The sequence below is a fragment of the Streptomyces sp. NPDC048484 genome (assembly GCF_040651415.1).
GTDB lineage: Bacteria > Actinomycetota > Actinomycetes > Streptomycetales > Streptomycetaceae > Streptomyces.
In genome coordinates this window covers 1-52,697 of sequence record NZ_JBEZJY010000052.1, presented here as the reverse complement: position 1 = coordinate 52,697, position 52,697 = coordinate 1, and the positions used below count along the sequence as shown (strand labels likewise).

46 protein-coding genes, 5 tRNA genes, 2 pseudogenes and 1 riboswitch are annotated in these 52,697 nt (G+C 70.1%); of the genes and pseudogenes, 27 read left to right on the top strand and 26 right to left on the bottom strand.

Translation table 11 applies throughout. The features are described 5' to 3' along the window. Positions 1-413: 413 nt before the first annotated feature. Positions 414-662 carry a hypothetical protein gene (locus AB0D14_RS37395; RefSeq protein ID WP_362787600.1) on the top strand — a complete coding sequence of 83 codons (249 nt, stop codon included), beginning with the start codon at positions 414-416 and terminating at the stop codon, positions 660-662. Positions 663-1,552: 890 nt separating this feature from the next. Here AB0D14_RS37395 and AB0D14_RS37390 read toward each other — a convergent pair. The 4 genes from AB0D14_RS37390 to AB0D14_RS37375 all read right to left on the bottom strand — a co-directional run bounded on the left by AB0D14_RS37390 (position 1,553) and on the right by AB0D14_RS37375 (position 3,562). Then, positions 1,553-1,629, bottom strand: a tRNA-Phe gene (locus AB0D14_RS37390). 23 nt (positions 1,630-1,652) lie between these two features. Then, positions 1,653-1,727, bottom strand: a tRNA-Asp gene (locus tag AB0D14_RS37385). Between the two features lie 39 nt (positions 1,728-1,766). Next, positions 1,767-1,839, bottom strand: a tRNA-Glu gene (locus AB0D14_RS37380). A gap of 208 nt (positions 1,840-2,047) precedes the next feature. Next, positions 2,048-3,562, bottom strand: coding sequence for a metallophosphoesterase (locus AB0D14_RS37375; protein ID WP_362787598.1), 1,515 nt, complete (start codon positions 3,560-3,562; stop codon positions 2,048-2,050). Between the two features lie 188 nt (positions 3,563-3,750). Here AB0D14_RS37375 and AB0D14_RS37370 point away from each other — a divergent pair, with 188 nt between their 5' ends. The 5 genes from AB0D14_RS37370 (at position 3,751) to AB0D14_RS37350 (ending at position 9,689) form a co-directional block, all read left to right on the top strand. Further along, positions 3,751-4,101, top strand: a complete 351-nt coding sequence (locus AB0D14_RS37370) for a metallopeptidase family protein (protein ID WP_362787596.1) — start codon at positions 3,751-3,753, stop codon at positions 4,099-4,101. 266 nt (positions 4,102-4,367) lie between these two features. Next, on the top strand, positions 4,368-4,877 hold the full coding sequence (locus tag AB0D14_RS37365) for a hypothetical protein (RefSeq protein WP_362787604.1): 510 nt from the start codon (positions 4,368-4,370) through the stop codon (positions 4,875-4,877). Positions 4,878-5,188: 311 nt separating this feature from the next. Further along, positions 5,189-7,555, top strand: coding sequence for a DEAD/DEAH box helicase (locus AB0D14_RS37360; protein WP_362787594.1), 2,367 nt, complete (start codon positions 5,189-5,191; stop codon positions 7,553-7,555). A gap of 324 nt (positions 7,556-7,879) precedes the next feature. Further along, positions 7,880-9,415 (top strand): amino acid permease, encoded by a 1,536-nt coding sequence (locus AB0D14_RS37355; RefSeq protein WP_362787592.1) that lies wholly within the window; start codon positions 7,880-7,882, stop codon positions 9,413-9,415. A 201-nt stretch (positions 9,416-9,616) separates the two neighbouring features. Continuing rightward, positions 9,617-9,689: transfer RNA gene (locus tag AB0D14_RS37350), tRNA-Lys, on the top strand. A gap of 171 nt (positions 9,690-9,860) precedes the next feature. On the opposite strand, the gene AB0D14_RS37345 is transcribed toward AB0D14_RS37350, so the two are convergent. Next, complete coding sequence (locus AB0D14_RS37345; RefSeq protein WP_362787590.1) at positions 9,861-10,511, bottom strand: helix-turn-helix domain-containing protein; 651 nt, start codon at positions 10,509-10,511, stop codon at positions 9,861-9,863. 97 nt (positions 10,512-10,608) lie between these two features. Between AB0D14_RS37345 and AB0D14_RS37340 the strand changes: the two genes are divergently transcribed. The 4 genes from AB0D14_RS37340 to AB0D14_RS37325 all read left to right on the top strand — a co-directional run bounded on the left by AB0D14_RS37340 (position 10,609) and on the right by AB0D14_RS37325 (position 13,544). Then, on the top strand, positions 10,609-11,664 hold the full coding sequence (locus AB0D14_RS37340) for an oxygenase MpaB family protein (RefSeq protein ID WP_362787588.1): 1,056 nt from the start codon (positions 10,609-10,611) through the stop codon (positions 11,662-11,664). A 198-nt stretch (positions 11,665-11,862) separates the two neighbouring features. Then, positions 11,863-12,186, top strand: coding sequence for a hypothetical protein (locus AB0D14_RS37335; RefSeq protein ID WP_362787586.1), 324 nt, complete (start codon positions 11,863-11,865; stop codon positions 12,184-12,186). Between the two features lie 38 nt (positions 12,187-12,224). Next, positions 12,225-12,800: a hypothetical protein gene (locus AB0D14_RS37330; protein WP_362787584.1), complete on the top strand. Its 576-nt coding sequence runs from the start codon at positions 12,225-12,227 to the stop codon at positions 12,798-12,800. Between the two features lie 24 nt (positions 12,801-12,824). Further along, on the top strand, positions 12,825-13,544 hold the full coding sequence (locus AB0D14_RS37325; RefSeq protein WP_362787581.1) for a leucine-rich repeat domain-containing protein: 720 nt from the start codon (positions 12,825-12,827) through the stop codon (positions 13,542-13,544). Between the two features lie 297 nt (positions 13,545-13,841). On the opposite strand, the gene AB0D14_RS37320 is transcribed toward AB0D14_RS37325, so the two are convergent. From AB0D14_RS37320 to AB0D14_RS37295, 6 genes are read right to left on the bottom strand one after another with little or no spacing between them, the layout of a single operon-like run. Continuing rightward, positions 13,842-14,531 carry a contact-dependent growth inhibition system immunity protein gene (locus tag AB0D14_RS37320; RefSeq protein ID WP_362787580.1) on the bottom strand — a complete coding sequence of 230 codons (690 nt, stop codon included), beginning with the start codon at positions 14,529-14,531 and terminating at the stop codon, positions 13,842-13,844. 12 nt (positions 14,532-14,543) lie between these two features. After that, positions 14,544-14,849 (bottom strand): RNase A-like domain-containing protein, encoded by a 306-nt coding sequence (locus tag AB0D14_RS37315; protein ID WP_362787578.1) that lies wholly within the window; start codon positions 14,847-14,849, stop codon positions 14,544-14,546. 30 nt (positions 14,850-14,879) lie between these two features. Next, entirely contained in the window at positions 14,880-15,551 is a 672-nt protein-coding gene (locus tag AB0D14_RS37310; RefSeq protein WP_362787576.1) for a hypothetical protein, read from the bottom strand. Between the two features lie 35 nt (positions 15,552-15,586). Next, entirely contained in the window at positions 15,587-17,323 is a 1,737-nt protein-coding gene (locus AB0D14_RS37305) for an RNase A-like domain-containing protein (protein WP_362787574.1), read from the bottom strand. Further along, positions 17,323-17,625: a WXG100 family type VII secretion target gene (locus AB0D14_RS37300; protein WP_362787572.1), complete on the bottom strand. Its 303-nt coding sequence runs from the start codon at positions 17,623-17,625 to the stop codon at positions 17,323-17,325. The genes AB0D14_RS37305 and AB0D14_RS37300 overlap by 1 nt, the downstream gene beginning before the upstream one ends. A 25-nt stretch (positions 17,626-17,650) precedes the next feature. After that, positions 17,651-18,052: a WXG100 family type VII secretion target gene (locus tag AB0D14_RS37295; protein ID WP_362787570.1), complete on the bottom strand. Its 402-nt coding sequence runs from the start codon at positions 18,050-18,052 to the stop codon at positions 17,651-17,653. 401 nt (positions 18,053-18,453) lie between these two features. On the opposite strand from AB0D14_RS37295, the pseudogene AB0D14_RS37290 reads away from it, so the two are divergent. Further along, positions 18,454-18,582 (top strand): annotated as a pseudogene (locus AB0D14_RS37290) (SAM-dependent methyltransferase); the annotation flags it as partial. 31 nt (positions 18,583-18,613) lie between these two features. Here AB0D14_RS37290 and AB0D14_RS37285 read toward each other — a convergent pair. Then, entirely contained in the window at positions 18,614-18,892 is a 279-nt protein-coding gene (locus tag AB0D14_RS37285; protein WP_362787568.1) for a winged helix-turn-helix domain-containing protein, read from the bottom strand. A 184-nt stretch (positions 18,893-19,076) separates the two neighbouring features. On the opposite strand from AB0D14_RS37285, the gene AB0D14_RS37280 reads away from it, so the two are divergent. The 4 genes from AB0D14_RS37280 to AB0D14_RS37265 all read left to right on the top strand — a co-directional run bounded on the left by AB0D14_RS37280 (position 19,077) and on the right by AB0D14_RS37265 (position 20,484). Next, positions 19,077-19,421 (top strand): hypothetical protein, encoded by a 345-nt coding sequence (locus AB0D14_RS37280; RefSeq protein ID WP_362787566.1) that lies wholly within the window; start codon positions 19,077-19,079, stop codon positions 19,419-19,421. Next, positions 19,421-19,744: a hypothetical protein gene (locus tag AB0D14_RS37275; protein WP_362787564.1), complete on the top strand. Its 324-nt coding sequence runs from the start codon at positions 19,421-19,423 to the stop codon at positions 19,742-19,744. The genes AB0D14_RS37280 and AB0D14_RS37275 overlap by 1 nt, the downstream gene beginning before the upstream one ends. An 84-nt stretch (positions 19,745-19,828) precedes the next feature. Next, on the top strand, positions 19,829-20,236 hold the full coding sequence (locus AB0D14_RS37270; RefSeq protein WP_362787562.1) for a hypothetical protein: 408 nt from the start codon (positions 19,829-19,831) through the stop codon (positions 20,234-20,236). Further along, positions 20,233-20,484: a hypothetical protein gene (locus tag AB0D14_RS37265; protein WP_362787560.1), complete on the top strand. Its 252-nt coding sequence runs from the start codon at positions 20,233-20,235 to the stop codon at positions 20,482-20,484. Before AB0D14_RS37270 ends, AB0D14_RS37265 begins: the two co-directional genes overlap by 4 nt. Before the next feature lie 336 nt (positions 20,485-20,820). Here the strand turns inward: AB0D14_RS37265 and AB0D14_RS37260 are convergent, their stop codons facing one another. Then, positions 20,821-21,765 (bottom strand): C45 family peptidase, encoded by a 945-nt coding sequence (locus tag AB0D14_RS37260; RefSeq protein WP_362787559.1) that lies wholly within the window; start codon positions 21,763-21,765, stop codon positions 20,821-20,823. A 644-nt stretch (positions 21,766-22,409) separates the two neighbouring features. Here AB0D14_RS37260 and AB0D14_RS37255 point away from each other — a divergent pair. Then, positions 22,410-22,880: a nuclear transport factor 2 family protein gene (locus AB0D14_RS37255; protein WP_362787557.1), complete on the top strand. Its 471-nt coding sequence runs from the start codon at positions 22,410-22,412 to the stop codon at positions 22,878-22,880. A 44-nt stretch (positions 22,881-22,924) separates the two neighbouring features. Beyond that, the gene (locus AB0D14_RS37250) at positions 22,925-23,467 is read left to right on the top strand and encodes a TetR/AcrR family transcriptional regulator (protein WP_362787555.1); all 543 of its coding nucleotides are present in this window, start codon (positions 22,925-22,927) and stop codon (positions 23,465-23,467) included. A gap of 121 nt (positions 23,468-23,588) precedes the next feature. Here the strand turns inward: AB0D14_RS37250 and AB0D14_RS37245 are convergent, their stop codons facing one another. Then, positions 23,589-23,912 carry an antibiotic biosynthesis monooxygenase family protein gene (locus AB0D14_RS37245; protein ID WP_362787553.1) on the bottom strand — a complete coding sequence of 108 codons (324 nt, stop codon included), beginning with the start codon at positions 23,910-23,912 and terminating at the stop codon, positions 23,589-23,591. A 2-nt stretch (positions 23,913-23,914) separates the two neighbouring features. Beyond that, positions 23,915-24,301 (bottom strand): VOC family protein, encoded by a 387-nt coding sequence (locus tag AB0D14_RS37240; protein ID WP_362787551.1) that lies wholly within the window; start codon positions 24,299-24,301, stop codon positions 23,915-23,917. Between the two features lie 63 nt (positions 24,302-24,364). Here AB0D14_RS37240 and AB0D14_RS37235 point away from each other — a divergent pair. Then, positions 24,365-24,787: pseudogene (locus tag AB0D14_RS37235) on the top strand (HTH domain-containing protein); the annotation flags it as partial. A gap of 234 nt (positions 24,788-25,021) precedes the next feature. On the opposite strand, the gene AB0D14_RS37230 reads toward AB0D14_RS37235, so the two are convergent. Beyond that, on the bottom strand, positions 25,022-25,393 hold the full coding sequence (locus AB0D14_RS37230) for a helix-turn-helix domain-containing protein (protein ID WP_362787550.1): 372 nt from the start codon (positions 25,391-25,393) through the stop codon (positions 25,022-25,024). 92 nt (positions 25,394-25,485) lie between these two features. Between AB0D14_RS37230 and AB0D14_RS37225 the strand changes: the two genes are divergently transcribed. Continuing rightward, complete coding sequence (locus tag AB0D14_RS37225; protein WP_362787549.1) at positions 25,486-26,325, top strand: NAD(P)H-binding protein; 840 nt, start codon at positions 25,486-25,488, stop codon at positions 26,323-26,325. 125 nt (positions 26,326-26,450) lie between these two features. On the opposite strand, the gene AB0D14_RS37220 is transcribed toward AB0D14_RS37225, so the two are convergent. The 3 genes from AB0D14_RS37220 to AB0D14_RS37210 form a co-directional block, all read right to left on the bottom strand. Then, positions 26,451-26,870 (bottom strand): hypothetical protein, encoded by a 420-nt coding sequence (locus tag AB0D14_RS37220; RefSeq protein ID WP_362787548.1) that lies wholly within the window; start codon positions 26,868-26,870, stop codon positions 26,451-26,453. A 92-nt stretch (positions 26,871-26,962) separates the two neighbouring features. Next, a complete protein-coding gene (gene ribA, locus AB0D14_RS37215) occupies positions 26,963-27,592 on the bottom strand; it encodes a GTP cyclohydrolase II (RefSeq protein WP_362787547.1) in 630 nt (209 codons plus the stop codon). 182 nt (positions 27,593-27,774) lie between these two features. Further along, entirely contained in the window at positions 27,775-28,290 is a 516-nt protein-coding gene (locus AB0D14_RS37210; protein WP_362787546.1) for a MarR family transcriptional regulator, read from the bottom strand. Positions 28,291-28,467: 177 nt separating this feature from the next. Between AB0D14_RS37210 and AB0D14_RS37205 the strand changes: the two genes are divergently transcribed. The 3 genes from AB0D14_RS37205 to AB0D14_RS37195 all read left to right on the top strand — a co-directional run bounded on the left by AB0D14_RS37205 (position 28,468) and on the right by AB0D14_RS37195 (position 31,430). Continuing rightward, positions 28,468-29,607: a dihydrofolate reductase family protein gene (locus AB0D14_RS37205; protein ID WP_362787545.1), complete on the top strand. Its 1,140-nt coding sequence runs from the start codon at positions 28,468-28,470 to the stop codon at positions 29,605-29,607. A 60-nt stretch (positions 29,608-29,667) separates the two neighbouring features. Further along, positions 29,668-29,741: transfer RNA gene (locus AB0D14_RS37200), tRNA-Met, on the top strand. A gap of 470 nt (positions 29,742-30,211) precedes the next feature. Continuing rightward, positions 30,212-30,369: riboswitch (cyclic di-AMP (ydaO/yuaA leader) on the top strand. A gap of 62 nt (positions 30,370-30,431) precedes the next feature. After that, complete coding sequence (locus AB0D14_RS37195) at positions 30,432-31,430, top strand: M23 family metallopeptidase (RefSeq protein ID WP_362787544.1); 999 nt, start codon at positions 30,432-30,434, stop codon at positions 31,428-31,430. Positions 31,431-31,608: 178 nt separating this feature from the next. Here AB0D14_RS37195 and AB0D14_RS37190 read toward each other — a convergent pair whose 3' ends face one another. From AB0D14_RS37190 to AB0D14_RS37175, 4 genes are all read right to left on the bottom strand, one after another. Next, positions 31,609-32,961, bottom strand: a complete 1,353-nt coding sequence (locus tag AB0D14_RS37190; RefSeq protein WP_362787543.1) for a PrsW family glutamic-type intramembrane protease — start codon at positions 32,959-32,961, stop codon at positions 31,609-31,611. A gap of 56 nt (positions 32,962-33,017) precedes the next feature. Then, positions 33,018-33,842, bottom strand: coding sequence for a tRNA (guanosine(46)-N7)-methyltransferase TrmB (gene trmB, locus AB0D14_RS37185; RefSeq protein WP_362787542.1), 825 nt, complete (start codon positions 33,840-33,842; stop codon positions 33,018-33,020). A 188-nt stretch (positions 33,843-34,030) separates the two neighbouring features. Beyond that, entirely contained in the window at positions 34,031-35,242 is a 1,212-nt protein-coding gene (gene lhgO / locus AB0D14_RS37180) for an L-2-hydroxyglutarate oxidase (RefSeq protein ID WP_362787541.1), read from the bottom strand. A 349-nt stretch (positions 35,243-35,591) separates the two neighbouring features. Then, positions 35,592-37,016: an MFS transporter gene (locus AB0D14_RS37175; RefSeq protein ID WP_362787540.1), complete on the bottom strand. Its 1,425-nt coding sequence runs from the start codon at positions 37,014-37,016 to the stop codon at positions 35,592-35,594. 776 nt (positions 37,017-37,792) lie between these two features. Here AB0D14_RS37175 and AB0D14_RS37170 point away from each other — a divergent pair. Both AB0D14_RS37170 and AB0D14_RS37165 read left to right on the top strand, forming a co-directional pair. After that, entirely contained in the window at positions 37,793-39,886 is a 2,094-nt protein-coding gene (locus tag AB0D14_RS37170) for an asparagine synthase-related protein (protein WP_362787539.1), read from the top strand. A 224-nt stretch (positions 39,887-40,110) separates the two neighbouring features. Next, positions 40,111-43,605 carry a BTAD domain-containing putative transcriptional regulator gene (locus AB0D14_RS37165; protein ID WP_362787538.1) on the top strand — a complete coding sequence of 1,165 codons (3,495 nt, stop codon included), beginning with the start codon at positions 40,111-40,113 and terminating at the stop codon, positions 43,603-43,605. Here AB0D14_RS37165 and AB0D14_RS37160 read toward each other — a convergent pair. Together AB0D14_RS37160 and AB0D14_RS37155 are read right to left on the bottom strand one after the other, a co-directional pair. Beyond that, positions 43,585-45,465 (bottom strand): sigma-70 family RNA polymerase sigma factor, encoded by a 1,881-nt coding sequence (locus AB0D14_RS37160; protein WP_362787537.1) that lies wholly within the window; start codon positions 45,463-45,465, stop codon positions 43,585-43,587. The two genes, AB0D14_RS37165 and AB0D14_RS37160, sit on opposite strands and share 21 nt — an antisense overlap. Before the next feature lie 309 nt (positions 45,466-45,774). Beyond that, positions 45,775-46,566, bottom strand: coding sequence for a helix-turn-helix domain-containing protein (locus AB0D14_RS37155; protein WP_362787536.1), 792 nt, complete (start codon positions 46,564-46,566; stop codon positions 45,775-45,777). Positions 46,567-46,944: 378 nt separating this feature from the next. Here AB0D14_RS37155 and AB0D14_RS37150 point away from each other — a divergent pair, with 378 nt between their 5' ends. Both AB0D14_RS37150 and AB0D14_RS37145 read left to right on the top strand, forming a co-directional pair. Continuing rightward, positions 46,945-48,309, top strand: coding sequence for an NAD(P)/FAD-dependent oxidoreductase (locus AB0D14_RS37150; RefSeq protein WP_362787535.1), 1,365 nt, complete (start codon positions 46,945-46,947; stop codon positions 48,307-48,309). Positions 48,310-48,434: 125 nt separating this feature from the next. Beyond that, a complete protein-coding gene (locus tag AB0D14_RS37145; protein ID WP_362787534.1) occupies positions 48,435-50,099 on the top strand; it encodes a SpoIIE family protein phosphatase in 1,665 nt (554 codons plus the stop codon). 110 nt (positions 50,100-50,209) lie between these two features. On the opposite strand, the gene AB0D14_RS37140 is transcribed toward AB0D14_RS37145, so the two are convergent. Continuing rightward, the gene (locus tag AB0D14_RS37140; RefSeq protein WP_362787602.1) at positions 50,210-51,490 is read right to left on the bottom strand and encodes an MFS transporter; all 1,281 of its coding nucleotides are present in this window, start codon (positions 51,488-51,490) and stop codon (positions 50,210-50,212) included. A 147-nt stretch (positions 51,491-51,637) separates the two neighbouring features. Here AB0D14_RS37140 and AB0D14_RS37135 point away from each other — a divergent pair, with 147 nt between their 5' ends. Next, positions 51,638-52,183 carry a MarR family transcriptional regulator gene (locus AB0D14_RS37135; protein WP_362787533.1) on the top strand — a complete coding sequence of 182 codons (546 nt, stop codon included), beginning with the start codon at positions 51,638-51,640 and terminating at the stop codon, positions 52,181-52,183. The last annotated feature ends 514 nt before the right edge of the window (positions 52,184-52,697 follow it).

The following is a 52,697-nucleotide window of genomic DNA, read 5'->3' as shown; positions in this document are numbered from 1 at the left end:
TGTTCATGATCGGATAACGACTCAAGCGGGAAACGGTGACCTCCACACCGTGCCTTCACGCAATGTCAGTGAGACTGCTCAGACCTCGTGAAGTCAGTCCTGTCCAGACCGGGCGCAGGCGAGGTAGGTACGCGGCGAGGTCGCCGACTGCCTCACGTGTGACGGTGGCGAGCCGGGCCGCGAACGCCCGCTGGCCGACATCGGCGCCGGGGATCAGGCGGTCGAGTTCAGTTCCTCGAACTGCGCTTCGCGGAACTGTGCAGCACCCTGCAGCGGCCGCCCTACCGTCTGGCCGGCGCTCTCATGACCGTCGCCTGAGCGGTCTCGGTGTGGCTCACCCACTGATACGCGCGCTCGAAGCCGGACGTGGCTGTGCCCCGGCGTCTGACGGGGCACAGCCATAGAGCGCGGGCATGGCCTACACGTCACTGCACCGCTCCGTCGGCTCACCGCCCGGCCCCGTGACCGCCGAGATGCTCGAACAGGCCGTGACAGCAAGCGTGAGCGAGGCGGAGGACCTCGGCTGGAAGCAGGACGCCGACGCCGTGAAGGACAACAACCGGGAGTACGCCAAGGACTTCGCCGCTCTGGCAAACGCACGCGGCGGGATCATCGTCTGCCTCCTGCCGGTACCTGTCGCCAGAGCTTCAAGGCCACGGTAGGAGCGAGCCCGCCATGAACACCGAAGACGACCGCCAATGCCACCAACTGGCCACACCCGCCCCCTTGCGCCCATGCAGTGATGCCCCACGACAACGGGATGTGCGCTTTGCTGTGCGGCAGGCCTTCAGGTTTGGTGACCCCGTCGGCCAGGTGCACTGCGGCCTGATCCGGTGAACTGCAGGGGGATTGGCCGGTTGGGATGCGGCTCCCTGTGATGCGTTCTCGAAAGGGTGTAGCTCCTTTCAAGGGACGGCCCTACCTGCATGAACTGCGGCTTGGCGCGCGACCGGGTGATCGAACAGGGTCCCCGGGAGGGCAACGCCGCGATCCGTGACTCCCAGGCAGTCGATCTTGATCCGGCCCCGAGCGTGACCTGGCGGTTTCGAAACGATCTATGCGGTGCTCAGCCCGGCCGGTCAGGCAAATGCCCAGCTCAGCCTGTCCCTTGAAAGGAGCTACACCCTTCTCGAAAGGCTCCGCACCGGGCCGAGGATCTGCCCGCGCCAGCCCCTGCCAGGTGCCCCTCAGGGGCGTTCCCGGCGCCAGTCCGAGCAGCAGAACGAGCAGCGGTGGCCAGTGGGACGCGCTGGTCGGGCGCAAGGGGGCAGTGCCGTTTCAGCACGGGCGTGTTGGGGTGCGACAACTAGGCGACACTTTTCACCCTGCTGTGCGCCTGACAGGGCGGCATCTGTCGCACTCCGGAACAGCACGGGTTCTGCGCGGGAGCGGGAGGGGTCGGCAGCCAGGAATCACGTCAGTACGGTGCTGGCACGTCAGCACCGTGTCAGCACAGGAAGCCCTCGGGGTCGACTGCCGCCACGGGTGGGCCTTTGCTCGGGCACGCAACGAGAACGTCCCGGACGGCATGCCGTCCGGGACGTTCTCACTCTGGTGGCTGGGGCCGGGATCGAACCGGCGACCTATCGCTTTTCAGGCGATCGCTCGTACCAACTGAGCTACCCAGCCACGCGACTCGCGAGGAATCGCAGCGGTCCTGACGGGATTTGAACCCGCGGCCTCCACCTTGACAGGGTGGCGAGCACTCCAAACTGCTCCACAGGACCAAGCTGTTGTGTGCGAACAGTGTCGCACACGGTGTTGCGTGCCCCCAACGGGATTCGAACCCGTGCTACCGCCTTGAAAGGGCGGCGTCCTAGGCCGCTAGACGATGAGGGCGAACAGCTACTACCACTCTGCTTCGTCTTCGCGTTCCCAAGAAGGAAGGGGACGTGAGAAGCATGTGACTCCGCGTCCCCCGTTAGGGTTCCGCTTTTCCTTCACTTCGACAGAAGCTCGGGACGGTCAAGCCCTGACCGGTGCCCTTGGGCACGAGCAGACTGTACTACGCGGCCTGTACGCAGGCCAAACCAGATAGGCAGGCGGCTCAGGGCCGGTTCTCCTTGGGGAGATGCCGGCTGACCTCGGCCGTCGTGAGCCCGAGCCCGCCCAGTTTGATCTCGTCCCAGGCCTGGAGACGGCGCGTGTCACGGTCCAGGTAGAGGATCGACGTCTCGATCGGGGCGGGATCGTCGCCCTCCAGCGCGCGCAGGCCGCCACCGCCCGTCGAGCCCTCGATGCGCAGCCGCGTGCCGTACTTCATGACCTCCATCTCCTGGTGGTGGACATGGCCGGCCAGGACCAGGGGCACGTCGCCGTCCGTCTCGCGCGCGGCCGTCGGGTTGTGCGCGACGGCGATGTCGACCGGGGTGCCCGCGGCCTCCTGGTCGCGCAGGGAGGAGGCGAGGCGGGCGCCCGCGAGCACCTCCGACTGGTCGCCGCCCACCTTGGCCGAGCGGTCGGGGGTGAACTGCGGGTCGCCGACGCCCGCGAAGCGCAGGCCCGCGACCGAGACGGCCCGGCCGTCGTCGAGGACGTGCACGTTCTTCATGCGCTCCAGGTAGCGCTGGGTGACCCGGCCGTCGTGGTTGCCGCGCACCCAGACGTACGGGGCGCCGACGTCTGCGGCCGGGTCCAGGAAGCCGTTCTCCGCCGCGGTCCCGTGGTCCATCGTGTCGCCGGAGTCGACGACGACGTCGATCTTGTACTGCTCCACCAGCGAGGCGATGATCTTCCAGCTCGCCGGGTTGAGGTGGATGTCGGAGACGTGCAGGACCCGGATGGTGGAGGGGTCCGGCGCGTACGCGGGAAGCGTGGACGTGACGTCGTACAGCTTCGTCACGTTCGTCACCAGGCGGGCCAGCTCCTTCTGGTAGACGTCGAACTCGCTGACGATGCTGCGGGCGTTGCCGACGACCGAGGGGGCGGAGGAGAGCAGGCCCGAGAACTTCGGCTCCAGGACCGACTTGGGGTTCCAGGTGGCGAAGGCCGTGGCCCCGCAGGCGGCGAGCAGGGTCAGCGCCAGGCCGCCCGCCGCGAGGGCCCGGCGCGGGCGGCGGTAGACCGCGAGGCCCAGCGCGGTCGCGCCGGAGACCACGGCGACACAGGAGCGTACGGCCAGGTCGAGGGTGCCGGCGCCGACGTCGTCGGCGACCTCGTCCTGGAGGCCGGAGAGCCGTTCCGGGTGGTCGACGAGGGCCTGGGAGCGGACCGGGTCGAGCTGGTCGACGTCCACGTCGAGACGCAGGGGTGCCGTGTGGCTGCGCAGTTCGAGGGCGCCGAGCGGAGAGACGTTGATCTTCGTGCCGCCCGTGAGGGAGGGGCGCAGCGTCATCGTGGTGTCCATGGGGCCGACCGGCGCGCGGACGTTCCCCACGATCAGCAGACCCAGCCACGCGCCGAGCAGGACGACGGCGACGAGGCTGAGCGCCCGGGTGTACGGGTGCGGCTGGTGGACGAGTTCGATGACGGGGTGGGAGCGGCGTGAGCGGTAGTGGCGTACGAGGAGGCGGGGAACCTTTCGTACGTGGTGCAGAGCGGCGGCAGCGGGGACGCGGGCCATTGGGCGCGTATGCCCAAGGGGTGGGGCGGGTATGCGGCGCGGGCCGAGCGCACCCCTCCCGCGGCGGCTCCCGTCCATGCTCCGCAGAACCTCTCGTCCGGGCTCCGCAGAACCTCCCGTCCGGGCTCCCCACGAGCTCCGTATGTGGCAGCCCTGGCATCCCGGCGTCCGTACCGGACAATGGTCATGTGCTGGAGATGACGCGCGAGGAGTTCGAGGAACTGGTCGCCGAGGCGCTGGACCGGATCCCGCCGGAGCTGACGCGGTTGATGGACAACGTGGCGGTGTTCGTCGAGGACGAACCGCCCGCCGACGACCCCGAGCTGCTCGGGCTCTACGAGGGGACGCCGCTGACCGATCGCGGTGAGTGGTACGCGGGGGTGCTGCCGGACCGGATCACCATCTACCGGGGGACCACGCTGCGGATGTGCGGGACGCGCGAGGAGGTGGTGGCCGAGACCGAGGTGACCGTGGTGCACGAGATCGCCCACCACTTCGGGATCGACGACGCGCGGCTGCACGCCCTCGGGTACGGCTGACGTCCGGCCAGTCGTCGCTCGGTACGTGCGTACTGGGCGTGCGTACTGGGCGTACGTACGTGTACGCGTCCGGCTGACGCCCGGTCACGCGCACGTGTGTGCGTCCGGTCGCGGCGTCCGGCCGCGCTCCGCTCTCCGCGTACGGCCGCGTGTCCTCTTGTGGGCGGCGGGAGTTGGGCAGGGGGACTCCTCATACCCTTCCCCGCGCTCTCGGCCTCGCCCGAGCAAGGGGGGACCCCCTCCGGAGGTAGCTGCCCGTGCGCGCCATGTACGTACCCGTCCGTCTGGCCGCCGTGGCCGTGGCCCTGGCCGTCGCCGCCGGCTGCATGAGCGTCGGTGACGACGAGGGAAGCCGGGCCACGCCCTCCCACTCGGCGGGACGGCGGGGCGGCGAGGCGCCCGGCGGAGGGTCGGCGGTGAACGGCGGGGGCTCCGGCTACCGCGGAACGGGTGACGGAAAACACGCCAGGGCCAAGCCGGGGAAGTCCGCGTCCGGGTCGGCGTCGCCGTCGGCGGGGGAGAGCGGGTCGGCCGCGCCGAATAAGCCGGACAAGGACGACGCCGGCGGGAAGAAACCCAGGCCAGGGGGGTCGGCGCCGACGAAGGCGCAGCCCACACCGACACGTCCGGCACCGGATCCGACGCCCACCAAGGAGACGCCTGTGCCGTCACCGGACCCGACGACCGCGGAGCCGTCGTCCTCTGCGCATCCGGAGCCCGAACCGCAGCTCGTCGAACGTCGGGAACCGGCGCCGCGAGCCGGCGTCGAGGCCTGAGAACGGGCCCGCCGCTGGGTCCGGTTTGGGTCCGGGCTTGGGTCCGGGTTTGGTCCGGAGGGGCCCTGCGTGGGGGCGTGTCGGGGGCGTGCGCAGGCCTCTGACCTGGTCGGTCGTCCTCAGTTTGCCTTCCGAGGCAGACAGTGCGTATGGTAGTAGATCGTTTGATCCTAATTGCCCGGCGCCATCACAGAGCGCCGCGTGGCGCGTACTCTTCCCTTGCCGTGGCTGACCGCATTGAGGCGGTCGTTTGCGAAATCACGGAGTTGACGGGCACGTGCCGACGAGACTCCGGAAGGTTTCGCATTCGCATGTCCATTTCCAGTACTGACCACATCGTCGTGCCCGAGAACGAGGCGACCGACGAGACCGCGGCACTCGCGGCTCCCACCGCTGATGTGGTCCCTGCCGCTGACGCGGCCCCCACCGCCGACGTGGCCCCCGAAGCCGACGCGGCCCCCGAAACCCCTGAGGTCACCTTCGAGTCCCTCGGTCTCCCCGAGGGCGTTGTGCGCAAGCTCGCGCAGAACGGCGTGACCAGTCCCTTCCCCATCCAGAGCGCGACCATTCCGGACGCCCTGGCCGGCAAGGACATCCTCGGCCGCGGCCGCACCGGCTCCGGCAAGACCCTCTCCTTCGGCCTGCCGCTGCTCACGCAGCTCTCCGGCGGCCACACCGAGAAGAAGAAGCCCCGCGGCATCATCCTCACGCCGACGCGTGAGCTCGCGATGCAGGTCGCGGACGCCCTCCAGCCGTACGGTGACGTCCTCGGCCTGAAGATGAAGGTCGTCTGCGGCGGTACGTCGATGAGCAACCAGATCTACGCCCTGGAGCGCGGCGTCGACGTCCTCGTCGCCACTCCGGGCCGACTGCGCGACATCATCAACCGCGGCGCCTGCTCCCTGGCGAACGTCCAGGTCGCGGTGCTCGACGAGGCCGACCAGATGTCCGACCTGGGCTTCCTGCCCGAGGTCACCGAGCTGCTCGACCAGATTCCGGGCGGCGGCCAGCGCATGCTGTTCTCGGCCACGATGGAGAACGAGATCTCCACGCTGGTCAAGCGCTACCTGACCAACCCGGTCACGCACGAGGTCGACAGCGCCCAGGGCAACGTCACGACCATGACGCACCACATCCTCATCGTGAAGCCCAAGGACAAGGCGCCGGTCACCGCCGCGATCGCCTCCCGCAAGGGCCGCACGATCATCTTCGTCCGCACCCAGCTGGGCTGCGACCGCATCGCCGAGCAGCTCTGCGACTCCGGTGTGAAGGCCGACGCGCTGCACGGCGGCATGACGCAGGGCGCGCGTACCCGCGTGCTCGAGGACTTCAAGAAGGGTTACGTCAACGCGCTCGTCGCGACCGACGTGGCCGCCCGCGGCATCCACGTCGACGGTATCGACCTGGTCCTTAACGTGGACCCGGCCGGTGACCACAAGGACTACCTGCACCGCTCCGGCCGTACGGCGCGTGCGGGGCGCAGCGGCACGGTCGTGTCGCTCTCCCTGCCGCACCAGCGTCGACAGATCTTCCGCCAGATGGAGGACGCGGGCGTGGACGCCTCGCGTCACATCATCCAGGGCGGCGCCGCCTTCGACGCGGATGTCGCGGACATCACGGGTGCCCGGTCGATGACCGAGGTCCAGGCCGAGTCCGCGGGCAACGCGGCGCAGCAGGCCGAGCGTGAGGTGTCGCAGCTCGGCAAGGAGCTGGAGCGCGCGCAGCGGCGTGCCACCGAGCTGCGCGAGGAGGCCGACCGGCTGATCGCGCGCTCGGCGCGTGAGCGTGGCGAGGACCCGGAGGCCGCGCTGGCCGAGGCCGCCGCCGTCATCGAGGCCGCCGCGGTGGCCGTGGCCCAGGAGCCGGCGGCGCAGGCCGCCACCGAGTCGGTGCGCGACGAGCCGCGTCAGCGTCGTGACGACCGTGGCAACTACGAGCGCCGTGACCGTCGTGACGAGCGGCCCTCCGGTAACTCCGGTGGTTTCCGCCGTGACGACCGTCGGGACGGTGGCGACCGCGGTGGTGACCGTGGCGGATTCCGTCGTGACGACCGTTCCTCGGGGTCCTCGGGTGGCGGCTTCAACCGTGACCGCCGTGACGACCGTTCCTCGGGCGGTTTCAACCGCGACCGTCGTGACGACCGTTCCTCGGGGTCCTCGGGTGGCGGCTTCAACCGTGACCGTCGTGACGAGCGTCCCTCCGGAAACTCCGGTAACTCCGGTGGTTTCCGCCGGGACGACGAGCGTGGCGGCCGTTCTTTCGACCGTCGTGACGACCGTCCGTCGGGTGGTTTCCGCCGTGACGACCGTCGGGACGGTGGCGACCGCGGTGGTGACCGTGGCGGATTCCGTCGCGACGACCGTTCTTCGGGTACTTCAGGGACTTCGGGGACCTCGGGGTCCTCGGGCGGTGGCTTCAACCGTGACCGCCGTGAGGGCGACCGTCCGTCGGGCGGCTTCCGCCGGGACGACCGTCCGTCGGGCCACCGGGGCAGCGACCGTCCGTTCAACCGTGACCGGCAGGGCGACCGTCCCACGGGCGGTGGCTTCCGCTCCGGCGGCCACGACCGTCCGACCGGCCGTCGTGACGACCACCGCGGCGCCGGCTCCGGTTCGGGTTCGGGCTCCGGCTCCTCCTTCCGCCGCGACGACAAGCCGCGCTGGAAGCGCAACGGCTGACGCTGACGCACACTGACGTACATCACTCGAAGGGCCCGGACGACCGTCAACCTCGGTCGGCCGGGCCCTTCGGCGTTGGCCAGGTGCGGTTGACGGTTGACCAGATGCAGAGGTGGGCGCCGGATGTCCTGACAAGGCGCTCCGGGTTGCTGCCCCGGGAGCCCCAGCCGGAATGCCCCGGGAGCGCCAGCCGAATGCCCCAGGAGCCCTGTGTGGGCCAGGCCTCCGGGCCATGCCTCTGGCTGCCCCCTCGGGCCACGTTTTCGGCCAGAAGGACCGCTCTTTGGCGCATGTCGTACCTTCAGCGAGGGAATTGCTGGGGGCATGACAGATGACGCCAGAGTGAGTGGGCTGTCGGACGAAGAGCGGCTGGCCCAGCTCGGTTACACGCAGGTTCTCGCCCGCCGCATGTCGGCGTTCTCCAACTACGCGGTCTCCTTCACGATCATCTCGGTCCTGTCGGGCTGCCTGACGCTCTATTTGTTCGGCATGAACACCGGCGGGCCCGCAGTGATCACCTGGGGCTGGGTCGTGGTCGGGCTCATGACCCTGTTCGTCGGGCTCGCGATGGCCGAGATCTGTTCGGCGTATCCGACCTCCGCGGGCCTGTACTTCTGGGCCCACCGCCTCGCCCCGCCGCGTACGGCAGCGGCATGGGCGTGGTTCACGGGGTGGTTCAACGTCCTCGGCCAGGTCGCCGTGACCGCGGGCATCGACTTCGGCGCGGCCTCGTTCCTGGGCGCGTATCTGAACCTCCAGTTCGACTTCGAGGTCACACCCGGCCGTACGATCCTGCTCTTCGCCGGGATCCTCGCCCTGCACGGCCTGCTGAACACCTTCGGCGTACGCATCGTCGGCCTCCTCAACAGCGTCAGCGTGTGGTGGCACGTCGTGGGCGTGGCGGTCATCGTGGGCGCGCTGACCTTCGCACCGGACCACCACCAGTCGGCGTCCTTCGTCTTCACGGAGTTCGTGAACAACACGGGCTGGGGCAGCAGCTTCTACGTGGTGCTGCTCGGCTTGCTGATGGCGCAGTACACCTTCACCGGGTACGACGCCTCGGCGCACATGACGGAGGAGACGCACGACGCGTCCACGGCAGGGCCGAAGGGCATCGTCCAGTCCATCTGGACCTCGTGGATAGCGGGCTTCGTCCTCCTCCTCGGCTTCACCTTCGCGATCCAGTCGTACGACGGCGCCCTCGGCTCCCCGACCGGGGTGCCGCCCGCCCAGATCCTCCTGGACGCCCTGGGCGCGACCGCGGGCAAGCTGCTCCTGCTGGTGGTGATCGGCGCGCAGTTGTTCTGCGGCATGGCGTCGGTGACCGCCAACTCCCGCATGATCTACGCCTTCTCGCGTGACGGGGCGCTGCCGTTCTCGAACCTCTGGCACACGGTGAACCCGCGCACACGTACGCCCGTCGCGGCGGTGTGGCTCGCGGCGCTGAGCGCGCTGGTCCTCGGCCTGCCGTACCTGATCAACGCGACCGCGTACGCGGCGGTGACGTCCATCGCGGTGATCGGCCTCTACATCGCGTACGTCATCCCGACGCTGCTGCGGCTGCGGAAGGGGGACGCCTTCCGACGGGGCCCGTGGCACCTGGGCCGCTGGTCCCGCCCGATCGGCGTCGTGGCGGTCGGCTGGGTCGCCGCGATCACGATCCTCTTCATGCTCCCCCAGGTCTCGCCGGTCACGTGGGAGACCTTCAACTACGCCCCCCTCGCAGTACTGGCCGTCCTCGGCTTCGCCGCGGCGTGGTGGTTCGCCTCGGCCCGCCACTGGTTCCTCAACCCGGACCACGAGCGCACCCGCGCCCGCGAGGCGGCCCGCTCAGGCGCCCCGGAGCCCCTCGACCCGTGACGTCCCGCACCCGGCTCTGCGCTCGGCTTGGAGCCCGGCGCTGAGCCAGCTCCGCACCCGGCTCCGAGCCCCGCGTCGCCCCTCCGGAACGCTTCGGCGCGGCCTGGACACCGATACCCGATCGGAGTCCCGGCCGCGTCCGGCTATGCTCGTACCTGCATCGACACGGGTCGGTGCGTGTACCGGCGCGGGTCGGTGCACGGACCCTTAGCTCAATTGGCAGAGCAGTGGACTTTTAATCCATTGGTTGTGGGTTCGAGTCCCACAGGGTCTACGGACTGCGGGGGAGAGGGAAACCTCTCTGACCTGTTACGCAGCGTCCGGGTCGGCTTCGGTCGACCCGGACGCTGTCTCGTTTTCCGGCCCTCGCGCGCGATGCGTGAGCGGACGTGCCCGTGCCCCGCGAAGGCTGTCGCCGAGGTCACTGTTCTCCGCTGACTTGCCGTCAACGCGCAGGCGGCCAGATGGCGCCGAGGATCATCTGTACTTGGCTGATCAGATGTGACGGGTCGAATCTGCCGGGATCGGTGAGCGCGACGCGGCCGAAGTGTTCCGCGCAGGCGACGAGGGCGTGGGCGAGGACCTGCGGGTCGAGTGCCGGGCCGGTCCGGTCGGCCAGGACGAGAGAGAGCCATTCCCCGACCCGGAGCCGAAACCGTTCTCGGTCCGCCTCGATGCGGTCGCGGACGACCGTGGGCATGTTGCCCGGAGTCAGCAGGATCAGCCGCCACGTGTCAGGGTCCTCGCGGAGCATCGCGGACATCCGGCGCACCGCCTCGGAGACGAACGCGGCGGGGTCGCGCAGGTCCTCCGCACCGGGGATCGTCTCAAGCAGCCGTCCGAAGGCGCGTGCCTGTTGCCGGTCGAGCAGTGCGGTCAGCAGGGCGTCGAGGTTCTCGAAGGCGCCGTAGACCACCGAACGGGCGACATCGGCCCTCTTCGCGATGGCGTCGATGGAGACCCGGTCGTAGCCGTCGCTCACGATCACGGCGAGGGCCGCGTCGAGCAGCTGCTCACGGCGTTCCGCGATCGGGACGCGCGGGGCGTAGGGGCGTCGCTTGCGGGGCCTGTCTTCCGAAGATGTGGGCGCTGGCACCTTGGCAGTTTACGACATCCGTGTCTTAATTTAAGACAGCAGTGTCGTAATTGAGGATCGAGGCGGCGTACGCCGCGGGCGCACGAGGAGCGGCTCCATGGTGAAGCGGAGTGAGATCGAACCGCACGAGGACTACGGCTTCTTCGGCCCAGGTTCGGTGGTGTGGAAGGTCTGGAGCCATCCGGCCGCGCCGACGGTGGGTTTTCAGCGGGCAGTGGTGGTGGAGGAACTCGACCCGCCGCTGGTGGCCGCCGTCCACGCGACCCAGGGCATCTACCGGCGCTCCCGCACCCGCTACGACCGGACCCTGCGGTACTTCGCGATGGTGGCCTTCGCCGGTTCGCACGAGGTGTGCAAGGCCGCGGACATCCTGGTCAAGGTCCATTCCAAGGCGATCGGCCGGCTGCCCTACGGCGGCGGGACCTACGATGCCAACGACCCCGCCTCGCAGTTGTGGATCCTGCTCACCGGCTGGCACTCGGTCCTCTACGCGTACGAGAAGTACGGGCCCGGGAAGCTCTCCGCGCAGGAGGAGAAGGAGTACTGGGAAGCATGCGCGGTCGCGGCGGAACTGCAGACCTGCTCTCCCGACGACATTCCCCGCAGCCGTGAGGGCGTCCGGGCGTACTTCGAACGGATGCGCCCGCAGCTGTCCGCCAGCCCGATCGCCAGGCAGGCCATGAACCACCTGCTCAGGAGCGAGCTCGTACTGCCGCCGACGCCGCGCTGGGCGAAGCCGGCGAGTCTGGCTGTCGCGAAGGCGCAGCGGATCGCCACGATCGCCACCATGCCGCGCTGGATGCGCGAGATGGCCGGGATCCGGCAGCCACGCCTCCTCGACCTGCTCATCGTGCCCGTCATGAAGGTGGCCTTCGCGCTCGCCCACCTCAGCCCCAGGGCCGAGCTACGCCTGATAGCACGGCTCTCGCCCTCCACGGTTCCGGTGATCGCGCCGATGAAGCTCGGCATCCCTCCCCGCAAGGAGGAAGTGCTGGCGCCGGCGGAGGCCCGCGCCCGCCACGGCTACGCCAAGCCCGCCGAAGCCCACCTCGAATTCCGGGCCAGGCAGGCCGCCCGCGTCTTCGACAACGGCGAGGCGCCCAGCGACCAGGGGCTCATCGAGTCCCAGGAGGTCCTGGGGCCGCTCTCGTGACCCGGGCCGGTCTTTTTTTGCAGGGTGTCTGCGATCCGTGCACGGAGGAGAGCGCTGCCTGGGACGCGCCCCCAGCCCTCGAACAGACGCGAGTGAGTAACGACTACTCATGCCCTGGCACACCGTCACGGGCACTCTTTGGGGTAACCGGCAGCCGGACCTCTGAGAGCTGGCGCCACGAGGGAACGGGGATCTCTCATGCTCGCACTCGGACGTCTGGGCAGGCTCGGCCTGGCGGCCGGCACGGCAGCCGTTCTGGCCACCGGCCTGGCCACCAACGCTCAGGCCGCCACGGGAACGCTTCGGTACTTCTCGATCACCGGTGAGGAGTTCCGGGCCAGCAACCCGCCGGACAACGTCTGTATCAAACTCCGGATCCGGCCAGATCTGATCGACAACCACACGAACAAGACGGTGAGTGTCTACCTGAACGCCGACTGCTCCCTCTTAGTGGTGGACCTGGAGCCCGGCCGCGCGGCGGCCCATCTCGGAGGCCCCCGCTCGGTGCGGTTCATCGGTTGAGCGGTCGAGCGGTCGAGCGGTTGACAAGAACATGTGAGGTGCCCCGCACTGCCTGGTGCGGGGCACCTTCCCTTGCTCAGATCTTCTCGCGGCCGACCACGGGGGCCGACGGTCAGCAGAGGGCCTCGGACTCGGCGGCCGGAGTCGGCTCCAGCGCCCCGGGAGCCGGCTCCAGCGTCTCGCCCAGTGCCCCGGGAGCCTCTCCGTACGTGGAGCCGGGGGCCGGTGACGGTGCTCCGCACTACAACGAGAACAACGCCTACCGGCGAACGGGCGAGATGTCTCCCGCCCACGAGCGGGATGCCGAGCGGGAGGCTGCCCGTATCGAGCCGGTGCTCAAGCGGCTGTGGGAGCAGGGGAAGTGGGACCCCGCGACTGTGCGTGCGGCGCTGTTCGAGCTCGGGTACGAGGAGGGGGACGACGCGCTGACCGTCCGGGAGATGTTCCGGCGTTTCAAGAACAACGAGTACTACACGCCTGAGGGGGCCATGGTCGGCCTGAGCGTCCACCCCGACGCCTGCGTCACCGCGTTCGTGCAGAAGTCCAACTACGGCGTACAGACCAACGGACCGTACCTGGAGACAGGCTGCTTCGAGCCTCCCTACGGGCACTGAACGGACCGAGGAAGGGATCACGCCGTGCCGCACGTGTTGAACCTCTGGCGTCAACAGCTGGGACGAGTACCTGAGTCTGTCTGGCGGCGCACCGAGCTCCAGGTGCTGATCCTCGCGGACAACGGGCTCACCGATCTCCCACCCGAGATCGGACGGCTGCACCGGCTTGCCACCCTGGACCTCGGCCACAACCACCTCACCTCGGTGCCCGCCGAACTGGGCGACCTGGCCGAACTCAGCGGCTGCCTCTACCTGCACGACAACAAGCTCTCGGAGATCCCGGACTCGCTGGGAAACCTGACGCGGCTGCGCTACCTCAATGCCGGCGAGAACACGCTCACCGTCCTGCCCGAGGCCATCGGCCGCATGCCCGGACTCATCGAGCTCCGGACGCAGCACAACCGACTGACCACGCTGCCCGACAGCATGGGAGACCTCCGCAACCTGCGCGAACTCTGGCTCCGGGGCAATGCGGTCGAAAGCCTGCCGCCGTCCATGGCCGACCTCCGCGAACTGCGCCACCTGGATCTGAGGGAGAACGCCCTCAACGAACTCCCCCAGACGCTGGCCAGCCTGCCCCGACTGCGCCAGGTCGACGTGCGAAGCAACCGCCTCACGCGGCTGCCGGACTGGGTCGTCGACATGCCCGCGCTGGAGAAGCTGGACGTGCGCTGGAACGCCTGCGAGCCCTCGCCGTCGCTGCTGACAGAACTGGAGCGGCGAGGCTGCGTCGTTCTCTCGTAGACCGAAAAGCTGCTGCTCAGCAGCCCGCCGTGCGTGAGTGATGCGTCAGCGGATGTGCCCGTGGATGTGTCCGTGATCTGCGGAGCGGCTGCGGCTGAGCCGGACGAATCGGCGGCTGCCGGATGCGACCGGGGGATCAGCTTCGGTGCCTTCTCGGCGATCTTGATGGATCAACCGTCGCACTTCCTCCGCACACACCCGGAAAGGGTCACACCGGCGCCACCGTGCCCGTAATTGTGGGTTGTGAAGGTGCCGTCATCACGGCGTTCGGCGGAGTGAGCGAAGGCGGGCGCGTGGTCAGCTGGTGGCCGGTCCGGGTCCGTAGTCCGCCTTGAATCCGACCAGGCCGTCCGCGAGGTGGGCCAGCCAGCCGCTCGGTGCGTACGGCTGGGGCGGGTCGACCTCCATGCCCAGCTCCGCCACCGCGAGGGCGTAGTCGGACTCTGGAAGGGCGAGGGCGAGCAGTTCGCGGAGCTCGCCCGTGAGGCGGGCAACCAACTGCGGGTCCGTGGTGGCGGTGTAGTCGCGTACGGCCGCGTCGTGGTCCGGGAACTCGTCCGGCATGTCCTGCGAGAACCAACCGCCGAGGAACTGGCCGAGCTCGGGGAAGCGGGCATGCCACTCCCAGTGGGTGCGCGGGCCGGCCGGGGGCGGGACCTCGCCCTCTTCGACCGACCGCTTCAGATGGTCCGCGATCACGAACAGCCAGTCCTGGATCGCCGATTCGGGCAGGCCGAGGTCCGGCACGGGGTAGAACTCCCCCAGGCTCAGGCGCAGTCGGCCCGGTGGGTTGCGGGCGTACTCGCGGATCTGCTGTTCGGCCGTGGCCAGGGCCCAGGGGCGGGTGTGCCAGGTGTGACGGAGGTAGGCCTGCAGGGCTTCGCTCGGCCTGTCCGGCTCGTCATCGGCCGGCATGCCGGTGTACGCGCTGATCACCTGGTCCAACTCGCCGTAGCGGCGGTCGAACTCGAACGGCTTCATGGACACGGCGCTGGACCTCTACAGGTAGATCGGGACGGTGGTGAGCACGACGAAGCCGTGCGGGCTGCCCGGCTCACGCTTGAGGACGACACGTGCCGCCCGCACATCGACGGGCTCGCGCCCGGCGAGCATCATCGCCTGCAGCAGTACGCGGCCCACCGGCGCCTCGCGGGAGGGCCAGGCGGCCTCGATGGCGAGACGGGCCCGGGTGCCCTGGGCGAGCCAGCGGTGGATCTTCTGCTCGTTGCCGGTCACCACCTGCTGGGTGGCCCATTGGGCGGTTTCCCGGTCGGGATAGGTGGCCGAGCGGGTCCTTACGGTCATGCGCAGAACTTCCTGTGGGCGGTGCGTGCTTCAGGAACCGGAATGCTCGGTCCGCATGTGGTCGTCGATTCTTCGGGTGATCTCACGCAGTGCGTCGTGCGAAGCCCAGGGAATCCATCGCGTCACATTGGCGGACAGCGCCGCGGGCTCCGGAAAAAGCACCAGTACCGATTGGGCATCGGCTGCGAGTCGGGAGAACGTCTCGCTGCAGAACGGATGCTCCGCTTCGATGAAAGCCGCGATCGAATCGGACAGCAAGGGGTACTCGCCGTCATAGATCCAGTTGGCGCCGAAACCGAAAAGCTCCGGGAAACGGGCTGCCGCCTCCCAGTCCGCCAGGGAGAGATCGGCGAATCCTGCGTCCGGCTCCTGGTCGACTACTCTGATCAGGCTGGCCAGCGTGCGCAGGTACTCATCCCCCGGGACATCGTCTCGCGCCTTGTCCAGCCGTTCGGTGAACGTACGCGGGAAGAATGCCGCGCCCTCCGACCGAAACAGGTCGGCCGTGTGGTCGAGCAGGGCGGCAACGGACGCGACGGGAAACAGCCAGCGCGACGTGTCGGCGGCACACGTGGTGCGGACGAAGCGCCTTAGTTCGTCGTTCAGGTCGAGGGCGCCTTGCGACTCCTGGGCGCGCAGAGCTGCCTCGACCACGCGTCTGACCGGTCCGTCGTTGAAAAGGGTGCCGGTGTGCGAGATCACGTCGCGATCATCTCCATAAAGAACGTACGAAGTTTTCAGGGGGACACGGGATATGACGTGATCACCACGAACGGGGGGTCCATTCCCTTCCTGTACTTCAGGGCGACCTGCGTGGAGTGCACCTCGCTCGCGGTCGCCCCCATACCGTGCGCATCATAGTCGGCGCGCTCGACGGTGCGGCCGGTGGCGTCCGGGAAGGTGAGGGTCAGCGGCGGGGATATCTTGGAATTGTTCGGGTCCCAGGCAGGGTTGTTCCTTTCCCGCTGCTGCACCCGCTCGATCCACTTCTCGATCCGGTCCGCATTGTCGATGTCGTCAAGTGCTGCCTGGGTGAACCGCTGGGCGGAGCCGAGATCCTTGTACGCCGAAGCGGACGGCGCGTTGTTCTGGTCGCGCAGCCGCTGGGTCAGCTGGTCGTCGGTGAGCCCGATGTGCTTGTCCACACCGTGGCTGTTTCCGATACCTTCCTGACTCGCGAGGTCGAGCGGATAGAAATGGTCCTTCGGGTCCTCGCCCGGAACCATGTATTTGTGCTCGTTCTTGAAGTCGTTCAGTGCCCTGGCACCGAACGACTCGGCCCGGGCCTCCTCCGCGTGGAACGTGGGCGCGCTCCGGTGTGCCTCGTCCAGCGGCCCCGTCAGCGCGTCCAGCTTCGACACCAGTGCGTTGACGCGGGAGTTGTACTCGGTGACGACAGCGTTCAGTCTCGCGGTGTCGATGTTGAGAATGATTCCCGCACCAAGCTGGGCGGCGCCCTTGACGGCCCCCTTCGCCACGCCCTTGATGAGCCCCTTGACGTCGTCCATGCCGACGCCGTCCTTGAGATTCACCTCAACCTTGGGAATGGCCTCCTCGACGGCGTCCCGGTACACCTCCCAGACCTCGCGGTTGAGGTACACGGCCGCCTCGGCGAACTGGTACAGCAGATCGCTGACCTTCTGAGCAGTGTCGAAGAGCACCGTCATCACCGGATGCGTGGCGGTATTCGAGGAGGCCGAGTCATGCTTCCACTGGTAGCCCGCGGTGCTCGTGCCCCACGCCGTCGTACCCCATAACGAGCTGCAGAACTGGCGCATGGCATCGTGCCATTCGCTGTTGCTCTGCTGCGTGATGCTGCTGACGTTGCCCGTCAGACCGCTCTCGGTCATGGAGAGCGTCATGGTCGTCGCCATCCAGGCCTTGGACAGCGAGTTGAGGTAGTGCTGCTGCGGGAACGGGTAGACCTCGGCGACCTTGCCCATCCGGTAGGCGTGCTTCACGACCGGACGCAGCACCTCGCGGATCGGCTCTGGCACCCACTCGAGCAGCGAACGGATCCAGTCGTCGCCACCGTCGTCGTCACCCCACTTCAGGTTCGGTACGGAGCCGTAGTCCGGCACGTTCTCGATGGCCTTCGGGAGCGGTTGGGTGACCGCCTTCGTCCGGCCCGTGGCGTCGTTGGCCGCCTCCGCCTTGGCGTAGTTGTTGGCCGTGGTGGTGAAGCCGACCGCGACGCCGCCGATACTGACGACGCTCTTCGCCCACACCTCGAGGAAGCGGTCGCCCACCTTCACATAAGAGGTGGCAAAGGCCTGGGGAGCGGTGCCGTAGCCGCCGGCGTCCGGGTACTCCCTCAGCTTGTCCAGGAGGTCCTTGGCGCCTCTGTCCATCGGTGTCTGCTGCATCGCCACGCCGCCCGAGACCCGGAACAGGTCCGACGGCTTGACGTCGATGGTGCCGCTCTGGCCCGGACCCTGCGCGCCCGGCTGCGGCCCGGAGTTCGGTCCCGCCATCAGCCGGCGCCCCAGCCCCGCAACACCGCCTGGTGTGCCGCCGCGTAGTTGATGTGCCCCTTGGTGACGACCTCGTGCAGCCACTTCTGCGCCGCCCGCAGGTCCTCGGCGGAGTGGTCCCACTTGTCGAGTTCGTCGACGAAGACCTCGCGGGCCTCGCCTTCCCAGGTGAGGACGATCTTCTCCGCCCGGCCGTACAGCACGTCCAGTTGTCCGTTGAGCTTCTTGAGGATGTCCTCGAGCTCGCCGGACAGCCTCTGCAGCGTCGCGAATTCGACCGTTATGTGTTCGTCGTCCGTCATCCTTCTCCCCCGTACCCAGACGTTCTCAGAAATCGGCGATGCTGCTCCGCGGCGCGGTGGCGGCCGGGTTCGGCGTCGAGAGCTCGGCGGCCTCGGCCTTCACATCAGTCTCGGCCTGGATCTTCCGCAGCTGCTCCATGATGCCGAGGTCCTGCTCCGAGAACCCGTCCCTGCTCAGCCGTACGGCCTGTTCGAGGCGCTGGATGACCAGGCGGATGCGTACGGCGTCCTCGGCCGCGCCCCGGTGCAGGGCCCGGTACGCCTTGGCCGCGGGCCCGCGCCAGCCCGCCTCGATGCTGTCGACGACGGCGTCCATGCGCTTGACCTGCTTGTCCAGGTGGTCCTGCATCGCGTCGAGGTCTTCGGCGAGATCGGTCAGCCGATCGCCTGTGACCCGCAGTCTGGTCCGCCCGCTTTCTCCGCTCATGTCATCCCCCGGTTCGTGGTGGTCAACAGCGTTGTCCCCGGCGCCACTTCCGTTATCCACAAGCACCCTAACAACGCCGCGTCACGGCGCGGCAGCGGATCGTCCACGGGCGCGGTCCCGCTCGCCTCGTGTAAATCGGCCGATCGTCCACGGATATGGTCGTCGCACGTGGGCCGTACCCCACTGCACCGCGTACGCGCCGCACAGAAACGAAGAGATCCCGCCCGATGAGTGTCCCTGGTCTGCCGCGTCAGGAGGTGTTGGTGATCGCTTCCTGCCGGGCGAGTGCTCCTGGCGGCCGGGGGAGTTCGACGTCGAGGGCGCGTGCGAGGTTCCGCAGTGTGTTGATTCGTGCGGACTGGCGTGTTCCCTGTTCGAGTTTTTGGATCGTGTCGACGTGCCGTGTCCTGGACGCTTACGACGAGGCCGACCGTCCGGGACCGGAGACGTTCACCCTGTACGTCCGCGACGGCGGACAGCGCCTGCGGCACCCGCAGATGCCCGACCTGTCGCTGCCGAGGCTGTTCTGACCAAAGCTGCGCGATACGGCCCACGACCCTTTCAGGCGTCCGGATCCTCCGGATCATCAGCTTCGGGTGCGTCGCCGGACGGCTCCGGCATTTCGATGACGTACGTCCCCTTCGCGGGCAGGGTTGCGACGAGGCCTCGTTTGCGGAGCTCGACGACGGCGCGGCGCACGGTGCCGATGCTGACGCTGTACAGCTGTGTCATTGCCCGCTCGCCGGGCAGCGCGGCCCCCTGTGGCAACTTGCCAGACGTGATGTCCGCCGCGATCGCGTCGGCGAGTTTCACGTACTCGTAGCGCGGAAGCTCAGTCATTCTTCCAAGGTGCCGCAGCCCAACGCGTACCGCAGGGCTGGAACGCGTCTTACCGCGTCGGGACGCGGTGTTTAGCAGAAGGGTGCAGGGGGACGCGGTTGCCGGTATGGTCGAAATAAGACAAGACCCCGGCGAGGCGGCTAGACCTCCCGGGGCGTGGCCAACGCTTCGAAGGAGCGTCAACATGCACAACTTTATCCGCCGCACTCTCGAATGGATGCGCCTCCTTCTCTGCCCGGGTACGGGCAAACGGCGCCGCACGCGCCACCGCGCCTACCTCTGCCTGCACTTCACCGCCGTACGCCACGCCTCCGTACCTCTGCCGCCACGGCTCCCTCATCACCGCTCCCCGTACGGCCTCGTCACCCCTCTCGACGGCGCCGATTCCGCCCTCGTGCGCCCTTACCTCGCAGCCCACGAGCAGGAAGCCGCACTCCAGCAGCGTCGCCGCCTCGCCCTCGTACTCGCCGCCGACCTGGGGATCGACCTCGACCGGTATCTGATCGGCGCGCAGGAGGTGGCCGCCTGATGGAGCACGTGAACGGCACGCCCGCGTACGCGCCCCGCCTCCTGCCCTGGCCGTCCCCTGACGGCAAACCCTGCTACCTGGTCACGGACGGCGGCGGGTACCTGTCCCACCTCGCCGACGACCTGGAGGCGGTCCTGCTCGCCACGGGCGCCGACGTGCTCGCCCTCGCCCGCCCGCTGCTCGACAACCCGGTGTCACCGAACACGGAGATCCGTTTCGCCGGCCTCCGGCTTGCCGAGTGCCTGACGGACGCCCTGCGTGTCGCCGAGTCCCGGGGCATGCGTCTGCCCGCACCGGACACCGAGGACGGCGGGACCCCGTAGGCGTCCCGCGCCTCGCCCAGGTCGTGCCCGTCACGACCTGGGCGAGGCGCGGGGAGCGGGGCGCGAACAGCTCACCCTCAGTCCGTGAGCACGGCTATCGTCGTCAGCACACCGCCGTTCAAGGAGCAGATATCAGTGACCACACAGCCCGACCCCGGGCGTGAGTTGATCCCGCGCCCCGAACGAACCCCTGACTGCGTCCGAGTCGCTCTGGCCCGTATCGCTCCGTACCGCCTGAGCGAGATGGAACGCCACAAGGAAGAGGCTCTGGCAGCTGCCATTCAGGACGGAAAGATCGGCCATCTCCAGCACTGGCTCACCCACTGGCAGGCCCAGATCGAGATCGAACGACGCCCCGATCTGGCTGCCCGCTACCACGCCGCGCTAGCCGTAGTACACGGCACGAGCGGTCGCGAAGACCCGACATTCCGTCCTGCCATGAACGAACTGCGCGCTGTCGAAGCCGAGGCCCAGCAGGCGGTATCCGCGTGACCTGGAGGTGGGAGTACGACCCGGGTGAGGAATACGTCATCGGAGGGGCGCCCCCGGCTTTCGTGGCAGAGGTAGAGAAGAGGGCCGACGAGCTTGTCCGTGCCGCCTCCGCGTTCTACCTCGCAGGCACCGGATACCGAGAGCAGGATCCGAAGGGAGGCGTCGACCACGTTCCTGGCGGCTTCCTCAACTATCAGGTCATCCCTCGGCACGAGTGCGTCTACGTGCTACAGGTGACCTACTTTTGAGCCTCGCTGCTACAGAGGCCGGCAGCCTGCCCCGGGCGCGGGGACTCCACGACGTTTGTCCCGCCCATGCCCGAGCGGACTCCGACGGCATTGCGTGAGGTGATCGCCGAGCAGAGCAATTGTCAAGACCTGTGGATTGGTGACCACGTAGCGAGAGACGTTTTGTCGGGGTGTATCGGGCGGGGCGCTCGTCCGACCAGTGGAGCGGTGCCGAGCCCTTGCCGGTCCACCGTGCGGCCGTGGCAGGGCCAGCCGAGGGAGGGCCTGTCGGCGGCGGGTGAAATCACGTTCTTGCAAGATCTTCGTGCAGGGGTGAGCAGGAGTCCGGAAGGCCTCTCAGCTGGCTCGCCCCCAATGCACGGTGCGGAATCCGGGGGCGAAGTCACCGAAGGACTGTTGCCAGGACTCACCGGGCCAGTAGTACGTCACGCGGCCCTCGACGGGCCGGTAGCGGGCTGTGTAGAGCGTTCTCGACCCCTGCTCGTCGACGGATCGATACAGCGGCGGTTTCAGCATCGCCGCCACGTCCACACCCGCGGCGCGAATGGCACGCAGCCGCTCCTGCGTCCGCATGGCCCGCTCCTGCTCGTCGGTCACCGGCAGGTGCTGGTGATTGGCGGCGCAGGCATCCGGCGCCACCGTCGGCGGCATGTCCGGCCCCACGAACACCGTCACCGCCTTCGCGGCATCGACGAGGGTGAGGTTCTGGGGGACGGCGACCGGCAGGGACCGCAGCCTGCCGACGGCCTCATCGACGGTGTCGCACGTCTCCAGCAGGTAGCGGACCACGATGAGAATGGAGAAGCCACGTTCGTAGGCGGAACGTCCGCCGTAGGTGAGTGAGATCGCGAGACCGGCGTCGTTCATCCCGTCCAGCAAACCCCACAGCATGTCCTGCATCCCGATAACGGGGCGCAGGAAGCAGGAGGAGACGATGGCGCCCTCGCACTGATCGGGCCGTAAGTCGTAGTTGCGCAGCAGAGTTCCGTCCCTGCCGATTTGGGTGCAGGCCGGGGAGAACGGCCGCAGTGCCGCGTGGGTGAGGAAGACGTCCGCCTCGGGCCGGTCGAGTTGGCCGGCCAGGCGGTCCAGAACCGGGACGAGTTCCGGCATGTGCGCACGGAACAGCACCCGAACGCGATCCGCTCCCTCCGGAGTCCGGCCCTCCTCGGTCAGCAGGCCCTCCATCTCCTGCCACAGAACTCGGGCGTAGGCAGCCCACCGCCCGTCACCGCCGTCGCCGACCGCGATCGCCTGGAAGGTCATGCGCTGTCGCCGCACGGCTGCCACTCCCCCTGTGGGAATCGGACGAAGTGAGGGCAACCTAGTTAATTGGGCAGGTATTCGCCAGGTGGCCGCCCTCGGCGACGGCCGGGCGCTGGATCTGGTTGAAGCCGCTGAACGCGAGCGTGGCCGATTCCAAGTGGGCGACCTTGTCCCGCGTTGGAGAATCCGGGAGTCAAGAAGGGTGGGCGGCGAGAGCAATTGTCAATCGGTGTGGTTCGGTGACGTGTGATCAGGCTGCGACGGTCTCGTCGCGCTCGACCAGGAAGCCGTTCTCGAACTTGGCCCCGGAGCGGACCAGGTGTGGGCTCTCACCGGATCTGATCTGGCCCACGAGAGGCTGAGCGGGGTGGATCAGATTCGGAGAGAGGAACGGGTGCCGCGTCGTCTCAGTAGATCTGATCCGCAATAACGATGTTGAGCTGATGCTCTGGACGAGGTAGAGCGCGTTCGGGAAGGCGCGATTGTAGGCGCCCGCCGAGGCCGCAGAGCGGCCCGAGGGCCCAGTCCGGGCCGATCGGTCTGCCCTGGCCATCTGAGATGTAGAGCGGGACGGGCGTCATCAAGCAACCGCGCCGGACGCGATCCTTCTCACCCCGTTTGTTATAGGTCAGCCACTAACTTTGGGCTACGGTGGTGGCATGACAGAGACGACCGAGAACCGCTCCCCAGCCCAGCACGCCGTGGCCGACCACCTGCGGCTGCTGACCGCCGGCAGGCTGGATGCCTGGGCCGAGCTGTATACCGCCGACGCCACGTTCACTTTTCCGTTTGCGCCGGCCGGGATGGCCTCCGAACTGCACGGGCGCGAAGCCCTGGGCAAGCACATGCGGAACTTCGTAGCCACCTTCGACGTGCAGGCCGTGAACCTGCGCTACATCGCGACAGCCAGCCCGCAGATCGCGGTGGCATTCTGGACGCTGGACGGGACGGCGACGCCCACCGGGAAGCGTTTCAGGCAGGACTGCTTCGGAGTCGTGCAGACCGACGCCGACGGGCTGATCACTCGATACGACGACTACTGGAACCCGCTGGCCGCCATCGACGCGCTGACAGCCGACGACCCCGAGGCAACCGGAACCGCGGGCGTAGCTGGCTCTTTCGGTAGCTGAACGGAGCGAACCGGCGGGCAAGGCGCCGTGGATAGGCTGACACCATGCCTGCCGCCGGGACGACCATCAAAAGCGACGAACGCCGTCAGCACGTTGTGGACGCGGCGGTGAGCTGTTTCGCGCGGAGAGGCTCTTACGGTACGACCACGAACGAGATCGCCGAGCGCGCCGGTATCTCGCAGCCCTACCTCTACCGGTTCTTCGCCAACAAGCAGGCAATCTTCGCTGCTGCCGTCATGCACGTCGGCGGCCTGCTGACCGAGACGCTCACCGCCGCCAAGACCGCCGACAGCACGATGAGCCCGCCGCAAGCACTGCGAGCCGCTTACACCACGCTCATTACCGACGGTGACGTCCTGCGCTTCCTCATGCACGCTAATTGCGCCACCGACGAACCGGTCATTCGCGATGCGGTCCGCACCTGTTATGCCCGGCAGGTAACGATCGTCCGCGAGTTGTTGGACGGCGACGACGATGCGGTCCGGCAATGGTTTGCCGCCGGCATGCTCGACAACGTCGTCACCGTTCTCGGCCTCGCCGAAGTAGCCGAACCATGGGCCGCCACGCTCATCGACGCCCTGCCGTAGCTTCAGAGCCCTCCATCGGGTCCGCGGTGTCGAAATTCGCTCACGCCGTCTCGATGCCGTGCTCGTAGCGCCCTGACCGCAGGAATGGCCTCCGTTCGGGATTCCTGCGGAGGCTCGTTCGTCAGGGTCGGCCGTCGGCAGGGAGGCCCACCCCGCCCAGAACGGTGAGGTCCGTACGGTGCGGCGGGGCCGACAGCAGGGCGAGGACGTCGGCGGGGGCCGGACCGTCAGCGGGTGGCGGAGCAGCGAGGGCGGCCTGCGCACTGGCGTCGTCCTGCCAGACCTCGGTGACGTGCACCGTGTCCGGGTCTGCTGCGTCCTGGCTGATCAGGTAGATCTCGCAGCCCGGGAAGCCGCGAAGCCGCTCCGCGACCCTCAGCAGGACGGCGGCGAGTTCGCCACCCCTGCCCGGGTGCGCGGTCATGGTCATCAGTCGGCCGATCATGCTCAGACCAGGGTGGAGATGCAGAACGGGTGGCCGGCGGGGTCCAGCAGGACCCTCCACCGATCGGGCTGGGGCTGGGCCGGGGGCTCGACAGCGCCCAGGGCCAGCAGGTGAGCCTGCGCGGAGTCCAGGTCGTCGACGCCCAGTTCGATGTGGGCCTGCTTCTCCTGGGAGGGGTCCGGCCAGGTGGGACGCCGGTAGTCGGCCTGCCGGTTGAACCCCAGTCCGGCCGAGCCCTCCTGGCCGAGCAGGATGAAGTCGTCAGTGGAGTGGACGACGGGCAGGCCGAGGGCGTCGCCGTAGAAGCGGGCCAGTTCGGCGGGGTCCGGGCAGTCGAACGTGACGGCCGCGTAGCGGATCGCGGGTGCGGGTGTGTTTCCAGTGCTCATGGGAAAGACGCTATGCCGGGACCAGGACAGATTCGGTCCTGGTCATGCGGGACACTTCACGATGTGATCAGCACATCCGCCCGCCTGCTGCGACTGGTCTCACTGCTGTCCGCACGGCCGTCGTGGACCTGCGGCGAGCTCGCCGAGCGGATGGCGGTCACCGGGCGCACGGTGCGACGGGACGTCGCCAGGCTCCGGGAACTCGGCTACGGAATCGAATCCGACCCCGGGCCGTGGGGCGGCTACCGCCTTGGCGGCGGCACCCGGATACCGCCACTCATCCTCGACGACGAAGAGGCGCTCGCCGTGGCTGTCGGGCTGCGGGAGGCCGCGCTCAGCGGCGTCCTCGGCAGCGACCAGGCCGCGCTGTCGGCGCTGCTGAAACTGCGGCAGGTCCTGCCGTCGCGGATCGCGGGCCGGCTGGGCGAGATGGACGCGGCGTTCGTGTACACCCCCCGTCCCGACGAGCCACAGATCGCGCCCGGCATGCAGTGGAACTCGTCGATTCGCCCGACCCGGCGCTGCTCGTCTCCCGCTCCATCGCGCACATCCAGGCCGTCGCCCAGTTGAGCGAGGGCGCGTGCGCGTCTGCTGCCATGTTCAGCCTCCGTGATCTATGGGATCAGGCCGCTACGGGATCAGGGCGCTATTGGGTCAGGGCGAAGATCTGGCTCAGCAGGTCGTCCATCGCGTCGCGGATGTGCACCAGCCGCTACCGCGCTATCCCGTGCTGCGCGGTGGCAGCCGACGCGTGATCCGGTCGAACAGGTCCGTCAGCGGTTCGCCGACGTCCCGGCCGAACTCGGTCAGCCCGTAGGTGACCTGAGGCGGCGTCGTCGGCTCGACTTCCCGCCAGACCAGGCCGTCCTGGACCAGCGTCCGCAGGGTCTGGGCGAGCATCTTCTCGCTGATGCCCTGGATGCTCTCGCGCAGCTCGTAGAACCGGAGGCTGTTGCTCCGCAAGGAGATCAGCACCCAGATGCCCCACCTGCTGGTCACATGGTCGACCACATCGCGCGCGGGGCAGCCGGTGTGAAACACGTCATAGCGCTTCCCTGCCTCAGCCTGTCTGTGCTGCACGCCTTCCGTCACGTCATGAGCTTACCTCAAGGTACGTCCTTACCAAAAGTTAGCCCGCGCTCCTAGCGTGCAGACCACAGAGAACATCCGACAAGGAGCTGATCATGATCGTAGTGACCGGGGCTACCGGGAACATCGGCCGTCCGTTGACGCAGGCGCTGGCCGAGGCGGGCCAGCAAGTGACGGCAGTGTCACGGCACACGGCGGCGGTGCCGAACGGCGTCCGCCACGTGACGGCCGACCTGGCCGAGCCGGCCGGCCTCAAGCCCGCGCTGGACGGGGCGAAGGCGCTGTTCCTGCTCCTGTCCGGCGACCTGCACGCCGCTGGAGCCAACCCTGCCGACATCATCGGCGAAGCTGCGGCCGGCGGGGTCCGCCGGGTCGTCCTGCTGTCCACGCTGGGCGTGGTGACCAGGCCCAACGGCCAAACTCGGATCGCGATGCGCGCACTGGAGGACACGCTGCGGGAGTCCGGCCTGGAGTGGGCCATCCTGCGGCCGGGCGGCTTCGCCTCCAACGCCCTGTGGTGGGCCGAGTCCGTCCGTGCGCAACAGGTCGTCGCCGCGCCCTTCGGCGACGTCGGGGTGCCGATCATCGACCCGGCGGACATCGCCGCGGTCGCGGCAGCCTGTCTGCTGGATGACCGGCACACCGGCGGCGTCTACGAGCTGACCGGGCCGGAGGTGATCACTCCGCGCCGGCAGGCGGAGGCCATCGCCGCCGCGCTGGGCTCGCCGGTGAGGTTTCACGAGCTCACCCGTGACGAGGCCAGGACCGCCATGAGCCAGAGCATGCCGGCGGAGCTTGCCAACGACACTCTGGACATCCTCGGCTCCCCGACCCCGGCCGAGCTGCGCGTCAGCCCGGACGTCCAGCAGGTCCTCGGCCGCGCCCCGCGCCCCTTCGCCGACTGGGCCGCCCGCAATGTCGCCGCGTTCCGCTGAGACCGGGCGGACCTTGCGGCGCCGCTGGAACTGCTTCGTGCTCGGCGATCCCCTGCTGCCAGTCGAGGCACCTGACCCGAGGTCGACGCTGACATGGCCCCCAGCCGGGCGGGCAGCCGGGCGGCTCACGTGATCAGCAGTAGGGCCGACCACATTACGGCGGCCAGGGACGGGAGCAGGTAGGCGATCAGGACGATCGACCGGCCTCGTCCGCGACCCCGGCTGCACCCCGGCCAACTCGCCCACGTGGCGGCGTACTCGGGCAGGCGTTGCAGTGCTCGCCGCTGTACGTGCTGGTAGTAGAGACGGTGCCGGTGGCCCACGTACAGCCAGGTGAGGGCCAGTACGAGGCCGAAGGCGGCCAGGACGCGCGCCGCCACGAGGTGTTGCTCAGAGGTGAGGAGCGTCGTGTAGGCCACGGCGAAGAGCGACTGGCCCACGAGGAAGAGGTTGCCCCGCTGGAACAGCATGGTGTTCTCGTGCAGCGTGTGCTGCCAGAGCCGGCCGTCCTCCGCGATGCGCTGTGCCTCGCTCTCGTCCCCCATGCCACCGTTCTGCCCCGTGGTCGCGCGGAGCCACCGCTTCCGGGCGGGGTCCGGCGGGGCCCAGTGGCCTCGTCGGTCCGCGGGCGGTGGTGTCAGCCCGCCGTGAGCTTTGCCAGCGGCAGCGTGTGCTGCGTCTGGAGGACCTTTGCCCGCAGGTAGAGGACGTTGTGCGCGGTGGTGAACACGCCCGTCGGGACCCGGTGTTGTACGTCGATGCCGAGAGAGCGGAGCTGTTCCGACTTGTCGGGGTTGTTGGACAGGAGGTCCAGCTCGGTGATGCCGAGGGCCGTGAGCATCTGTGCCGCCGCCGTGTAGTCGCGGGCGTCCTCCGGCAGGCCCAGGGCCGTGTTGGCCGCGTACGTGTCGAGGCCCTCGTCCTGGAGGGCGTACGCGTCGAGCTTGTTGTAGAGGCCAATGCCGCGGCCCTCCTGGCGGAGGTAGAGGAGTACGCCGCCGCGCTCGGCGATCTGCTCGACGGCCTCGCGCAGTTGGGGACCGCAGTCGCAGCGGGACGAGCCGAAGGCGTCGCCCGTGAGGCACTCGGAGTGCAGGCGGACCAGGGGCGTGGCCCCGGCCGGGTCGCCGAGGATCATCGCCACGTGCTCCTGACCGTCGGTCAGGCCGTGGAAGGTGACCAGTTCGGCGTCGACGCTGTAGCCGTCGTGGAAGCGCAGGGGTACCCGGACGCGCGAGCGCTGGGTGGCGGCGGGGTAGTCGGGCATGCGGCTCTCCGGTCCACGTTCGTCATCTGATTCAGATTTGAAGCAGATCCTCGATTCGAGACCCTACTCCACGTTTTAAAGTTAAAGCAACGGATTGTGGGTGAGGGGTGAGGGGTGAGGGGTGGGCGAGGGGCGACGGGTGGTGGGCGAGGGGTGATGGGTGACGGGGGCTGCGTGCTGCCCTATGCGCACGGGCCCGACGAGCGGCGGCGCCACGGGACGCCGTCCGGGGTGGTCTGCGGGTCGTCGCCCTCCAGGGCCCGCGCGACACCCGCGCAGATCTCCTCCAGCTGCCCCACCTGCTCCGCGGTGAGGTGGTCGAAGAGGGTCGCGCGGACGGTCTTCACATGGCCGGGGGCCACGCGTTCCAGCAGCGTCATGCCCTCGTCGGTCAGAATGGCGATGCTGCCGCGCTTGTCGCTGGGGCATCCTTCACGGCGTACCGCCCCGTCCTTCTCCAGGCGGGTCACCGCGTACGTCAGCCGACTACGGGTGATCTTCGTCCGCTCGGCGAGGTCGGTCATGCGCAGGCGGCGGTCCGGTGCCTCGGAGAGGTTGGCCAGGATGGAGTAGTAGAGGTGCGGCATGCCGGCCTCCTGTTGGAGCTGCCGGTCGAGCGCGTCCTCCAGGAGCTGGGAGGCGGCGACGTAGGCGCGCCACGCGCGCTGCTCGTCGGAGGTGAGCCAGCGGGTTGTCATGCCTCCAGTGTAGGTTTGCTTCAAACTTGAACCAAGCCCGGTCCCAGCCTTGGCCCCAGCGCCGGCCCAGCCCCAGCGCCGACCCCAGCCCCAGCTCCAGCGTCCGCCCCAGCCCCGGCCCCAAGAACCCGCCTCGTAGGAACCCGTCTCCAACCCGTCTCCGAAGAAAGGGCGTCCATGCCCCACCCCTACGTCCTGTTGTCCGCCGCTGTCTCCCTCGACGGCCGCCTGGACGACACCGGCCCCGAACGGCTGCTGCTCTCCGGCCCGGCAGACTTTGACCGGGTCGACGAGGTACGGGCCGAGTCCGACGCCATCCTGGTCGGCGCCGGCACCCTGCGCGCCGACAACCCCCGCCTCCTGGTCAACTCCGCCGAGCGGCGCGCCGCCCGGGTCGCCGCCGGGCGGCCGGAGTACCCGCTCAAGGTCACCGTCAGCGGCACCGGCGACCTCGACCCCGCCGCCAACTTCTGGTCCACCGGCGGCGAGAAGATCGTCTACACGTCCGACGAGGGCGCCCGGACGGCCACCCACGCACTGCGCGGGCTGGGCGTCGACGTCGTTTCCGTGGGACCCGGCCTGGACTGGCGGGCCGTACTCACCCATCTGCACGACGTCCGGGGCGTGCGGCGGCTCATGGTCGAGGGCGGCGGCCGGGTCCACACCCAGCTTCTCCTGCAGGGGCTCGCCGACGAGCTGCAGCTCGCCCTCGCGCCGCTCGTGGTGGGGCAGCCGCACGCGCCGCAGCTGTTCGGGTCCGGGGCGTACCCCGGCGGCCCCCGCAGCCGGCTGCGGCTGGTCGAGACGCGACCCGTGGGGGACGTGGTGCTCATGCGGTACGTGCCCACCGCGCCCGGTACCGGGCCCGTCCCCTCGGCCGCCGACCACCGGTGGCTGGAGCTCGCCTGCGAACTGGCCGTACAGTGCCCGCCCTCACGGACGGCGTTCAGCGTCGGCGCGGTCGTCGTCGCGGCCGACGGTACGGAGCTGGCCCGCGGGTACTCCCGTGAGTCCGACCCCGTCTCGCACGCCGAGGAGGTCGCGCTCGCCAAGATCGAGCCCGGCGACCCCCGGCTCCCGGCCGCCACGGTCTACAGCAGCCTGGAGCCCTGCGCCCGCCGCGCCTCGCGGCCCGCGCCCTGTGCCCGGCTGATCCTCGACGCGGGCGTACGCCGGGTCGTCACCGCGTGGCGCGAGCCCGACACGTTCGTGGCGGCGGCGGACGGGAACGGCCTGCTGGCCGCGGAAGGCGCCGACGTGCTGGTGCTCCCGGAGTACGAAAGCGCGGCGAAAGCACCCAACCGGCACCTGGGCTGAGCCCCGCCCTTTACCCGTGTGCTTCGGGTCCCGCGAATGGAGTACAGTGGTCTTTAACGGCGCGGGGTGGAGCAGCTCGGTAGCTCGCTGGGCTCATAACCCAGAGGTCGCAGGTTCAAATCCTGTCCCCGCTACTGAAGGCCTGAGGCCGGAATCCAATGGATTCCGGCCTCAGGTGTTTTTCTGGGTTCGCGCGGACCACACGGACCACGCGGTTCAGGCGGGCGGCTGGATGAAGCCCCTGCGGGCGGGTTTTCGACCAAGGGGAATCCGACGCACCAGAAACTTCGCATGCTTGTCCACCCGTGCGGACCGGAGGGCTCAGCCGATCTCTGGTGGCTCCCCGAGGCCGCTCGGCGTGACCTTCCCGGGCCCGTGTTACCGGCAGTAGTCGGACGACGCCGCTGCGCATAAGGACTGACGCACCGTCAAAAATCCGGCGCCTGTGAATGTCGATCAACTCGCCCGATTTACCCCGCTCATCACCTGTAAGTCCAGGCCGGGGGCCTTAACGATCATCCAGAACAGCTTGGAATCAGGTGCCCGGGTCTATTAACGTTCGATAACGCAGCGCGGTTGTCCCAGCCGTCACAAGAGACGGCTCCGTGCGCACGCGCCGAATCCCGCAAGGGAACCGGGGAACCACCTACATGGGGTGAATCGCGCGTCTTTCGCGGTGGAGTACACCGCGGTTGACACGCGTAGGAGACCTTCCTGCTCCGAACCCGTCAGCTAACCCGGTAGGCGAGAAGGAAGGAAAGGAGCGCGCCCACGTGGCGTCCAACCGGTCTGCCCCCACACCCTCGTTCACGCCGAATGAGTTGATGGGTGAGTCCTCGGGTGAGAAGAAGCCAGACACCTTCGCGTACGGTGCCCGTAAGGACGAGGAGACCTGGGAGGCCTGGAATCCCACCGCGGACACCGTCGTTCCCATCCGCGGCCGGCACCGCGTCTCCAAGCAGCGCGGCGGAGGGCTCGCCCGTAGCTCGACCGTTCTGGGCGTCGGTGTCATAGCCGCCGTCGGCGCGGGTGGCATGGCCTCCGCGCAGACCGGCAAGCCGCCGGTGTCGATCTCGGTCCCCGACCTGCCGAACGTGGGCTCGCTGATCTCGGAGGACGAGGCTCCCGAGGGCTCCAGCACTCCGCTCACCGCTGCCGGCCTCACCACCGTCGAAGCCGAGCAGGGCAACGCGGACGCCGGTGAGGCCCTGCGCGCCCGCATCATGCTCCAGGCCGAGTTCCAGCAGGACCAGGTGGACCGCGAGGCCCAGCAGGCCGCCGAGACCGCCGCCGCGAAGAAGGCATCCACGCTCGCGGCCAAGGAACAGGACGCGGCGAAGGCCAAGGCCGCCGCCGCCGAGCAGAAGAAGAAGGACGCGGCCAAGGCGAAGGCCGAGGCCGCGCGCTTCGCCGAACTCGCCAAGCAGTACACGCTGCCCACCTCCTCGTACACGATCACTTCGACCTTCGGGCAGTCCGGCTCGCTCTGGTCCTCGGGTCAGCACACCGGCCTGGACTTCGCCGCTCCCACGGGTACCCCGATCAAGGCCATTCACAGCGGCACGATCACAGAGGCGGGCTGGAACGGCTCGTACGGCTACCGCACGGTCCTCACGCTCGACGACGGTACGGAGCTCTGGTACGCCCACCAGTCGTCGATCGGTGTCAGCGTCGGGCAGAAGGTCAGCACGGGCGAGGTCATCGGCCGCGTGGGCGCGACCGGCAACGTCACCGGGGCGCACCTCCACCTTGAGGTCCACACCAGCGGCGGCAGCGGGATCGACCCGATGACCTGGCTGCGGGGCAACGGCCTCAACCCGTAGGCCCCCGCAACTCGCAGACCCCCGCAACCCGTAGGCCCCCCGCCTCTCCCGCCCGCCCTTGGCGGTAGCGCGGGAGGCGTATTGCGGACGGCCCGTTCCCGTACACGCGGCGCTCACCGAACCGGGGGGTGCCCCTTTTCGGCATCCGACCGCCCGGCGCCCTCAGCCGCACGGCTTCTCAGGAGCGGTACGGGTTGTATGCCGGGTACTGGGGTTGGGGTGCGGGGGATTGGGCTGCCGGGTACTGGGGTGCCGGGGATTGGGCTGCCGGGTGGGCGTGCGGGTAGCCGTACGTCGGCCAGGGTGACGGTGCCGGGGCGGTTGCCCTGGCCGCGTACTCCAGGGCCGGGCGGGCCGGTTCCCGGCGGGCCCACAGCTCGTGGAGCAGCTCCCGCTCGCGTACGGCGAAGTCGGCGCCCGCGCGGCCCCGGCGGCCCCGGTGGCGCAGGAACGCCAGCGACGTCGCGTACGCCTCGTACTCCGCCACCGCCCGGCCCGCGTCCCGCCCGCCGTGGTGGGTGGCGTACTCCCGGGCCAGCCGCCGTGCCTTCATCGAGCCGAGGACGAACGGTTCGGGCGGGGCGAGCCAGCCGGCCATGGCGTACGACGGCAGTTCGGTGCGGACCGTGCCCAGTTCGCGCTGGCGGGTCCAGACCGCCAGCCAGGTCAGCAGTCCGAAGGACGGGACCATGAAGGCCGCGTAGACCGCGTAGAAGCCGTACTCGCCGAAGGTCGACGACCCGTTCCACATCGCGTGCATCCCCATCGCGAGCAGCAGCCCGGTGATCGGCAGGAGCACGCGGCGCACGTGCTGGCGGTCCGCGGAGCGTGCGGCGATGCCGAAGCCGATACCCGCCAGCACGGTGAACAGCGGATGCGCGAAGGGCGACATGATCACGCGTACGAAGAAGGTGGCGGCCGTGACGGAGAAGACGCCGGTGTCGCCGGACAGCTGGTCCGTGCCGAACGCCGTACCCAGGTAGAGAATGTTCTCGGTGAACGCGAAGCCGGTCGCCGTGACGCCGGCTATGACCACGCCGTCGACGATGCCGGTGAAGTCCCGTCTGCGGAACAGGAAGACGAGCAGGACCGCCGCGGCCTTCGCCGCCTCCTCGACGACCGGCGCTATCACCGTCGCGCCGAGGGTGTCCGCGTGGGAGGGGTCCGCGGTGGCCGTCGCTATCCACTGCGTCGCGAAGCTGTTCGCGACGATGGCTATCAGCGCGGCCGCGCAGGCGCCCCAGGCGAAGGAGAAGAGCAGGTTTCTCCAGGGACCCGGGTCGACCCGGTCCAGCCAGCGGAACGCGGCGACGAGCAGCGGGACGGGCAGCACGGCGAGGCCGAGGCCGACCAGGAAGCCCTCCGTGCCGGTCTGTTTGCGGACGAGGGCCAGGATGACCAGGCCCGACAGGGTGAGCAGGGTGGTCAGCGCCGCGTAGCGCACCCATGTGCGCTGCCACCAGTGAGCGTGCCGACGGGGGCCTCCGGCGGGAATGCCGGGGGGTGTCGGGGGTGGGGGGCTGGTGGCCATGACAAAAACCCTAACGAGGGAGGGGCGTGGCCCGCGAGAGCGCCCTGTCAGGGGGCTCAGCTGCCCGTGCTGTCCGCATCAAGCGGTACGCGGCGGAACAGGAGATCGTTCACCACGTGGCCCTTGTCCAGGCCCTGGCCCTCGAAACGGGTCAGGGGGCGGAAGTCGGGGCGGGGCGCGTAGCCGGTGGGGCTGTCGGGTCCGTCGGTGCTCTGGGGCTGGGTGTTCTCGAAAGCCGGGTGCGCGGTGAGGACTTCCAGCATGACCTCGGCGTACGGCTCCCAGTCCGTCGCGCAGTGCAGCAGCGCGCCGGGGGCGAGGCGGGACGCGGCGAGCGTGAGGAACTCCGGCTGGATCAGGCGCCGCTTGTGGTGGCGCTTCTTGGGCCAGGGGTCCGGGAAGTAGACCCGCAGGCCGGCGAGGGAGCCCGGCGTCAGCATCTCGCGGAGCAGGATGATCGCGTCGCCGTTGCCGACGCGGATGTTGGACAGGCCGGCCCGGTCCGCGAGGTTGAGCAGGTTGCCCTGGCCGGGCGTGTGGACGTCCACGGCGAGGATTCCGGTGTCCGGGTCCTCGGCGGCCATCAGGGCGGTCGCCTCGCCCATGCCGAAGCCGATCTCCAGGACGACCGGGATGTCGGTCTCGAACAGTTCGGTGAGGTCGAGGGTCCGCTGTCCGTCGATGTCCAGGCCCCACTTGGGCCACAGCCGCCCCAGCGCGTCCGCCTGGCCTTGGGTGACGCGGCTGCGGCGGGGCTGGAAGCTGCGGATCCGCCGCTCGAAGTGCGAGCCTGCCGGATCGGGCTGGGGGCCGTCGGGGAAGCGAGGTTCGCTCTTGGGGCGGGGGGTTCTGGGTTCGGGGGTGCGGGGTGAGTCAGACACAGTGGGTCGATTTTACGTCCGTTGCGGGTCGGGGCCGTGCCGGTACGTCGAGTCCGCCGCAGCCGGGCATACGGAACTCTGCTGCCATGGCGAACCTGGTTCGGAAAAGCTACGCGGCGGACTGCGACGTACCGGCACGGCCCCTTCCGTGCGTTGGCACGCGCGGGTGCGCTCGGGTGCCTTCAGCGTCAAGTGCCCTTGAGGGCCTTCAGGGCTCTCTGGGCCACCTCTCGGCCGATGGGGAGGGAGGCCGTGGCCGCGGGGGAGGGGGCGTTCAGTACGTGGACCGTGCGGGGGCCCTCCTTGATCAGGAAGTCGTCCACCAGGGTGCCGTCGCGCAGGACTGCCTGAGCGCGGACGCCCGCGAGGGTGGGAATCAGGTCGTCCGGGGTCACTGCGGGGAGCAGGCGTCGGACCGCGTGGGTGAAGGCGGTCTTGGAGAGTGAGCGGTGCAGTTCTCCGGTGCCGTAGCGCCAGTGGCGTCGGGCTATGTGCCAGGAGCCGGGCCAGGTGAGGGTCGAGTACAGGTCGCGGGGGCGGACCGTTCGCCAGTCGTAGCCCTCGCGGGCCAGGGCCGGGACTGCGTTCGGGCCGACGTGGACGCTGCCGTCGATTCCACGGGTGAGGTGGACTCCGAGGAAGGGAAAGGCGGGGTCCGGGACGGGGTAGACGAGGCCGCGGGCCAGGTCGGGGCGGGCGAGTGTGTAGTACTCGCCGCGGAAGGGGACGATCCGCATGTGGGGGTCGTCGCCTGTGAGGCGGGCGATCTCGTCGCAGTGGAGACCGGCGCAGTTGACCAGCACACGGCCGCGGACGACCGTGCCGTCGTCCGTGCGGACGGCCACCCCGAGGTGGGGGCGGCGGTCGATGTGCGCCACCTTCGTGCTGTACCGGATGTGGGCCCCTGAGGCGTCCGCGAGCTGCCGGGCCACCCCCACGAAGTCGCACACGCCGGTCGTGGCGACGTGGATCGCGGCGAGGCCCTGTACCTCGGGCTCGTACTCGCCGATCTGGGCGCCGCCCAGCTCCCGTACCGGAATGCCGTTCTCCCGGCCCCGCTGTACGAGTGCGTGCAGCCGCGGGAGCTCGTCCCGCTCCGTGGCGACGATCAGCTTGCCGGTCACCGCGTGCGCGATGTCGTGCTCCGTGCAGAACTTGATCAGCTCGGCGGCGCCCCGCGCCGCGAACCGTGCCTTCAGGGAGCCCGGACGGTAGTAGATCCCGCTGTGGATGACCCCGCTGTTGCGGCCCGTCTGGTGCCGGGCCGGGCCGGGCTCCTTCTCCAGCACCGTCACGCGCGTGCCCGGCGCGGCACGCGTGATCGCGTACGCAGTCGACAGACCGACGATTCCGCCGCCGATCACCAGCACGTCACAGTCGTAAGCGATCTCCCGCACCATCCGTCCGTCCACCCCCCGTCACCGACCCCGTCACCGACTCACCCATCCGACTCCCACCCCCGATAGTGCACTGCGCCACTGACAACGCCCTCAAACCCACAAAGACAGCGGAGAGGCATGGGTTCCCGTCATATTCGCCATATTCGCCGATGGTGACGGCGCCGCGCTCGTCGGTTGGCGATGGTGCGGGGCGCATTCAAGGGTGCCGGCGGGCGGGCCCGGCCCCCGGACCCTCAGGGGCGCGGGAACCGCGCGACCACTGCCAGGGGGCTTCTGACGGATCTCCGCGGCGTCGCGACGCCCGGACTCCCCCACTGCCTGAAGGGCGCGGGCGCCCCCTAGGCCGGTGCTAGGCCGGTGCCATGAGCAACGGCCTGGCCCGTTCCCTCAGCTCGACGACCCGCGGCTCGTCCCCGTACGGCTCCAGCCGGTGGAGGAGATCCTTCACGTACTCGGTGGTGCGGACCGAGGAGATGCGCCCGGCGACCTCCACCGCCCGTACTCCCTGCTCGCACGCCGCGTCCAGGTTGCCCGACTCGAGTTCCGCGACCGCGGACACCACCAGGCGCAGCCCGTGGGAGCGTACGAACTCCTCCGTCGGCTTCGACAGGGCCTGCTCCGTGAAACGGCGGACCTGGCGCGGAGCCTTCAGATCGCGGTAGCACTCCGCCGCGTCGGCCGCGAAACGGTCGTACGAGTAGAAGCCGAGCCAGGACGGGTCCTGGTCGCCCTCGCGGGCCCGCTCCAGCCAGCCCTCGGCCGCCTTCAGGGCGCCGGCGGCCGCGTGGGCGTCACCCGTGCGCGCCTGGGCCCGGGCCTCGACCAGGCGGAAGAAACTCATCGTGCGGGCGGTGGCCAGGCCGCGGTTGCGCTCGCAGGCGGCCTGCGCGAGGTCCACGCCCTCGTCGCCGAAGCCGCGGTAGGTCGCCTGGAGGGACATGGAGGCCAGTACGTAGCCTCCCAAGGGCACGTCCGCGGCCGCGCGGGCCAGGCGCAGTGCCTGGATGTAGTAGCGCTGTGCGGCCTCCTGCTGGCCCGTGTCGAAGGCCATCCAGCCCGCGAGGCGGGTGAGTTCGGCGCTCGCTCCGAAGAGGGACCGGCCGACCTCGTCCGAGTACGAGCCCAGGAGCAGCGGCGCCGCCTCGACCCGTAAGCACTCCGGCACCATGGACGAACGCCAGTCGCCGCCTCCGTACTTGGAGTCCCAGCGCCTGGCGTCCTCGGCGGCCTCCCGCAGCTTCAGTACGTCGCTGTGGCCGACTTTCAGCGGTGCCGCGGAACCCTCCAGCGGGCCGGCGTCCCGTGCCACCGAGTTGTCGGCCGGGGTTATCAGCCACCGGGAGGCGGGAGTCGCGTATGCGCTCACCGCGAAGGATCCGGCGAGCGACTGCCAGATGCCGCCGGAGCCTGCCCGGCGCCCGGCGAGGTCGAGGCGGTACAGATCCGTCGCCGACCGCACGGCCTGTCCCACGTCGCGGGGGAAGGCGAGGCCCACCTCCGGTGCGGGATCCGCGTCCGCCAGGCCGATCTCGTGGAGCGGCACCGGGCGGCCGAGTTTCTGGCCGATGGCAGCGGCGATGAGGTGCGGCGCGGCACCTTGCGGCACCATGCCTTTCGACACCCAGCGCGCCACCGACGTCTTGTCGTAGCGAAGAGTCAACCCGCGTTGAGCGCCAAGATCGTTGACGCGACGCGCGAGTCCTGCGTTGCTGATTCCCGCGAGGGCGAGAACGGCGCCGAGTTTTTCGTTCGGCCCGCGTTGCTCCCTGGACATTGCGCCACCCCTCGACACAGACGGCTGCCGCGCGGGTTCAGCCACGCGGCATTCGTGCTGTGTCTTCCCGGGCCGTCAACCCCTGGAACCCCACCAGCAAAAGCACGTGGCTGAGCCCTCAGGAATATGCCTCCCGCGAAAACACAGGCAAACACAGGGTAGTTCGCCGCATCCCAAGCGTTAAGGGGCATTGTTCCGGATGGCGGGATTGTGGTCCGCCGGTAAGCACGGAGCGTCGTGGTGTGCTCCCGCTGTGTGGCAGTGCGCCCGTCCGTGCGCTCTTCTCCGGCCACCGGTGGAGCGCTTCGATGGAGGGTGCGTGGGTCGGCCCGCTGTACTGGATCCAGTGGGCTGGGGGACACCGCCGCCTACATCCCCGCGGGCGGCGGATCGGTCCGGGAGGCGGAGTCCGCCTCCCGGACTGTGCGTTGCGCACAGCCTGTACGGAGAGTGTGCGAGGCTGTCTGTCCATCCCCGATTTGGCTTGATATAGCCCCCGTCCTCTGGAGCCAAATACCGTCTCTACCATGGTAGTTAAGGGCGCGTTGGGCGTTTTTGGGGAGCGTATCGGGGGCGCATTCACGTCGTAGTCCTTGAGTCAATTCTCCGCGACCGCCTTTCGGCGCGCGTGAGTTCACCGCCGAGGGGGCATCTCCCCAGGGGCGCACTCCGGGGAGCGCAAGCGGCCCCACCGGCCCTCCGGCGCGCTTGCTTCGTGGCAGCATGGTGACCGGTTCGTACGGTGCACTGGTTGTCCACAGCCTGTGGAGGCGGCGATGCGGTGGTTGGTGGGATGGAGCAGTACCGCCGCTCGCGCGCGCGAGATCGGTTCGGCGGGCGCGACCGGCAGCGACGGGGAGACGGTGCACCCGGTCGGGTCCCAGCTCCTGTGGGGCGATCCCGATCCGCTCTGGGCGGTCGGCGACTGGCGCCCCGACGAGGTGCGCGTCGTCAGGGCCGACGAGCAGAACCGCATAGCGGTGCTCGGTACCTGCGGTGCCTCCGACGAGCAACTGCGCCTGGGCCTGGTCGCCGCGCGCGGCGGGGCACTTCGGCATCTGACGGCCTGGTCCGGCAGTTACACGGCCGTCGTCCAGGTGGGCCGCCGTGTGATGGTCTGCGGCGATCTGGCGGGCGTCAGGCCCGTGTTCTACACCCCGTGGTCGAGCGGCACGGCCTACGCGACCGCGGCCCTGCCCCTCGCCGACCTCATCGAGGCCAACCTCGACTTCGGGCACCTGGCGGCCCTGCTCGCGGCTCCCGACGTACCGGCCGCTCTGCAGGACTCCACCCCGTACGAGGGAGTGCGGCGCATTCCGCCGGGGCACGCGCTGATCCTGCGCGCCGGCGCCCGGGAGATCGCCGGGTACGAGCCGGTGGCCTCGCTCGCCGTCGCGGCTCCCACCGCCGACGCCGACAGCGCGGTGGACGGCGTCCGGGACGCCCTGGTGGAGGCCGTACGCGCGCGCCTCGCCGCCCCCAGACACGTACCGGGAGCGGACATAGACCCCGGACCCGTCCCCGGAATGGGGCCGGCCGAGCGGCGCGCCGCGCGCGGCATGCCCGTGCCGGGCATAGGAGCCGACCTCTCCGGAGGACCCGCTTCGGGCACGCTCGCCCTTCTCGCCGCCGGTCTGCCCGGCGCCCCCGGCACCGTCCTCGGGCACGGCACGGGCGCCGGCGAACGTCTCCTCGCGGTCACCTTCAACGACCTGGCGGTGAAGGGACGGGAGGCCGAACTGGAACGGGCCGGGACCCTCGCCGCCAACCCCCGGCTGCACCACGTGGTGGTGGCCGGAGGCGAAGAAGTCCTCCCCTACGCCGAGTTGGACGGCCCGCTGACCGACGAGCCGGGCCCGTCCCTGGTGACGGCCGCCCGCCATCGAGCCCGCCTGGCCTCGGGCAGCGCCGACCACTTCACGGGGTACGGCGCCCGACAGGTCCTGGACGCGCACCCGGCCCGCCTCGCGGACCTGCTCATGGACCGCAAACGACGCCATCTGGTGCGCCCGGTCGTGGCGCTGACGAAGGCCGACGGCTCCGTCATGGTCCCCGCGCGCGTGTACGGCGCGGCGCGCAAGCTGTCCCGTACGCCGTATCTGGTCGGCATCGAGGGACTGGCCGACCGGCTGCTGCGCAAGCGGTTCGAGGAGCCGGGAGGTGCCGTGGGGGCGTCCCTCGCCGCGCTCACCTGGGCCAGACCGGGACCCGCCGCGCGCTGGCTGACCGGCGAGGCCCTCGCTGAAGTATCGGTTCGCCTGACAGGTGCGACCACCCGCGCGAGCGTCGGTCCCGGTCAGCGGCCCGGCGACTTCCGAGCACGCTCCGCGCTGACCCGGCATGCCGCGGACCTCCGCATCCTGGAGCAGGCCGCCGAGGTCCGTTTCCAGCGTCTGCACGCCCCCTTCCTCGACAACCAGGTCGTGCGAGCCTGCCGCGCCCTCCCCGAGGCGCTGCGCGTCCGGCCCGGGGCACGGGCCGCGATACTCCGTACGGTTCTGGAGGGTGCCGGGGTGGCCGACCTCCCGCCCGGCTGGGGTGCTCCCTCCCACGCGTCCTCGACCGCTGCCGCGCGCACCGGGATCCGGGTCGCCGTGGACGACCTGGTGGCCCTCTTCGATACGCCGCTCCTCGCCCAGGCGGGCCTGGTCGAGGCCCGCGTCGTCCGCAAGGCCCTCCGGGAGGCGGCCGACGGCGAGCCCCTCCCCCTGGAAGGCCTCGCGGACCTGGTCTCCCTGGAACTGTGGCTCCGCCGCCTCCTCGACCGCCGAGGAACATGCTGGACAGGCACTCCCGCCCGGCAACGCGCCGTTCCGGCGGGGATCAGGCCCCAGAGGGGGGCACTGGGCGCGGGCGCGGGGAGGGGCTGAATCCTCGCGGCGAGGCCGGAACTTCCACCCGGTCCGGCACTTCCACCCGGTCCGGAGCCTTCAGCCGGTCCGGAGCCTTCAGCCCCTCCGGCGTTTGAGGGCGAGGCCGTTCAGGCCGACAGGGGGGTCTGGGGGCGCAGCCTTCAGGTACGGATCGGGAAGGGCAAGGGCGGCGGGGGCGGAAAAGCCCGGCCCCGACCCGGCGCACCGGTGACAATGACCCGGTGCGGTACAGAATTCTGGGCGTCACCCAGGCGGCGGACGACCACGGCAGCGACCTGCCTCTGGGCGGCACCCGCCTCCGTGCCCTCCTCACGGCCCTGGCCCTGGCCCTGAGGACACCCCGCCCCACAGCCCCGGGGATCCTCATCGACGAGGTCTGGCCGGACAACCCCCCGAACGACGCCCCCGCCGCCCTGCAGGCCCTCGTGGGCCGCCTGCGCCGAGCCCTCGGCAAGGACGCCGTCACCTCGGAGCCGGGCGGCTACCGCCTCGACGCCACCCCCGAGGACGTGGACCTGTTCGTCTTCGAGCGCCTGGTCCGAGAGGGCAGGGCATGTCTGGACGAGGACCCGGCCACTGCCGCCCGCACCCTCCGCGAGGCGCTGTCCCTGTGGCGGGGCCCGGCCCTGGCCGACCTCCCCGACCGCGCCACGGCGGCGACCCGCCCGGAGTCCCTCCGCCGGGAGGCGACACGCGCGCGCGTGGAGGCCGATCTGCGCAGCGGCCACGCCCACGAGGCCGTACCGGAGCTGCGGGAGCTCACCGGGACCCACCCGTACGACGAGTCCCTGCACGCCCTCCTCATCGGGGCCCTGCGCGACACCGGCCGGCAGGCGGACGCGTTGACGGCGTACGAGACGGCCCGCCGAGCCCTGGCGGACGGACTGGGCACGGACCCGGGCCCCGAACTGCGCACCCTCCACAAGGAACTGCTGACTCCACAGCCCGCACCCGCGCCCGCGCCTGCACCCGCGCTGGTCCCGAACCGCTACGCGGCCGCCGCGCCTGCCGCGCCTGCCGCTCCCGCCGGGCCGGCTGGGCTCGCCGGGTCGGCCGGGTCGGCCGGGTCCGAACCGTCCGGCAACATCCGTCCCCGCCTGAACTCATTCGTGGGCCGGGAACCCGAACTCGACGCGATCCGTTCCGAATTGCACAGGGCCCGCCTCGTCACCCTCACCGGACCGGGCGGCTCCGGAAAGACCCGCCTCGCCGAGGAGGCCGCCTCCGGGCATCTGCAGGCGTGGCTGGCCGAGCTCGCCCCGCTCGACCGGCCGGAGGCGGTGCCCGGCGCGGTCGTCAGCGCCCTCGGTCTGCGGGAGACCGTGCTGATGACCCACGAGATGGCGGTGCAGCAGGACGATCCGGTCGCCCTGCTCGTCGAGTACTGCGCCCCGCGCAGCCAGCTCCTGATCCTTGACAACTGCGAACATGTGATCGGCGCGGCGGCCGAGCTCGCCGAGACGCTGCTGACCCGCTGCCCGGGACTCACGATCCTCGCCACCAGCCGTGAACCCCTGGGAGTCCCCGGTGAGTCCGTGCGCCCGGTCGAGCCCCTCCTCCCCGACCAGGCCCACCGGCTCTTCAGGGAGCGCGCGGCGGCGGCCGACCCGGAAGGCGGCGTCAGCGACCACCCCGCTGCCGTCGAGGAGATCTGCCGCCGTCTGGACGGACTGCCGCTGGCCATCGAGCTGGCCGCCGCGCGCCTGCGGATGCTCACCCCGCGCCAGATAGCCGACCGGCTCGACGACCGCTTTCGTCTCCTCACCTCCGGCAGCCGCACGGCCCTGCCCCGCCAGCAGACCCTGCGCGCGGTCGTCGACTGGTCCTGGGACCTGCTGGACGAGTCCGAGCACACCGTCCTCAGAGAGGCCTCCGTCTTCGCGGGCGGCTGGGACCTGGAGGCCGCGGAGGCCGTGTGCACCGGGCCCGTGGCCGGGATCGTCGGTGCGCTCGTCGACAAGTCCCTGGTCGTCGCGACGCCCGGCCCGCGAGGGATCAGCGGTATGCGCTATCGCATGCTGGAGACGATCCACGAGTACGCCGTGGAGCGCTCCGCGGAAACCCTCGAACTGCGTGCCGCGGCTGAGCGCCGGCACCGCGCATGGGCCCGCGCGCTGGTCGAGAAGGCGGATCCGCTGCTGCGGACCGCCGACCAACTCCGGTGGATGCAGTGCCTGGAGACCGACATGGACAACATCCGTGCGGCCCTCCATCGCAGCGTTCTCGCCGCCGACGAGCCGGAGGCCGCCGCACTGGTCCTTGCCATGGGCTGGTTCTGGTGGCTGCGCAACCTCCGCCGAGAGGGCGCGACCTGGGCCGACCGGGTCCTGCGCCTGGGAGCGGCGCTCGACGCACGGTCCGCAGACAGGCCGTCTTCCGACGTCGGCCTCGGCGGAGCCCCCGCCGGTGAGGCCCGCCTCGATCCGGCCGACTCGCTCTGGGACCGTCTCGACAGCGTCGACAGCGTCGACTCCGTCGACCCCGTCGGGGCCTTCCTCGCCGACCCTGACGGCGAGAACGGTCACCCCCTGCACAGACTCCGTGTGAAGCTGCGTGTGCTGCAGCTCTTCCTGGCGGCGGAGCTCGGGCAGGCCCCGGTGCGGGACGAGCGGACGACGGAGTACGTCGAACGCCTGCGGGACACGCTCGCACGCGGCGGCCCGGACGCGGCGACCTTCCCCGGCATCCTCTGGCCGCTGATCACGTTCCTGATCGGCAGTACCGGCGACGTGCGCGGCACCATGGAGGCCTCGCTCGCCAACTGCCGTGTGTACGGCGGCGACTGGGAGGTCGGCATCGCCCTGTTGTTCTGTGGGCACGTGGCCGTGGACATGCCCGGCGGAATGGAGGGCGTGGACGAGTACATCGCGGAGCTGCGGACCGTCTCCCAGCGCGTCGGCGACCGCTGGATGCGTGCCCAGGTGTGCGGCGCGGGCGGCGAGGCGGCCCTGAACCGCAGCCGGTACGAGGAGGCGAAGGGGGAGTACGAGGAGGCGCTGCGGCTCGCCCACGAGGTGGGGGCCTACGCGGAGACACCGTTCCTCATCGCCCGCCTCGGGGAGATCGCCTACCGCCAGGGCGACCGGGCCGCGGCTCTCATCGCCCTGGACGAGGCGACGGCCGCGGCCGATCGCTACGCGGTGCCGGACTCACGCGCCTTCGTCCTCATCACACGAGCCCAGATGGCTGTCGACGACCGGGACTTCACCCGCGCGCGCGAGCTGTGCGAGGCGACCGGCGTGGAGATGATCCGGGGTACCCCGCCGCCCCAGTTCAGAGCCGCGCTGAACGGCATCGCCGCGCTCGTCACCGCAGCCGATTCGGGACCCGGGCCGGGGCTGCGCCGACTGGCCGACGCCCTGCGCGAGGCCGCGGCGGAGCGGTGCGCGGAGGTGGTCCTCGCCACCCTGGCCGAGCGGGCGGCGGGAGTCCTGTCCGGCATCGGTGATCACGCACGCGTGGTCCGCGTTCTCACGGTGGCCTCCCGGTGGCGGGAAGGCCACCCGCGCCCGATGCCCGAGCGCGTGGAGCTCGAACGCGTCGAGGCCTCGGCTCTGGCCGGCCTCGGCCGCCGGGCCTACGACGCCGAGCGCGCCATCGGCGCCACGCTCACCGTCGACGACGTCCTGGAGGAACTGACCGAGGCGTCCACCGCCGCCGCGCCTCCCACTGCCGAGCTCCCCGCGGGTCACCCGTCACTGACACCGGAACCGTGAGTCGGCCCAGTCCGCCAGTGCCGCCGTGTCGAAGGGGGAGTGCGGTTCGACGACCAGGCGGACCGTCCTCCTGCCCGTCAGATCCACCCGCACGGGCACCGCGTCCCGGCCTCCGCCGACCAGCCCCGACCGCCACATCCGGACCCCGTCCGCGAACACGGAGAACCGCACCTGGCCGAGTCCCATCGTCAGGTCGTCGACGCCGACCACCGCCTCGTACGAGGAACAGGTGCGGTTGAGATCGATGGTGACCGAGGACGCGCCGTGCACGGTGACGCCGTTCGCGTACCGCTTGTCGGAGATCGACATGCCGTACCGCTGCCAGACCCAGCTGCTCTCGCCGAGCCGCATCTCGGGCTCGGTGCCGTCCCCGGTGACGCCGTACTCCAGGGAGTTCCACTGGAAGTCAGCCGGAGCCGGGGCCGGTGGCGGCGGAGGGGCAGGGGAAGCGGGGGGAGCAGGAGGAGCAGAGGTCGGCGTGGGCTTGGGCGTGGGTGCCGCAGTCGGCGTCGGCGTCGGCTTCGGGGTGGGCTCGGGGGAGCGGGTCGGTTTCACGGGCGCGGCGACCACCGGCTCGGGCTCCGCCTTCGGCACCTTGGGCGGCTTGGGCGGCTTCGGGGACGGCGACGGCGTGCTCGGTTCGACGACCGGGTCGGGCGGGCGCGGCCCGGCCTCGGGCTTCTTCGCCGCTGTGTCGTCGCCGGCCAGCGCGAGCACCACCGCGGCGGCGGCCGCCACGACGAGACCCGCCACGATCCCGGCCTTCGCGGGCGCGCCGAGCCCCTCCGCCGCGGCCCCGCCGCCGGCCCCCGCGCCACCTGAGCCGCCACCCGCCGCGGACGCGGCCCCCGCGGCCCCGGCCGCGCCCACGCCGGTCCCGCCGGCGATCAGGGCAGCCGCCTTCGCGTACCCGGCGGCGCCGAACCATCCGATGACGGCGACCGGCACGACCGCCGGAATCCCGCTCGCGACCTCCTTGATCTGACCGGCGGCGAGCCGGCACTTGGCGCACTCCTCCAGGTGCCCCCGCAGCCCGCGCTCGGCGCGCGTGCGCAGCCCGCCACGCGCGTACGCGCCGAGCCGGTCGGCGTAGCGCGCGCACTCCTCGTCCGTGGTGAGCGTGGCGCTCACGTGGGCCTGCAGATAGGCCTGCTTGAGCCCTTCACGGGCCCGGCTGGCCAGCACGCGGGTGCCGTTGGCGTCCAGCCCGAAAAGGATGGCGACCGCGCTGGGCGACTCGTCCTCGACCTCGGTGTGCCACAGCACGGCCTGCCAGCGCTCCGGCAGCGACCGGAACGCCTGCATGGCCATCGACTGCTCGGCCTCGTGCATGGCCCGTACGTCCGCGCCCAGTTCGTGGCCCGCCGCGAAGGAGCCGGGGGGAACGGTGTCGTCCGACATCTCGGAGCCGCGGGCGGCCTGTGCCGCGAACACGGCGAAGTCGTCGACCAGGTGCTCCCGCCTCGCGGACTTGGTCCAGCTCGCCGCGACGCGTCGCACGGTCGTCAGCAGATAGGCGCGTACGGAGTGCTCGGGGCCGCTGCCGCCGCGGACGGCCTGGAGCATGCGGGCGAAGACCTCGGCGGTGAGGTCGTCCGCCGTGTGCGCGTCCCGGCAGCAGGTGCGCGCGTACCGCCGGACGGCGTCCGCGTGCCGCCGGTACAGCTCCTCGTAGGCCGTGTCGTCGCCCGAGCGCATGTGCGTGATCAACTCGGCGTCGGCGGGCGGCAGGTCGATCGGCGGGGGCAGCACTCCGCTGTCATGCCACTCATGCCGCTCGCGCTGTGGCGGAACAATGGCTTCCGATTCTGCTTCCGCTGCCGCGCTCCCGAGTGACTCGTCCCGACCGTCAACGCCCATCGCGGAAGAGTGCCACACGGACCCTTCGCCATTACCCGGAGGTACGGCGTAACCACTCGTCCGAGGGCGTCAGCCGAACCAGAGCACTACCGTTCACCCGAACGAGTCAGGGTGCGGGAAACTACGCGCCCGCCCCGCCCCCACTCACCCGCACCCGGCGGACGGCGTCACCCGCACCCGGCGAAGACACCCGCACTCACATCCGCCACATCCGCGTCCGCACCCGTGCGCGGGTGGTCGTAACCCCCCGCGCACGAACGTTTCACGCTCGGACCCGTTTCGCACCTGGGTGTCTCACACTCTGGTGTGTCACACCCGGGTGTCCGACGCGGGACGGGACCGCAGTCCCTCCAGCAGGATGTCCAGTAACCGCGCCGAGGCTGCCGCCTGCTGGGCCGCGTCCGGCAGCGAGGGCGCCGCCGTGGCGATCACCAGCAGCACGTCCGACACCGTCACGTCCGTACGCAGCTCGCCCGCCGCGCGCGCCCGCTCCACGAGCCGGCCCACGACCTCCAGCAGCTGGGACGCCCCGGCGTCGTCCTCGTCCGCCTCCCCGAGGGAAGCCGACCGCTGCTCCACGAGCCGCAGTTCGGGCCCGCCGGGCTGGGACCGCTGCTGCGGCACGCGCGCCTCGTCGAGGACCGCGTTCTCCGAATCCTCGTCACCGACGCCCACCCGCAGCACCTGCGGCGGCAGCAGCCGCCCGGCGCCCGAGGCCACCGACGTCCGCAGGAAGCGCGAGAGCGCCGACCACGGCTCGTCCTCCTGCCCGAGCGCGGAGCGCGCCTGGTCGGTCAGCCGTGAGGTCTCCTCCTCGGCTATGCGCCGGACCAGGACGTCCTTGCTCGGGAAGCGCCGGTACACCGTGCCGACGCCGACCCGCGCGCGCCGGGCCACGTCCTCCATCGGAGCGCCGTACCCCAGCTCGCCGAAGACCTCACGTGCCGCACGCAGTACGTGCTCCAGATTGCGCTGTGCGTCCACCCGCAGTGGCGTGGTGCGCGATATGTCCCCCGCGCGTCCGTTCCCCGCCGCCGCACCGACCACGCCGCCCCCTGTGAGGGCAGACGCAGATGTCCACTGAGTGTCCTGAATATGCATATGTGTTCCCCCGGTAATGACGTCTCCCCCCGGAGACACTCCCCGCCATCGACAGCCGGAGTCAGTGGAACAGCCTTCGCCGTAGGACCCCGCCGTACGGACCCGTCGAGCGCATCCCCCTACACCCCGATGACACACGAACATAGTTGAGTGGGGGTCAATTCAGAAGAGGGAGGTTCCGCACGGAGCGCCCCCCGATCGGAGTACGAGCCGCTTACGTCCCGGTTGCACCCCCTAATGTCACCCCGCTCACACCCGCTGACCTGCGAACCTTCGCCACGCTCCGGCGAATTGGCCGAGCCCGGACGTATCGGGCGACCGGTCACACAAATTGACGGGCCTGTGGACAAACGCCGGTAGCCGTTGCGTCATGGGTGAGTGAAGGAACGTACGCGCATTCTCGTTGTCGGCGGCGGCTACGTCGGGATGTACACCGCCCTGCGTCTCCAGCAGAAGCTCAAACCGGAGCTCGGGCGGGGCGATGTGGAGATCGTCGTGGTCACGCCTGACCCGTACATGACCTACCAACCGTTCCTGCCGGAGGCCGCCGCGGGCTCTATCTCGCCGCGCCATGTCGTCGTGCCCCTGCGCCGCGTCCTGGACCGGTGCCGCGTCGTCATCGGCGAGGCCAGAACCATCGACCACGCGAAGCGGACGGCGACCGTCGCCACCCTCGCCACCGAGGAGGAGGGCACCGGGCCCGACCAGATCGCGTACGACGAACTCGTCCTGGCCCCCGGCTCCGTCTCGCGCACCCTTCCGATCCCCGGTCTCGCCGAGTTCGCCATCGGTTTCAAGACCGTCGAGGAGGCCATCGGCCTGCGCAACCACGTCATCGAGCAGATGGACATCGCCTCCTCCACCCGCGACCCCGCGATCCGCGACGCCGCCCTGACCTTCGTCTTCGTCGGCGGCGGCTACGCCGGAGTGGAGGCGCTGGGCGAGCTGGAGGACATGGCACGCTACGCCTCCCGCTACTACCACAACGTCAAGGCCGACGACATGAAGTGGATCCTCGTCGAGGCCTCGAACCGCATCCTCCCCGAGGTCGGCGAGGAGATGGGCAAGTACACCGTCACCCAGCTGCGCCGCCGCAACATCGACGTACGCCTGGAGACCCGCCTCGACTCGTGCACCGACCGCGTCGCCGTCCTCAGTGACGGGGCGCGCTTCCCGACCCGTACGGTCGTGTGGACCGCGGGCGTGAAACCCCACCCCGTCCTGGCGGCCACCGACCTGCCGCTGAACGAACGCGGCCGGCTGAAGTGCACCCCCCAGCTGACCGTGGACGGCACCACGCACGCGTGGGCAGCGGGCGACGCCGCCGCCGTACCCGACGTGACCGTGCCGGAGCCCGGCGGGGAGACCGCCCCGAACGCCCAGCACGCCGTACGTCAGGCCAAGGTCCTCGGCGACAACATCGCCCACTCCCTGCGCGGCGAGTCCCTGGAGACGTACTCCCACAAGTACGTGGGCTCGGTCGCCTCCCTGGGGCTGCACAAGGGCGTCGCGTACGTCTACGGGCGCAAGCTGAAGGGATATCCTGCCTGGTTCATGCACCGCGTCTACCACCTGAGCCGGGTGCCCACCTTCAACCGCAAGGCCCGCGTGCTCGCCGAATGGACCCTGTCAGGCCTCTTCAAGAGAGAGATCGTCTCTCTCGGCTCGCTCGAACATCCCCGTGCGGAATTCGAACTCGCGGCCGGTGGAAAGCCCCCTCGGGACCCGAAGGGGTCGTCCTGACCGGAGCCAGGAACTCCGCCCGCGGGACCGGCGTCTGAACGGATGTCGGTCCGGTCGGACACACTGATCCACGACCATGGGCGGGCCGACCGCTCGCCCTTCGATCCCACGAGGCCTGTCCCACAGTGAACTTCACGCGCTGGAACGCTCGGCTCCCCGGAACGCAGCGCCGCGCCGCAGCGCGGGCCGACGGACTGCCGACGGCACTCCCTTCGGAGGGCTCCGTGCCCGCGGCCCGCGCCGAGCGGCCGACCGCCGAGGGCTCCTCGGTCGCGCTCGCCCCCGCGGTGGACGAGCTGCCGGTCCGCGAGGTCCTGGACCGCATCCCGGCCCTCGTCGCCCTCGTCCACGGTCCGGAGCACCGCCTCGCCTACGTGAACGACGCCTATGTGGCCGCCTTCGGCGTCCGCCCGGTCGGCGAGCCCGCGCGCGACGCGCTGCCGGAGCTGACCGAGATCGGCCTGCTGCCGCTGCTCGACCAGGTCCTGCGCAGTTCCAAGCCGCGTACGGTCAAGTCCCGCAAGGTCCCCGGCGGCCGCTCGTACACGTTCACGTGCACCCCCGTCCCCGTCGAGGCGTCGGCCGCCCCGGAGGGCGGTGGCGTACTGATCTTCGCCGCGGACGTCACCGACCACGCCGAGGCCGCCGAGCGGCTGCGGGCCAGCGAGCGTCGGCAGCGCGAGACCGCGGTCACCCTCCAGCGCTCCCTGCTGCCCCAGGAGCTCGAAGAACCGGACGACCTGCGCGTCGCCGCGACCTACCACCCCGGCGGCACGGAGACCGCGGTCGGCGGCGACTGGTACGACGTGATCACCCTCGGCGGTGGCCGCACCGCCCTCGTCATCGGCGACGTCATGGGCCGCGGAGTCCGCGCGGCGGCCGTCATGGGCCAGCTCCGCACGGCCGTCCGCGCGTACGCCCGCCTCGACCTGCCCCCGCACGAGGTCCTCCAGCTCCTGGACGGCCTCGCCATGGAGATCGACCCCAACCAGATCGCCACCTGCGTGTACGCGATCCACGACCCGAACGAGGGCCGGCTGGTGTACGCCTCCGCCGGCCACCTCCCGATCCTCGTACGCGACGAGCGCGGCACCGTGCTGCGCGCCGACGAGCCCACCGGACCCCCGCTCGGTACGGGCGGCTGGATGCACGCCTCCGGCTCGGTGCCCCTCGGCCCCGGTTCCACCGCCGTGCTCTACACCGACGGCCTGGTCGAACGCCGGGACGCCGACCTCGACGAAGGCATCGCCTCCCTGGCGGCCGCCCTCGCCGGCGCCACGGGCACACCCCAGGTGGTCTGCGACCGCCTGGTCCGCTCGGCGGGCGTGAAGGCCGACCACGACGACGACGTGGCCGTCCTGGTCCTCCAGCACCCGGCGCGTGTGGGCCCGGACGGTGACCTCTTCCGCAACGCGGCCCTGGAGCTGCTCGGCGGCGTGGAAGCGGCCCCACGCGCGCGTGCCTTCGCCTCCGGCGTCCTCGCCAGCTGGCGTTTCCCGCCCGATCTGCACGACCTCGGCGTCCTCGCCGCCAGCGAACTGGTCGCCAACTCCCTCCAGCACGGCACCCCGCCGATGCGTCTCAGACTGCGCCGCACCGACCGCCGCCTGATCGTCGAGGTCACCGACGGCGACGACCACCTCCCGCGCCGCCGCCACGCCGAACCGGCCGACGAATCCGGGCGCGGCATCGCGATGATCGCGACCATCGCCTCGAACTGGGGCTCCCGCCGCACCCCGGGCGGTGGCAAGGCGGTGTGGTGCGAGTTCGCACTTCCGCGCACCACCTGACCCAGGGGCCCGCGTGACCGGCGGCAGACCCGCCTGACCGGCGGCAGAAGCGAGACGGCCGCCACCACATCAGTGGTGACGGCCGTCGTACGTGTCTGCGCGCATCCCCGTCAGGCCGCCGCCTGGACCGAATCGGCCGAATCGGCGGGAGCCCCGCCCCGCGCCACGACCCGGCTCTTCGCCAGCGAGGGCTGGTTCTGCACGGGAGTGAGCTGCCGCCCAAGCCGTACCGCCAGGAACGTGATGCCCAGCGAGAACAGCAGGAACGTCACGATGTACGGAGCGTGCAGCGAGGCACCCATCGGCCCGCCCACCGCCGGACCGACCGCGAGGGCGAGCTGCTTCACCAGGGCGAAAGCAGAGTTGTACTGCCCGGCCATGCCGCTCGGCGCCAGATCCGCGACCAGTGGAGCCACGGTCGGCGACAGCATCGCCTCGCCGAGCCCGAACAGCGCGTACGTCGACACGAACGCGGCCGTCGCCATGGTCTGGCTGCCGTGCCCGAGCCCCGCGTACCCGGCGGTGACCCAGGCGAGGGCCCAGATCAGTCCCACCGCGGCGATCACCCGGGACCGCTTGCGCCGCTCGACGAACCTCAGCACGGCGAACTGGGCGACGACGATCACCGCCGTGTTCGCGGCGAGAGCCGTGCCGAGCGCGGAGGTGGAGATGCCGGCCGCCTCGACGCCGTACGCGCTCAGTCCCGCCTCGAACTGCCCGTAGCAGGAGAAGAACAGCACGAAGCCCACCACACACAGCTGCACCATGGCCCGGTTGCCGAGCAACTGCTTCCAGCTGCCCCTGGCCTGTCCCGGCGCACCCTCGACCTCGGGCGCCCGCGGCATCCGTACGGTCGCCATGACCACCACGAGCAGCAGGAACATCGCCGCCTCGATCGCGAACAGCAGCGTGAACGAACTCGCCCGCGAGGCATCGACGAGGTGACCGCCGATGAGCCCGCCGACACCGAGCCCGAGGTTCTGCAGGAAGAACTGTGTGGCGAAGGCGCGCGACCGGGTCTCGGCGGTCGAGCAGTCGACGATCATCGTCGCCAGCGCGGGCTGCATCACGGCCTGCCCGGCACCGAGCGCGGCCGCGGACATCAGGACGGCCGTCGAGTTGCCCGCAAGCCCCAGGCTCAGCGATCCGACGGCGGCGGTGAACAGGGCGAGGAGCAGCACCGGCAGGGGGCCCCGCCGGACGATGGCCCGCCCGGCGAACGGCAGCACGACGAGCGCGGCCACGGCGAAGACGGCGAGCACGAGGCCCGCCGTCATGGCACCGAGGTCCCGAACCTGCGCCACGTAGACGTACAGATAGGGGACGGTAAAGCCGAGCCCGAACGCGCTGAGTGCGTTGCCCACATGGATCCGGCGCATCTCCGCGCCCATGGCCCTGGTCACTTTCACCTGCCTTGAAAGGGAAGTCTTACGCCTGCCTCAGGAGTTAGACGTGAAGACTTCGAAGCTAAAGTTAGAAGCTAAACAGTACATCTCGAAGGACTTCAACGCCAAGCGAGCGCGTGTCATACTGCGCACATGGGTGACACCCCCGTGAACGAGCCGACGCTCGACGAGCAGATCGCTGCCTACCAGCGCGAGTTCCAGGACCTCGACCCTCAGGTCGAGCAGATCGTCTCGGCGCTCGGCCGCCTCAACCGCCGCATGAACGTCGCGTACGGACGTCAGACCGCCGCCCTCGGCATCAGCAATGCCGAGTGGGAGGTCCTCAAGGCACTCGTCCTGTCGGGAGCGCCCTACTGTCTGGGTCCGAGCGACCTGGCGAAGAGGCTCGGCCTCACCCCGGCGGCCATGACTCACCGCATCGACCGGATGGTCGCGGAGGGCCTCGTCACCCGGGAACGCGACGAGTCCAACCGGGTCCGGGTGATCGTGGAACTCACGAACGAGGGACGCGACAAGTGGCTGGAGGCCATGCGCCTTGCCACCGTCTTCGAGGAGGACCTGCTCCAGGACCTCTCGCAGAAGGAGCGCGGTGCGCTGGGAGAGGTGCTGACCCGGCTGCTGCGCCGCGTGGAAGATGCCCAGCCGGACGCCGGCGGGCGGCTCACCGACCTTGACTGAGGCCTGAGTTGGGCCTCGGCAGTGGCCGGGACAAGGCGCGATTCAAGGGTTTGACGGGTGGCCGCCAGGGGGAGACTTGACACCCCCCTCGCAGATCCGTAAGGTTCATCGAGTTGCCACGGAGCCGTAACGGTTCTGCGACAACATCTCTGCCGCAGAAGCGGCACACCAAACCACCAGCACGATCTCCCAACGGGATCGAATTCGGCGTGTCCGAATTCTTTTTGATTTGGGCCCAGCAGCTCCGATTAGGAACTGCCGGGCGGATCCGCTAAAGTTTTGGACGTCGGGACGGCCCAACAGCCGCAACGGCAAACCCGGTTGACAGGGAGTCAGACCCGAAAGGATCTGCTAGAGTCAATATCGCCGGAAAGGGAAACGCGAAAGCGGAAAACTGGAAAGCGCCGAGGAAATCGGAACCGGAAACGGTCTGGTAGAGTCGGAAACGCAAGACCGAAGGGAAGCGCCCGGAGGAAAGCCCGAGAGGGTGAGTACAAAGGAAGCGTCCGTTCCT

What these genes read in the sequence shown, in the direction of transcription:
- AB0D14_RS37195 (WP_362787544.1), top strand. Translation starts at nt 30,432, where the DNA reads ATGGGTGAGTCCTCGGGTGAGAAGAAGCCAGACACCTTCGCGTACGGT.
- AB0D14_RS37140 (WP_362787602.1), bottom strand. Translation starts at nt 51,490, where the DNA reads ATGGGCGCGGAGATGCGCCGGATCCATGTGGGCAACGCACTCAGCGCG.
- AB0D14_RS37190 (WP_362787543.1), bottom strand. Translation starts at nt 32,961, where the DNA reads ATGGCCACCAGCCCCCCACCCCCGACACCCCCCGGCATTCCCGCCGGA.
- AB0D14_RS37210 (WP_362787546.1), bottom strand. Translation starts at nt 28,290, where the DNA reads ATGACAACCCGCTGGCTCACCTCCGACGAGCAGCGCGCGTGGCGCGCC.
- lhgO (WP_362787541.1), bottom strand. Translation starts at nt 35,242, where the DNA reads ATGGTGCGGGAGATCGCTTACGACTGTGACGTGCTGGTGATCGGCGGC.
- AB0D14_RS37160 (WP_362787537.1), bottom strand. Translation starts at nt 45,465, where the DNA reads ATGGGCGTTGACGGTCGGGACGAGTCACTCGGGAGCGCGGCAGCGGAA.
- AB0D14_RS37255 (WP_362787557.1), top strand. Translation starts at nt 22,410, where the DNA reads ATGACAGAGACGACCGAGAACCGCTCCCCAGCCCAGCACGCCGTGGCC.
- ribA (WP_362787547.1), bottom strand. Translation starts at nt 27,592, where the DNA reads ATGCCCGACTACCCCGCCGCCACCCAGCGCTCGCGCGTCCGGGTACCC.
- AB0D14_RS37365 (WP_362787604.1), top strand. Translation starts at nt 4,368, where the DNA reads ATGTACGTACCCGTCCGTCTGGCCGCCGTGGCCGTGGCCCTGGCCGTC.
- AB0D14_RS37250 (WP_362787555.1), top strand. Translation starts at nt 22,925, where the DNA reads ATGCCTGCCGCCGGGACGACCATCAAAAGCGACGAACGCCGTCAGCAC.
- AB0D14_RS37205 (WP_362787545.1), top strand. Translation starts at nt 28,468, where the DNA reads ATGCCCCACCCCTACGTCCTGTTGTCCGCCGCTGTCTCCCTCGACGGC.
- AB0D14_RS37305 (WP_362787574.1), bottom strand. Translation starts at nt 17,323, where the DNA reads ATGGCGGGACCGAACTCCGGGCCGCAGCCGGGCGCGCAGGGTCCGGGC.
- AB0D14_RS37175 (WP_362787540.1), bottom strand. Translation starts at nt 37,016, where the DNA reads ATGTCCAGGGAGCAACGCGGGCCGAACGAAAAACTCGGCGCCGTTCTC.
- AB0D14_RS37220 (WP_362787548.1), bottom strand. Translation starts at nt 26,870, where the DNA reads ATGGGGGACGAGAGCGAGGCACAGCGCATCGCGGAGGACGGCCGGCTC.
- AB0D14_RS37395 (WP_362787600.1), top strand. Translation starts at nt 414, where the DNA reads ATGGCCTACACGTCACTGCACCGCTCCGTCGGCTCACCGCCCGGCCCC.
- AB0D14_RS37375 (WP_362787598.1), bottom strand. Translation starts at nt 3,562, where the DNA reads ATGGCCCGCGTCCCCGCTGCCGCCGCTCTGCACCACGTACGAAAGGTT.
- AB0D14_RS37335 (WP_362787586.1), top strand. Translation starts at nt 11,863, where the DNA reads ATGCTCGCACTCGGACGTCTGGGCAGGCTCGGCCTGGCGGCCGGCACG.
- AB0D14_RS37300 (WP_362787572.1), bottom strand. Translation starts at nt 17,625, where the DNA reads ATGACGGACGACGAACACATAACGGTCGAATTCGCGACGCTGCAGAGG.
- AB0D14_RS37355 (WP_362787592.1), top strand. Translation starts at nt 7,880, where the DNA reads ATGACAGATGACGCCAGAGTGAGTGGGCTGTCGGACGAAGAGCGGCTG.
- AB0D14_RS37315 (WP_362787578.1), bottom strand. Translation starts at nt 14,849, where the DNA reads ATGACCGTAAGGACCCGCTCGGCCACCTATCCCGACCGGGAAACCGCC.
- AB0D14_RS37155 (WP_362787536.1), bottom strand. Translation starts at nt 46,566, where the DNA reads ATGCATATTCAGGACACTCAGTGGACATCTGCGTCTGCCCTCACAGGG.
- AB0D14_RS37275 (WP_362787564.1), top strand. Translation starts at nt 19,421, where the DNA reads ATGGAGCACGTGAACGGCACGCCCGCGTACGCGCCCCGCCTCCTGCCC.
- AB0D14_RS37280 (WP_362787566.1), top strand. Translation starts at nt 19,077, where the DNA reads ATGCACAACTTTATCCGCCGCACTCTCGAATGGATGCGCCTCCTTCTC.
- AB0D14_RS37135 (WP_362787533.1), top strand. Translation starts at nt 51,638, where the DNA reads ATGGGTGACACCCCCGTGAACGAGCCGACGCTCGACGAGCAGATCGCT.
- AB0D14_RS37295 (WP_362787570.1), bottom strand. Translation starts at nt 18,052, where the DNA reads ATGAGCGGAGAAAGCGGGCGGACCAGACTGCGGGTCACAGGCGATCGG.
- AB0D14_RS37360 (WP_362787594.1), top strand. Translation starts at nt 5,189, where the DNA reads ATGTCCATTTCCAGTACTGACCACATCGTCGTGCCCGAGAACGAGGCG.
- AB0D14_RS37340 (WP_362787588.1), top strand. Translation starts at nt 10,609, where the DNA reads ATGGTGAAGCGGAGTGAGATCGAACCGCACGAGGACTACGGCTTCTTC.
- AB0D14_RS37285 (WP_362787568.1), bottom strand. Translation starts at nt 18,892, where the DNA reads ATGACTGAGCTTCCGCGCTACGAGTACGTGAAACTCGCCGACGCGATC.
- AB0D14_RS37245 (WP_362787553.1), bottom strand. Translation starts at nt 23,912, where the DNA reads ATGATCGGCCGACTGATGACCATGACCGCGCACCCGGGCAGGGGTGGC.
- AB0D14_RS37225 (WP_362787549.1), top strand. Translation starts at nt 25,486, where the DNA reads ATGATCGTAGTGACCGGGGCTACCGGGAACATCGGCCGTCCGTTGACG.
- AB0D14_RS37240 (WP_362787551.1), bottom strand. Translation starts at nt 24,301, where the DNA reads ATGAGCACTGGAAACACACCCGCACCCGCGATCCGCTACGCGGCCGTC.
- AB0D14_RS37170 (WP_362787539.1), top strand. Translation starts at nt 37,793, where the DNA reads ATGCGGTGGTTGGTGGGATGGAGCAGTACCGCCGCTCGCGCGCGCGAG.